The organism is Pseudothauera lacus, assembly GCF_003034845.1.
Lineage (GTDB): Bacteria > Pseudomonadota > Gammaproteobacteria > Burkholderiales > Rhodocyclaceae > Pseudothauera > Pseudothauera lacus.
In genome coordinates this window covers 111,416-166,824 of the sequence record NZ_PZKC01000008.1, presented here as the reverse complement: position 1 = coordinate 166,824, position 55,409 = coordinate 111,416, and the positions used below count along the sequence as shown (strand labels likewise).

Below are 55,409 nucleotides of genomic sequence, written 5' to 3'. Positions count from 1 at the left end.
CTGCGGCGCCGCTGGTGGTGCTTTTTCACGGCCTCGAAGGCAGCAGCCGCTCGCACTACGCCCGTGCCCTCCTGCACGCTGCCGCGGCGCGCGGCTGGCGTGCCGTGGTGCCGCATTTCCGCGGCTGCTCGGGCGCGCCCAACCGCCTGCTGCGTGCCTACCATTCCGGCGACAGCACGGAGATCGACTGGATTTTGCGCCGCCTGCACGCCCGCGCCGGCGGCAGTGCGCTGTTTGCCGCCGGGGTCTCGCTGGGCGGCAATGCCCTGCTGAAGTGGCTGGGCGAACGCGAACACGATGCCCGCGATGTGCTCGCCGCCGCCGCCGCGGTATGCCCGCCGCTCGACCTGAGCATCTCCGGGCATGCCCTCGGCCGCGGTTTCAACCGCGTCTACAGCGCCCACTTTCTCGCCACCCTGCGCCGCAAGGCGCTCGCCAAGGCCGCCGCCCACCCCGGCACGCTCGACCCCCGGCGCATCCGCAGCGCCACCAGCCTGTACGCCTTCGACGATGCCTACACCGCGCCGGTGCATGGCTTTGCCGGTGCCGACGATTACTGGCGGCGTGCCTCCAGCAAGCCCTGGCTGCGCGCCATCGCCGTGCCGACGCTGCTCCTCAACGCCGCCAACGACCCCTTCGTGCCGCCCGCCGCGCTGCCTACGGCGGCGCAACTGTCGGCCAGCGTGCGTTTCGAGTGCCCGCCCACGGGCGGCCACGTCGGTTTCATCACCGCCCCCTTCCCGGGCGCCCTGGATGCCCTGCCGCAGCGCCTGATCGCGCATTTCGCCACACATTCGTCATGAAACGGTCTTTGGCCGGCGGCGCTGCTCTGTGATAATCCCCCCTTTGCTTCCCTGACCCCCGACACCGCCATGACTGCCAGCTACCCGCTCCCCGCTTCCGAGATCTTCAAGGCCTACGACATCCGCGGCATCGTCGACCGCACGCTGACCGTGGACGCCGTACGCGCCATCGGCCACGCCCTCGGCAGCGAGGCGGTCGCGCGCGGGCAGCGCGAAATCGCCATCGGCCGCGACGGCCGCCTCTCCGGCCCGGCGCTGGCCGGTGCCCTCGCCGACGGCATCCGTGCCGCCGGCGTCGACGTGGTGGATATCGGCTGCGTGCCGACGCCGCTGACCTACTTCGCCGCCTTCGAGCTGGGCACGGCCTCCTGCGTCAGCGTCACCGGCAGCCACAACCCGCCGGACTACAACGGCCTCAAGATGGTGCTCGGCGGCCACACCCTGTACGGCGAGCAGATCCAGGCCCTGCGCCAGCGCATCGCCAGCGGCGACCTCTGCCACGGCGCCGGCAGCCTGCGCCAGGCCGACGTCGGCGCCGCCTACCTCGATCGCGTGTGCGGCGACGTCAAGCTCGCACGGCCGATGAAGATCGTCATCGACTGCGGCAACGGCGTTGCCGGCGGCATCGCCCCGCAACTGTTCCGCGCCCTCGGCTGCGAGCTCGTCGAACTGTTCTGCGAGGTCGATGGCAACTTTCCCAACCACCACCCCGACCCCTCGCGCCCGGAGAACCTCCAGGACGTCATCCGCGCGCTGCGCGAGACCGATGCCGAGCTGGGCCTGGCCTTCGACGGCGACGGCGACCGCCTCGGCGTGGTCACCAAGGACGGCGAGATCATCTACCCTGACCGCCAGCTGATGCTGTTCGCCGCCGATGTGCTGAGCCGCGTGCCCGGCGGCGAGATCATCTACGACGTCAAGTGCACCCGCAATCTTGCCGGCTGGATCCGCCAGCACGGTGGCAAGCCGCTGATGTGGAACACCGGCCATGCGCTGGTAAAGGCCAAGCTCAAGGAAACCGGCGCTCCGCTGGCCGGCGAGATGAGCGGCCACATGTTCTTCAAGGAACGCTGGTTCGGCTTTGACGACGGTCTGTACACCGGCGCCCGCCTGCTGGAGATCCTCTCCCGCCATACCGACCCCAGCGCGGTACTGAAGGCCCTCCCGGACGCCGTCAGCACCCCCGAGCTCAACATCCGCATGAACGAGGGCGAACCCTTCGAGCTGGTCCGCCGCCTGCGCGAACAGGCCCGCTTCGACGGCGCGCAGGAGCTCATCACCATCGACGGCGTGCGCGTCGAATACGCCGACGGCTTCGGCCTCGCCCGCCCCTCCAACACCACTCCGGTGGTGGTGCTGCGCTTCGAGGCCGACGACGCCAGCGCGCTGGCACGCATCCAGGCCGACTTCCGCCGCGCCATCGAAGGCGTCTGGCCGGGCGTGGAGCTGCCCTTCGCGTAAATGCGGCAGCCGCCCCCGCCGGCCATGGCGGGGGCGTCCGGATCGTGCGATCCGGTGCGGAAATTGACGAATATCAATGACATTGAGCATTCGTTCGCTACGCCGCTAGATTCGGGGGCATGCGCCCCGCACCATTCCGGCCCCTCCCCTCCCGCCCACGCCCGGCGTCCACCTACGTACTGGGCGTCTTCGCCGCCCTCATCGCCGCCTTCGCGGCGACCTTCGTCGACGCCGCGCGCCTGCGCGCGGAGCGCGCCCCGCACACCCAGGCCAGCATCGCCCTGACCGCCCGCCTGGGCCTCACCGACCCGGTCCTGATGACCGAGGCGCGCTACCTGCGCCACCCCTCGCAGGCCGACCTGCACGCGCACTTCCAGGATCACCCCCTGGCCTTCGACCTCTTCCCTGGCGGCTCGCTGCTGCCGCCTCCGCGACATGCGCACCTGGCTCAACCGTCAGCGACTGCTGATTGAATACACGGTGGCCGCGCTCGGCCGCCGTCGCGCGCGCAGCCTGGGGCTGCTGCTGACCTACACGGCCGTGGTGTTCGTGCTCGCCTCGGTGATGCTGTTCACCCATGCGCTGCGTCAGGAGGCCGCACGGGTGCTCGCCCACAGCCCCGAGGTCGTCCTCCAGCATCTGGTGGCCGGGCGCCACGCGCTGATCCCCGCCGACTACCTCGAACGCATCCCGCGCCAGCGCGGGGTGCGCGAGATGACGCCGCGGCTGTGGGGCTACTTCTACGACCCGGTGGTACAGGCCAACTACACCTTCATGGCCACCGCCGACGCACCGCCGCCCGGCCACATTCTCATCGGCCCGGCGATGGCGCGCGCGCGCGGGGTCGCCCCGGGCAACCTGATTGCCTGGCGGGCCTACGACGGCGCGGTACACACCTTTACCGTGGCCGGTATTCTCGACGCGCACAGCGAGCTGATGAGCGCCGACCTGGTCCTGCTCGGCGAGGACGACTTCCGCGGCTTTTTCAATTACCCCGAAGGCCAGTACACCGACATCGCCATCGCCGTGCGCAATCCGCGCGAGGTCCGCAACGTTGCCACGCGTCTGTCCGAGGCCCTGCCGGATGCGCGCCTGATCCTGCGCGACGAAGTGCTGCGCACCTATGCCGCGCTGTTCGACTGGCGCCAGGGCATCGTGCTGGCCATCCTCAGCGGCGCGCTGCTCGCCTTCGCCCTGCTGGCCTGGGACAAGGCCTCCGGCCTGGCGGCCGAAGAACGGCGCGAAATCGGCATCCTGAAGGCCATCGGCTGGGAGACCGGCGACGTGCTGCGGATGAAGTTCTGGGAGGGCGCGCTGCTCTCCGGGACCGCCTTTCTGAGTGGCTACGTGCTCGCCCATGTGCACGTGTTTCACCTCCACGGCGCCCTCTTCCGCCCCGTGCTGCAGGGCTGGGCCGTGCTTTACCCGCGCTTTGCGCTGCCGCCCGAGATCGACCCCCTGCAGGTACTCACCCTCGCCCTGCTCACCGTGCTGCCCTACACCGTCGCGGTGCTGGTGCCGTGCTGGCGGGCCGCCACCACCGACCCGGACGCGGTGATGCGATCATGAGCCAACCCCTGATCGAGCTGCGCGAGGTCTGCAAGACCTACAACGACGGCCAGCCCAACGCCTTCACCGCCATCGACGGCATCAGCCTGGCACTGGAGCATGGGCGCATCAGCGCCCTGCGCGGCCCCAGTGGCTCGGGCAAGACCACCCTGCTCACCCTGCTCGGCTGCCTGGCACGCCCCACCAGCGGGCGGGTGCGCATCGGCGACGAAGACGTCTCCGCCCTGCCCGAGCGCTTCCTCACCGAACTGCGCCGCCAGCGCTTCGGTTTCGTCTTCCAGCAGTTCAACCTCATCCGCGGCCTCAGCGCACGCGACAACGTGATGCTGCCGGCCTTTCCGCTCGGCCAGCCCCACGCGGTGCTGAGCGCGCGCGCACAGGCCCTGCTCGAGCGCTTCCGCCTTGCCCACCGCGCCGACGCGCCGGTGGAGTGGCTGTCCGGAGGCGAGCAGCAGCGCGTGGCGATCGCCCGCGCGCTGATCAACGACCCCGACATCCTCATTGCCGACGAGCCCACGGCCAACCTCGACACCCGCCTGGCCGAGGAATTCCTGCAACTGATGGCCGAGCTCCACGCCGACGGCAAGACCATCGTGCTCACCAGCCATGACCCGCTCGTGCTCGACTCCGGCCTGATGCACCGCATCGTCACCCTGCGCGACGGGCGCGTGGTCGACGCGCAATGACGGAACACGGCCGATGATCCTCCAGCCCGCCATCATCGCCCTGCTGCTTTGCGCCGCCCTGGGCTTCGCCGCCCTGGCGCTGAGCTCGCCGGCGAGCTGGCAGCTGGTGCGCCACTGGCAGCCGCAAAGTGGCAGCCGCCTCCAGCTGGCGCTCGAACGTCGCACCTACCTGATGTCGGTGCTGGTGCGCTTCGTGCTGGTCAGCCAGATCGCGGCGCTGCTGCTCTTCGTCTACAACGCCGACCGCATGGCGGTGCAGTTCGTCGGCGCGATGTGCGCGGTCGGCACACTGCAGGCCAACGCCTGGGGGTTTCCGGCGCTGCTGGCGCAGATCGCATTGTTCTTCGCCGCCTCGTCGTGGCTGCTGCTCGATCACGCCGACCGCCAGGCACGCGACTATCCGCTGGTCCGCCTCAAGTTCGCCGCGCTGCTGGTGGTCCTGCTGCCGCTCACCGGCACGGTGCTCGCCCTGCAGGGGCTGTATTTCGGCAATCTGCGCGCCGACGTGATCACCTCGTGCTGCGGCAGCCTGTTTTCGGCCGACTCGCCCAGCGTCAGCGGCACGCTCGCCGCCCTGCCCCCACGGCCGGCCATGCTCGCCTTCTACTTCAGCGTGCTGCTCGCCTGCGCAGCCAACCTGCACTACCGCCTGCGCCGGCGCGGCGCGTGGCTGGCCGGGGCGAGCAGCGCACTGGCCTTCGTGGCCGCCATCGTCGGCATCATCGCCTTCGTCTCCCTGTACATCTACGAACACCCTCACCATCACTGCCCGTTCTGCATCCTGCAGGCCGAGCACGGCTATTACGGCTACGCCCTGTATCTGCCGCTGTTTGCCGCCAGCGCATGCGGCCTGGGCGTCGGCGTGCTCGCGCCCTTTTCCGCCCGACCGGGGCTGCGCACCGTGATGCCCGCCCTGTGCGCCCGTCTTGCGGGCTGGGCGGCGGCCGGCTTCGCGCTTTTCCTCGCGCTGGCGACCCTGATGATCCAGTCGTCCAACCTCATCCTGCTGGAGTCCTGATGTCGCTGCTGCGTGCCTGCCGCGTGCTCGCCCTCGCGTTGATCGTCACCGCCTGCGGCGGCGAACCCGACAACATCAACATCGGTGCGCAGGCGCCGGCCTTTGAGACGCCTGTGCTCGACGGCGAGGCGCTGCGCTTCCCCGCCGACACCGCCGGACGCATCGTGGTGTTGCGTTTCTGGGCCGACTGGTGCCGCTTCTGCGAACCCGAGATGCGCGACATGGAACCGGTCTACCAGGCCCTGCGCGAACACGGAGTGGAATTCCTCGCAATCAACGCCGGACAGTCGCCAGCCACCGTCGAGGCCTTCGTGCGCAAGCTCGAGATCAGCTACCCGGTGCTGCTCGACGAGGGTTCGGCCATCGCCCGCAGCTATGGCGTCATCGGACTGCCGACGACCTTCTTCATCGACGGCGAGGGCGTGGTGCGCAGCAAGCTGCTTGGCGAAACCACCCCGGAGGTATTCCGCGCGCAGCTCGACAAGTTGCTGGAGGCCCGCCGATGAGCGCGCTCGCGGGCCACGCCCCGGCAATCTACGTCGGCGCCGTCGCCGCCGGCCTGCTCGGCAGCGCCCACTGCCTGGGCATGTGTGGCGGCCTGGTGTCGGCCTTTTTCATGCGCCTGCAGGCTCGCGGCGCCGCGCCCTACCTGATCTACCACTTCGCGCGCATCGCGGTGTACGCGGTGATCGGCTTTCTCGCCGCCCTGCTCGGCGCGGTACTGATCTCCAGCGGCCGCTTCGGCCTTGCCCAGGGCGCCCTGCAGATCGTCGCCGGCATCATCATCATCGGGCTCGGGCTCGACCTCATCGGCCGCCTCCCGTTCCGCAACCGCCTCAGCTTCGCGCCGGTGGCGTGGTTGCGCCGCCAGTTCGGCGAGGCCGGGCGGCACGGTCCGCTCGCCGGAGCCGGTATCGGCGGCGCCATCAATGCCTTGATGCCGTGCTCGCTGACCATGGCGATGGCCTTCCAGGCCAGCGCCAGCCCTACCCCGGTGCATGGCATGGCCCTGATGCTGGCGTTCGGCTTCGGCACCCTGCCGTCGATGCTCGCCGCCTCGTGGCTGTTCGGCCGCCTCGGCATCGGCGCGCGCAGCTGGCTGCTGAAGGCCGCCGCACTGACCATCGTGCTGATGGGCGCGGCCACGCTCTGGCAAGGCATCCGCTACTACCTGGTCATGGCCCGGCTGGTGCTGTGACCCGGGCGCAGAATTTTTCAACGCGTCACAAGAAGGAGAAACCCCATGGATCGTCGTGAACTGCTCAAACTCTCGCTGCTCGGCAGCGCCGCCGCCGTCGTTGCCAGCCCCGCCGCAGCGGCAGGCTGCGAGGGCGACGGCACTCCCAACCAGTTCATCCCCAAGACCGCGCCGGACCCGCAGCCGCTGGTCGGCGAACTGGACAAGTACCCCAAGTGCCCCTACTGCGGCATGGACCGCCGCGAGCACCATCGTACCCGCATGCTGGTGCACTACTCCGACGACCTGGCCGACGGCGTGTGCTCCATCCACTGTCTGGCGATCAGCCTGTCGCTCAACATCGACCGCTCGCCGAAGGCGATCTGGGGGCCGGATTACGCTGCCGCAGCCGAGCCGCGCCCGCTGCTCGAGGTCGACACGCTGCACTATCTCATCGGCGCCGACCTGCCGCACGCGATGACCGCGCGCAGCAAGCACTCCTTTGCCACCCAGGACGGCCTGGCGAGAATCCAGGCTGCCCACGGCGGCACGCCAAGCAACTTCCAGGGTGCGCTGGAAGCGACCTACCTCGACATGGCCAAGGACGTCGAACGCATCCGTGCCCGCCGCGCCGAACGGCGCCGTCGTGCGATGGAAGGGCGCGGCTGAGATGCGCGCATTCGTTGCCAGCCTGGCGCTGTGCACCACCCTCGGCCTGTGGCCGGGGGTGGTGGCGGCACAGCCCGTCGACACGCCCAAGCCGGGACCGCGCGACCTCTGCCCGGTGTGCGGCATGGTCGTCTCCAAGTATCCGGAGTGGATCGCCACGGTGGTCTTCGATGACGGCCACGTGCACCACTTCGACGGTGCCAAGGACATGTTCAAGTTCATCCACCAGCTCGACCGCTACGCCCCCGGGCATCGGCGCGAGAACGTGCGCACCATCGGCGTCACCGAGTACTACGACCTGCAGCGCATCGACGCGACGACCGCCTGGTACGTGATCGGCTCGGACGTGCTGGGTCCGATGGCCCACGATTTCATTCCCTTCCTCAGCAAGGAGGACGCCGAGGAGTTCATGGCCGACCACGGCGGGCGCCGCATCCTGCGCTTCGACGAGATCAATGTGGACTGGGCCGTGAAACTCGACCGCGGCGCGTTCGACTGAGGGCATGTTAAGCTCTCGGGGTATTAGCGATTCCGCATCCAGCCCTGATCCGCCCAGCCCATGCGCATCCCCGACCAAGCCAGCCTCGAAGCCTCCCTGCAAGGAGTGCAGATTCCCTCCTGTCCGGTGATCCTCACCGAGGTCATGAAGGAGCTCAACAATCCGCTCAACAGCGGCAGGCGCGTGGCGGAGCTGATCGGCCAGGACGTCGGCCTTGCCGCGGTGGTGGTGCGCGCGGCGAATTCGCCCCTGGTCGGCGCGGGACGGCGCATCGCTTCGGTGGACGACGCCATCCGCATGCTCGGCTTCGGCACCCTCACCAACCTGGTCATGGAGGCCCTGCTGCGCAGCGCGGTGGGCACCCGCGACGCCTCGCTGGAGCGCTTCTGGGACAACTCGCGCTACGCCGCGGCCGCCGGCGCCTGGCTGGCGCGCACGCTGGGCGGCACCCGTGCGGATACCGCCTACACCTTCGGCCTTTTCCACGACTGCGGCATTCCGCTCCTGGTGCAGCGCTTTCCCGAGTACAAGCAGGTGCTGCGCATGGCCAACCAGAGCGGCGAGCGCTGGTTCACCGACATCGAGGACGAAGCCCTCAACACCAACCATGCGGTGATCGGCTTCATCCTGGCGCGCTCATGGGGGCTCAATGACGTGGTCTGCCACGGCATCCTCAGCCATCACGATTACTCCGTGCTCACCACCCCCAGCGACATCGCCGAGGAGTCGCGCACCCTGGTGGCCCTCAATGCCATCGCCGACCACGTCGTCGGCGCCCACCTGCGCACCGTGCAGGACGCCGAATGGGACAAGGCGCGCGAACCGGCAGCGGCCTTCCTGGGCCTCGGCCTCAGCGAACTCGACGACATCACCGACGACCTGCTCTACTGGCTCGACGAGCAGCGCAACCGCGAAGCGGCCTGAACGGGCTCGCCGCGCAGCGCTCAGGCGCCGCTGCGCTCATCCTCGCCGGCCCACTCGACGCGGTTGCGGCCGCCGTCCTTGGCGCGGTAGAGGGCTCGGTCGGCACGCGCGACGAGGGCGGAGAAGCCCTCGCTGCCATCGAACTGGGCAACGCCAAAACTGGCGCTCAGCGCGCCGGCGCGGCCAAAGGGCTGCTGGGCGATGAGTTGGCGCATCTTCTCGGCCAGCGCGAGGGCTTCGGCAAGGGCGGTGGACGGGGCAAGGAGGAGGAACTCCTCACCGCCCCAGCGCGCCAGCAGATCGGACTTGCGCACCTCTCCCTGCAGGCGGCTGGCCACCTCGCGCAGGACGTCGTCGCCGGCTTCGTGGCCGTGGCGGTCATTGACCGCCTTGAACCAGTCCACGTCGAAGAGCACCACGCTGAGCGGATAGTGATGGCGGCGCGCACGCGAGAGTTCGACCTCGGCGGTCTGCTCCATGCGCCGGCGATTGGCCAGCCCGGTAAGGCGGTCGGTTGACGCGGCCTCGGCGAGTTCGGCGTTGGCACGCTGCATCAGGCGGTTCGCTTCGAGCAGTTCCTGGCGGGCGAGCTCGAGCTCCTGCTGGGCCTGGCGGCGGGCGGTGATGTCGCTGATCGCCACGATCACCGCCTCGCGACCGCCGAACTCCCCGCGCATGGCCGATACCAGGGCCCAGATGGGTTCGCCGCTGGCACGCCAGAGCTGCAGTTCGTAGTCGTTCACGGCGCCGTCGCGGGCAAGCGCCTCCTGCAGTTGCAGGCGGTCTTCGGGGCGACGGTAGAAATCTTCCACGCAGCGCCCAAGCAAGGCCCCCGCCTCCACCCCGGAGAGCGCCACCGCCTTCTGGTTGGCAAACAGCACGCGGCCGTCTTCCAGCGCGGAGGCGAGGATGGCCACCGGCGCGAGCTCGAGGACCTGCCGCAGGCGGGCTTCGCTGTCGCGCAGGACCTCGGCGGCGCGGTGCTGTTCGGTGACGTCGGAGATGGTACGGACGAAGCCGCCGCCGGCCAGCGGCACGTGCTTGCCTTCGTAGTCGCGCCCGCGATGGGAGAAGGTGTGGCGGAAGGGTTCACGCGAGCGCGCACGCAGCATGGCGCGGTCGAGCATGTGGCGGGACAGGTGGTTCTCGCCCACCCAGTGGCGCAGCACGTCCTCGAACGGCGGACGGGCACCGAGAAAGCGCGGATCGAAACCGGTGATGTCGACGAAGCGCTGGTTGAAGCTGGTCAGACGCTGTTCGGCATCGACCATGATCACCGCCTCGGCCATGTTTTCCATGGTCGAGCGCATCAGCGCCTCGTCCTGACGACGGCTGTCGAGTTCGGCGCGCAGGTCGCGGTTGCGCCGGCACTGGGTCGCGGTACTGCCGCCCAGCACGAGAGCGACAAGCACCGCGAACAGCAGCGCCAGCGTCAGGCTCACAAGCGCTCGGCCACCCAGGCGGGAACGCCGCCAAGTGCCGCCGGCAGGGCGGCCGCATCGGTGCCGCCGGCCTGCGCCATGTCGGGACGGCCTCCGCCCTTGCCACCGACCTGCTGGGCGACGAAGTTGACCAGCTCGCCGGCCTTGACCCTGGCGGTGCAATCGGCGGTGACGCCGGCGATCAGGCTGACCTTGCCGTCGGCCACCGCAGCCAGCACGATGGCCGCCGACCTGAGCTTGTCCTTGAGCTTGTCCATGGTCTCGCGCAGGGTCGGCACGTCGGCGCCTTCGAGCACCGCGGCGAGCACCTTGACGCCCTTCACCTCCACCGCCTGACCGGCCAGATCGTCGCCCTGGCTGGCCGCCAGCTTGCTCTTCAGGCGGGCCAGTTCCTTCTCCAGCGCACGCACGTTGTCGAGGATGCCGGCGACGCGCTCGGCGACCTCGTCGGGCTGCACCTTGAGCAGCGCCGACATGCCCTGCACGCGGCGCTCCTGCTCCTGCGCGTAGCGCAGCGCGTTGGCGCCGGTGACCGCCTCGACGCGGCGCACCCCGGCGGCGACGCCGCTTTCCATGACGATCTTGAACAGGCCGATGTCACCGGTACGCACCACATGGGTGCCGCCGCACAGTTCCTTGGAGCTGCCGATGGTGAGCACGCGCACCTCGTCGCCGTATTTCTCGCCGAACAGCATCAGCGCGCCGGACTGCTGGGCGTCCTCGAGCGCCATCACGCGCGCATCGGTGGCGGCGTTGGCGAGGATCTCGGCATTGACGATCTCCTCGACCTCGCGGATCTCCTCGGCGCTCAGCGCTGCGCTATGGGCGAAGTCGAAGCGGGTCTTGTCGGGATCGACCTGCGAGCCCTTCTGCTGCACGTGGGCGCCGAGCACCTCGCGCAGCGCCTTGTGCATGAGGTGGGTCACCGAGTGGTTGCGCGCGGTGGCGGCACGCGCCGCGGCATCGACGCGCGCGTTGACGCCCTGGCCCACCGACAGGCGGCCGGTCTTCACCACGCCGTGGTGGCCGAACACCGCGGCCTGGATCTTCTGCGTGTCTTCCACCGCGAAGATGCCGGCGCTGCCGCGCAACTCGCCGCGGTCGCCGACCTGGCCGCCGGATTCGGCATAGAAGGGGGTGTTGTCCAGCACCACCACGCCCATCTCGCCTTCGAGCAGTTCATTGACCGCGGCGCCGTCCTTGTACAGCGCCAGGATGCTGCCCTTTTCCTCCAGGCGCTCGTAGCCGTGGAAGGTGGTCTGCGGACCTTCGTATTCGAGGTTGGCGGCCATGCGGAACTTGCCGGCGGCACGCGCCTGCTCCTTCTGGCGCGCCATCGCCGCGTCGAAGGCCACCGCATCGACGGTGACGCCGCGCTCGCGGCAGATGTCGGCGGTGAGGTCGAGCGGGAAACCGTAGGTGTCGTGCAGCTTGAAGGCGGTGTCGCCGTCGAAGACCTTGTTGCCGGCGGTCTCCATCGCCGCGAGTTCGGCCTCGACGATGGCCATGCCGTTCTCGATGGTGGCGAAGAAGCGTTCCTCTTCCTGGCGCAGCACGTCGGCGATGCGGCGCTCGCCGGCCTTCAGCTCGGGATAGGCTGCGCCCATCTCGGCGACCAGATCGGCAACCATCTTGTGGAAGAAGGCCGCGCGCGCGCCCAGCTTGTAGCCGTGGCGGATGGCGCGCCGGATGATGCGGCGGAGCACGTAGCCACGGCCCTCGTTGCCCGGGATGACGCCGTCGGCGATGAGGAAGGAACAGGCACGGATGTGGTCGGCGAGCACGCGCAGCGAGGGCGAGTCCATGTCTGCGCCGGAGGTCTCGCGCGCCGCCGCGGCGATCAGGCGCTGGAAGAGGTCGATTTCGTAGTTGGCATGGACGTGCTGCAGCACTGCGGAGATGCGCTCCAGGCCCATGCCGGTATCGACCGAGGGCTTCGGCAGCGGATGCATCACGCCGGCCTCGTCGCGGTTGAACTGCATGAAGACGTTGTTCCAGATCTCGATGTAGCGGTCGCCGTCTTCCTCCGGGCTCCCCGGCGGGCCGCCCCAGATATCCGGACCGTGGTCGTAGAAGATCTCGGTGCACGGACCGCAGGGGCCGGTGTCGCCCATCATCCAGAAGTTGTCCGAAGCGTAGCGCGCGCCCTTGTTGTCGCCGATGCGGATCACCCGCTCGGCCGGCACGCCGACTTCCCTGGTCCAGATGTCGTAGGCTTCGTCGTCCTCCGCATACACGGTGACCCACAGCTTGTCCTTGGGCAGCTTGAAGACGTCGGTGAGCAGCTCCCAGGCGTAGGTGATGGCGTCGCGCTTGAAGTAGTCGCCAAAGCTGAAGTTGCCCAGCATCTCGAAGAAGGTGTGGTGGCGCGCGGTATAGCCGACGTTTTCCAGGTCGTTGTGCTTGCCGCCGGCGCGCACGCATTTCTGCGAGGTGGTGGCGCGCGTGTAGGGACGCTTGTCGAAGCCGAGGAAGACGTCCTTGAACTGGTTCATGCCGGCGTTGGTGAACAGCAGCGTGGGGTCGTCGTGCGGCACCAGCGAACTGGAGGCCACGATCTGGTGGCCCTTGGACTCGAAGAACTTGAGGAAGGTGTCGCGGATTTCGGCGGATTTCATGTCAACTGGAGGCCAGGATGTTGTTGAAGCGGGAACGATCGGGCAGACGATAGACGTCGAAATCCCGGTCGAAGGTAAGGATGTCGCGCACGCCGGATTCCAGCGCAAGCACGATCAGCGAGCCGTCGGCAACGTCCATCGGCAGGTCGCGGTACTTCTCGGAGAACTGGCGGATCAGCGAGACCGCACCGGCACCCGGCGCAGTGACCTCGACACCGCCGCGTTCCACCCATTGCAGGAAGGCGAGCTGACGATCGACCGAATGGCCCAGCATGTGCCCCACCTCGGTCAGCACCGGCCAGGTGGTCAGCAGGATGCCATCGTAGCCCTCGATGAAGCTGCGCACCCGTACATGATTGCGTTCAGCCGGCTCGAACAGGGCGATCAACGGCCCGGAGTCAGCGATCGTTTTCAGCACGCAGCCGCTCCACGATGGTACTTCGGACACGTTCCTTGCTGGTCAGATCGAGTGCTGCCCCTGCCGCCGTCGGGTCGCCGAAAAGGTCCTTGCCCAGCTCGTACGGCGTCTTGCGCGGCGCCACGCGGGCGAGATACTCCCGCAGGCTGGCCTTCACCAGCTCGCTCTTGCTGCGCCCGGTCTGCTCGGCGGCGCGCGCCAGTTCGGACTCGAGTTCGGGGTCGAGACGGATCGACAGGGTCATGCCGGCGATTCCATGTAATACATGACGTATCGCATCGTATGCCGCACGCTGGCGGAAGTCAATTTGCCCGCGCGGCGCCTATAATTGACGTTCGCGTCAACTACAACAACACACGGGGACAACCATGGGCAACCGCCTCTCCAAGATCTACACCCGCACCGGCGACGCCGGCACCACCGGCCTGGGCAACGGCAACCGGGTGTCCAAGAACAGCCTGCGCATTCACAGCCTGGGCGAGGTGGATGAACTCAATGCGGTGATCGGCCTGCTGCTCACCGAGGATCTGCCGGATGAGATCCGCGCCCTGCTCACCGACGTGCAGAACGACCTCTTCGACCTCGGCGGCGAAGTGTGCATTCCCGGCATGAGCATGATCAGCGAACGCCAGGTGACCCGCCTGGAGAACGAGCTGGATCGCATGAACGAGCACCTGGAGCCGCTCAAGGACTTCATCCTGCCCGGCGGCACGCGCGCCGCGGCGCTCGCCCACATGGCGCGCACGGTGTGCCGGCGCGCCGAGCGCATGCTGGTGGGGCTGGCCCAGGAAGAGGCGGTGAACGACGGCCCGCGCCAGTACCTGAACCGCCTCTCGGACCTGCTCTTCGTCCTCGGGCGCGCGCTCAACCGCGCCGGCGGGCGCGGCGACGTGCTGTGGCAGAAGGGCAAGAACGCCTGAGCCACCCTTGTGCGGGGGCTGCGCCCCGCATGCGGGGCGCGGCTCAGGCGATCACGTTCTCGCCGTCGGCCATGCTGAGGATGGCGCCGACGATGTCGTCCATGGTGATGATGCCGGCCAGTTCGTTGGTGGCAGTAACCAGCAGGCGGCGGATGCCGAGATTCACCATCATGCGCGCGGCATGCTTGATCTCCACCTCGCGCGAGATGGCGATCGCCGGCTTGGCGCAGATGTCGTAGACGTTGATCAGATCGATGTCGCCCTCTTCGGCAACGATGGTCTTGAGGATGTTGGTGTAGGTGATGATGCCGAAGGCGTCGTGCTCGTGGCGCTTGTCCACCACCAGCGACTTCACCCCGCGCTGCTTCATGACCTGCATCGCCTCACGGATGGTTGCAAACGGCGAGACGGTGACCACCTCGCGCACCATGATGTCCTTGACCAGCAGCATGCCCGTTCCTCCTAGATGTCGTCCTTGATGCGCTGTTCGAAGCGCTGGATCTGCGAAGTGTCGATGCCGGCGATGTGCTCCAGCGGCAGGGTGAACACCACGCCCTTGCTTTCGGTGCGCAGATTGAGCTGCTCGGTGAGTTTCTTGAGCACCGTCAGCGAGAGCTTCTTCTCCAGCACGAAGACCAGCACCGACTGGCTGCCCTCGTAGGTCAGCCCGAAGAAAGTCTTCTTCTCCTGCGCGCCGATGCCGCGCGCGTCGAGGATGGTGACCCCGGCCGCACCCGCCTCGCGGGCGATCTCCAGCGCCTTTTCCTCCAGATCATCGGCCAGGATGGCCACCAGCACAGCAAATTTCATGGCGTTGCTCCCTGGGCCCGCGTGGCCCGTTCGACGAAGATGGCATACAGCATGACCGTGACGATGGGGAAGATCGACGCGAAGGCGATCAGCCCGAAGCCGTCGATGAGCACGCTGCGCCCGGGGATGTGGGTGGCCAGGCCGATGCCCAGCGCGGTGACCAGCGGCACGGTGACCTCCGAGGTGGTCACCCCGCCCAGATCGAAGGCCAGCGGCACGATGTACTTGGGCGCCAGCCAGGTGAGCAGGATCACCAGCGCGTAGCCGCCCATGATGTAGTAGTGGATGGAGCCACCGGCGATGATGCGGTGCACGCCGATGGTGATCCCCACGGCGACGCCGATCGCCACCAGGATGCGGATGCGGTTGCCGTCCAGCCGGCCCTTGCCGGCCTCCTCGGCCTTCTGGCCTATGGCGATCAGTGCAGGTTCGGCCATGGTGGTGGCAAAACCGATGGAGAAGGCGAACAGATACACCCACAGCACCGACTCCAGACCGATGAGCTGCTCGGCCATGCTGCGCCCGATGGGGAACAGGCCGAGCTTGAGCCCGACCACGAAGGCGTAGAGGCCGACGATGACCAGCACGAAGCCGCCCATCACCTTGTGAATGTGGGCGATGTGCTTGCGGATCACCATGTACTGGAAGAACAGGATCACCGCGATGATGGGGGCGACGTCGCGGAACATGCGCAGCAGGTCGCCGATCATCCCCAGCAGAAGATCCAGTGCCCCTGCTGCCGGCGCACTCTCCTGCGCGGGCACGGCCACTGCGGCTGCCGCGGCCAGCGGCAGCACCTCCTCCACACTGCCAAAGCTGTACACCACGACGCCGTAGAGCTGCACCGAGATCATCGGTACCATCACCGCCAGCGCCACCAGGCCGAAGCCGTGGGCGAGCGCGTTGCGCCCGCGGATCGAGCTTGCCAGGCCGATGCCGAGCGCGGCGATCAGCGGCACGGTGACGATGTTGGTGGTCACCCCGCCGGAGTCATAGGCCAGGCCGACGATCTCTGCGGGGGCGAAGAAGGTCACCGTCACCACCAGCAGGTAGCCGCCTATCATGTACCAGTGCAGGGAATGACCGAGGATGGTGCGCACCACGCCGAGCGCGACCACCACGCCGACCGACAGCGCCACCAGGATGCGCAGCGTGAAGCCGTCGATGCGCCCGCCGCTGATCATCTCCGCCTGGCTGGCGACCGCGATCAAGGCCGGTTCGGCCACCACCGCGGAAAACCCCAGACAGAAGCCGAAGCTCATCAGCAGCACCAGCGAGCCGCGTTTGGCGAACTCGTTGGAGAGGTTCTTGCCGATCGGGAAGATGCCCAGCTCCAGCCCCTGCAGGAACAGCGCCACGCCAAGGACCACCACCAGCAGGCCGAAGCTCATCGACAGCAGCCCGTCGGGCAGCTGCTGCATCACCGCAAGCTGAAAGAAGGCCACCACCACGATGATGGGCAGCAGGTTGCGGAAGGAGTGCAGCAGGATACGGTAGAACTCGCCGAGCTGGCTCAAGATGGGTTCCGGAGGTGGAGGGCGATGGACCGGAGTATCCCGAGTTGCGCCGTTGCGGTCAAACCCCGCCCGGGCATCCGGATCAGAAGCCACTCACGCGGAGGTACGCAGTGGCTGCGACCGGCTTTGCTCAAAGCTGCGATGGCGGCATGCCGATGCGTTCGCGGAAGTATCCGGAGAACTGCGACTGGCTGGAGAAGCCCGGCTCGAAGGCCCGGCGGGCAAGCTGAAGTGGTTCTGTGGCGCAGCGCTGTCAACCCGGCAATGAAATAGTCACTCCCGTTCGCCCTGAGCTCGTCGAAGGGCGTTGGCGCCGACCGGGCTTCGACAGGTCCGAACGGTATTTGATTGCCAGGTTAGTAATCTGAGCACATCTGCTGGGAGCGCCTCCATCCCTACCCATCCCCCGCAAACAGTGCGAGCTGGCCTTCTTCAAGCTGCCCCTCGGCAAAGCGCACGCCGATACCCAGCAGGCGCACCGCCCGCGCGCCACGGGCGTGGGCCTCGGCGAGCAGCACTGGCCACAGCGCGGGGTCGGGCGCGGTCACCGAGCGCTCCAGGGTGGTCTGGGTGAAATCGGCGAACTTGACCTTGACGAAAGCCTTGGCCACCGGCGCGGGAGCGTCGAGGCGGGCGAAGCGGCGCTGGAAGTCGGCCACCAGCGCCGGCAGCGCGGCGAGGCAATCGTCGAGGCCGGCCAGATCGGTGCTGAAGGTGGTCTCCACCGACAGCGACTTGCGCACCCGCGCAGGATTGACCGGGCGCTCGTCGATGCCGCGGCAGAGGCGGTAGAGGGCGGCGCCGAAACGCCCGAACTCGGCGACCAGATCGGCCTGCGCCCAGGCCCGCAGGTCGCCGCAGGTGCGCGCGCCGAGCCGGTGCAGGCGCTGCGCGGTGACCTTGCCGACGCCGAAGATACGGTCCACCGGCAGCGCGGCAACAAAGGCATCGACCTCCTGCGGGCGCACCACGAACTGCCCGTCCGGCTTGTTCCAGTCGCTGGCCACCTTGGCGATGAACTTGTTCGGCGCGATGCCCGCCGAGGCGGTGATGCCCACTTCCGCGCTGATGCGTGCGCGGATCTCCTGCGCCATCAACGTGGCGCTGCCGCGGCAACGCCCGACGCCGCTGACATCGAGATAGGCCTCGTCGAGCGACAGCGGTTCGACCAGTGGCGTATAGTCACGATAGATATCGAGGATCTGCCGCGAGGCGGCGCGATAGCGCTCGAAATCGGGCGGCAGCAGCACCAGGTCGGGACACAGGCGCAAGGCCCGTGCGGTGGACATCGCCGAGCGCACGCCGAAGGCGCGCGCCTCGTAGTTGCAGGTGGCGATCACCCCGCGGCCGGCGGGGCGCCCGCCGACGGCCAGCGGGCGGCCGGCAAGGGCTGGCGCATCGCGCATCTCGACGGCCGCATAGAAGCAGTCACAGTCACAATGGATGATCTTGCGTGGCGGCGCACGCAGGCCGTCCGCGTCGTAGGGAGTATCCACAATTGCCGCCCGCAGGCGCACTGCCTAAGCTCGAATAATTAAGGTTCCGCCCGTACGCTGCGGGCAGAAGCCCCTCCCGGCGCACAACGCGCCGGAATGATCAGACAATTCACCAGGAGGAGCAATGGCCGATTCCGATCAGTCACTCGACGACTTGAGCGCGGAGGACCGCAAGAAGGTCCAGGAGCTGATGGAGAAGGATCAGAAGAGCGAGCGCCGCGTTGCCGGCCCCTGGCTCTGGCTGACCTCCGGGCTCGCCGCGCTGATGGTGCTGCTGTACTTCTACGGCGCCGGCTTCCAGGCCCTTGGCACCCAGTACCACCTGGGCATCTACGTGCTGATCACCTTCGTGCTGGTGTTCCTGCTCTACCCCGCCGGCGGCCGCGTGGCCGTGGGTGGCATGTCCATTCTCAGCGCCGCGCTGCTCTCGGTAGGGGTGAGCAGTTTCCTGCTCTTCGACTCGCCCGCCGAGTTCTACGGCCAGATCAACATTTTCCGCGAGACCTGGGAGTACGACGGCCTCAGTGAGGCACTGGCGAATGACTTCGGCAACCTGCGCTGGACACTGATGCTGATCGTGCCCTTCGCCGCCGTAATGCTGCCGCTCGACCAGTGGCTGGCGCGCCGCTTCCACAACGCCCCCACCGCCAGCGACGTGCTGATGGCCGCGGGCATCGCGCTGATGGTGCTGTACTGGATCAGCCAGTTCGAACTGCTCAACTACCGTGCCGGCGCCGAGAACGACCTCGACAAGCTGGTCTCCATCATCGGCCTGGTGCTGTCGCTGGAGATCTGCCGCCGCGTGCTGGGCTGGTCGCTGACCATCATCGGCATCCTGATGCTCGCCTTCGGCCTCTTCGGCCCGCACCTGCCGGAGATCATCGCGCACCGCGGCTTCTCCTTCGAACGCCTGGCCACCGCTCTGTTCATCACCACCAATGGCGTGTTCGGCATCATGGCCAGCGTGCTGGCCACCTATGTGATCCTGTTCATCTTCTTCGGCGCCTTCCTGATGAAGTCCGGCGCCGGCCGCTTCTTCATCGACCTGCCGCTGGCCGTGGCCGGCAGGTCCGCCGGCGGCCCGGCCAAGGTGGCGGTGATCTCCTCCGCCCTGTTCGGCTCGGTGTCGGGCAGTGCGATCGCCAACACTGTGTCCTCGGGCGCCTTCACCATCCCGATGATGAAGCGCGCGGGCTTCAAGCCGCACGTCGCCGGCGCCATCGAGCCGGCGGCGTCCATCGGCGGCGCCTTCCTGCCCCCGATCATGGGCGCGGGCGGCTTCCTGATGGCCGAGCTGACCGGCCTTTCCTACGCCACCATCATGCTGCTGGCGGTCGGCCCGGCGCTGCTCTACTTCCTCTCGGTGTTCTTCATGGTGCACTTCGAGGCCAAGAAGCGCGGCCTCATCGGCATGCCGGGCGAAGCCCTGCCGGACTGGCGCCATGTGCTGAAGACCGGCTGGTACTTCTCGCTGCCGCTGGTGATCATCACCGTGCTGATGATGATGGGCCGCTCGCCGGGCAACGCCGCGTTCTGGGCCACCGTGTCGTGCATCGCGCTGAGCTGGGTGAACAAGGAAACCCGCATGGGCCCGAAGGAGATCTGGGAAGCCATCCAGATCGGCGCCAAGAACACCCTGGTGATCGGCGCCACGATGGGCGTGATCGGCGTCATCGTCGGCACCATCTCGCTCACCGGCATGGGCCTGAAGTTTGCCGATCTGGTGATCTCGCTGGCCGGCGACAGCATGCTGATCGCCATCGGTCTGATCGCCATCGCCTCGCTGATCCTCGGCCTGGGCGTGCCGGTGACCGCCGCCTACCTGATCCTGGCGGTGCTCGCAGTACCGGCACTGGGTGCGCTCGGCCTGCCGATCATCGCCGGTCACATGGTGGTGTACTGGCTGGCACAAAGCTCCAACATCACTCCGCCGGTGTGTCTGGCGGCCTTTGCCGGCGCGGCGATCGCGGGTTCCGACCCGTGGAAGACCGGGTGGACCTCGATGCGCTTCTCGAAGATGCTCTTCGTCACCCCGCTGCTGTTCGCCTATATCCCGGCGATCCTGCTCGACGGCAGCGCCTTCGAGATCGGCACCGCCTACTTCTCCGCCATCCTCGGTACCATCGCCTTCGGTGCGCTGGCGATGGGCTACCTGCGCCGTAACACCAAGGTGCATGAATGGCTCCTGCTGGGCGTGGCCACCTTCCTGCTGTACTGGCCGACCTTCCTGACCGACGGCATCGGTCTGGCGATCGTCGCCCTGGTATGGTGGATGCAGCGCGACGCCAAGCAAACGCCGGCCGCTGCCGCCGCCTGACCCCTGACAAGGATTACCCACATGGCCGAAATCAAGACCATCCTGTTCGCCACCGATTTTTCCGAAGGCTCGGTGCGCGCCTGCGATCTGGCGCGCACCCTGACTGCCCTGGCCGGCGCCCGCCTGCATGTGCTGCACATCATCACCGAGCTCGTCGACAAGCAGCGCCGCCGCCTGCCGGTAGATGTCGTCGACACCCTGGTGCGCGAGGTCGAGCGCCATGCGGTGGAGGATATGCACCGTTTCTGCGACGCCAACTTCACCGGGCTGCAGACCACCACCGACATCGTCATCGGTGTCGCCCACGAGGAAGTGATCAACCAGGCCCGCAAGGTCAACGCCGACCTCATCATCATGGGCACCCACGGCCGTACCGGCCTGGAAAAGATGCTGGTGGGCTCCACCGCCGAGAAGGTGGTGCGCAGCTCGCCGATTCCCGTGCTGACTGTGCGCGAGTGAGCGCACGGCACATGCGGGGCCGGCAGGCCCCGCGCATCGCCAGTTCTTTCCACCAAGAGGAGACTCTAAGATGACCCTGACCCGACTCTTCAAGCTGCCCGCCACCGTGAGCAGCTTTGCCGCTGCCGCGCTGATGGCGGTGACCCTCGGCGCCTCCCCGGCGGCCGAAGCCCAGACCCAGCGTCTGGCCTTCTCCGGCGGTCCCGACGGCGGCACCTTCCAGTTCTTCTCCAACGGCATCGCCACTCTGCTGTCGCGCTCCATCCAGGGCGTCGAAGTCTCCAACATGGCCTCCGCCGGCTCGGTGGAGAACCTGCGTCGGGTGAACTCCCGCGACGCCGACTTCGGCATCGTCTATTCCGGCGACCTCTTTCTGGGCATGAACGGCCGCCTGACCAACGACAGCAACCGCTACCGCAACGTACACGCCGTGGCCTACATGTTCGGCGCCCCGGCCCACCTGATCGTGCTGGAAGGTTCGGGCATCACCGACGTCGCCCAACTCGCCGGCAAGAAGGTTGCCGTCGGCCCGGCCGGCTCGGGTGCTGCCGCCTCCGCCCAGCGCTTCTTCGAAAGCCTGGGCATGTGGGACAAGATCAGCCCGCAGTTCATCGGCTACTCGCAGGGCGCCTCGGCGCTGGGCGACCGCCAGATCGAAGCGCTGTGGGTGTTCGCCGGCTTCCCCAACGCCTCGGTGATCCAGGCCGCTTCCAGCAACCGCGTCCGCCTGCTGCAGGTCTATGAGGCCTCCCAGAAGGGCACCCTGGCCACGGACCACCCCTACTACGCCAAGGTCACCATCCCGGCCGGCACCTATCCGGGTGTCGACTACGACGTGGTCACCATCGAAGACGGCGCCCTGTGGGTTGCCGGTCGCCACGTCAAGGAGGACGACATGCACAAGTTCATGACCAACGTCTATTCCGACGAGGGCATGAGCTTCATGCGCTCCGTGGCCAAGGCCGCCGAGGCGATGACCATCGAAAACGCCCTCAACGGCATCGTCACCCCGGTGCACAAGGGTGCGCAGAAGTTCTGGGCCGAGAAGGGCAAGACCCTCACCGACGCCCAGAAGTAAGCCCCCACTGGCTTCCCATGGCGGCTACCCCCGTGGCCGCCTGCCCGCTGACCCGGTCGCTCGCGACCGGGTCTTTTTTGTTTACCCGGCAATCAAATACCGTTCGGGCTGAGCCTGTCGAAGCCCGCTCGAAGGCACTGCCATCAAGTGCCCTTCGACAGGCGAACAGTGGTGACTAATTCATTGCCGGGTCAATAAGTTAAATGGTGTGGCCGACGGCGCACCGGCACCTTCCCTGCGGCATAGTGACAAGCATGCGCCGGTCACTTGCCGGCCGGCGCCCGCCATCATGCCCGCTCACCTGCGCCCGTCCGTCCTCCTCGCCGCCCTCGCTGCGGCCGCTGCAAATGCGGCCGATGCGCCGGCGCCGGTCGATGAGCGTGCGCTGCAGCTGCCGCGCATCGTCCTCGGCATCGTTGCCTACGCGCGCTGGCCGCAGCCGCTGCCGGGCTACCGCCTGTGCATCGCCGGCGAGGCGGCAGAGCTCGACGCCCTCCTGAACGTACCCGCAGCGGTTGGCGAGCGCCCGCTGGAGGCGCGCCGCATCGATCTCGATGACGACGGCGCCATCCCCCCGGCGTGCGACATCATCTACCTCGGGCGCGGCACCGCGCCACAGGCGCGTCGCTCCCTCTACGCTGCCGCCGCCGGCCAGCCCGTGCTGACCATCAGCACGGTGGATGGCGAGTGCGCCGAGGGCAGCCAGTTCTGCCTGCGCGTGCCCCCGGTTCCGGGCACCCCGACGCTGCTGCTCAACCTGGACGCCATCTCGCGCGGCGCGGTACGCGTCAATCCGCGCGTCCTGCAGATCACCCGCAGCCTGGAGGACGGGCGATGAGCGCCACCGCGCCGCGCGCCGACCTCGCCACGCTGCTGCGCCGCGCCCACCTGCGCGTGGCGCTGCTCGCCGTGCTGCTGGCCGGTCTGTCGATCCTGCTGGTGGGCTTTGCCAGCCTGCGCAACTACATCGACGACAACCTCCGCCTCAGCGCCCACACCATCGCCCATGCGGTCGAAGCCGCGCTGGTCTTTGGCGACCCCGACGCCGCCGCCGAACCGCTCGCCCTGATCGGCTCCAGCGAGCCCATCGCCCGCCTGGAAGTGCGCCACGGCGATGGCAGCCCCTTTGCCGCGTGGACGGCACCCGCCGGCCGCCTCGGTGCAGTCGAGAACCGCCTCGCCGCACTTGCGCTGCCCCAACCGATGCTGGCCGAGGTGGTGTTCGAGGGCAGGCGCATCGGCAGCGTGCGCGTTTATGGCTCCGGGCGCGACCTGCTGGTGTTCATCGGCATCAGCGTGGCCTGCGCCCTGCTCTGCCTCGCACTCACCGCGCTGGTGGCGCTGCGCCTGTCGCAACGCGCCAGCACCGAGATCGTCGATCCGCTGCGCCGGCTGGCCGCGGCGATCTCCGCCACCCGCCAGGAGCGCGCCTTCCATCGTCGCGTGGAGGTGGCGGAGATCGCCGAAGTGCAGCAACTCGGCAGCGATTTCAACGCCCTGCTCGAAGAGCTGGCACGCTGGCAGGCCCAGCTCGACAGCGAGAACGCCTCGCTGGCGCACCAGGCCAGGCACGACCCGCTCACCGGACTGGCCAACCGCAAGTGCTTCGAGGACACCCTCGACGAGGCCCTGCACCGCCCGCTGCCGCTGGGCGCCTGCCTGGCGGTGCTGTTCATCGACGGCGACGGCTTCAAGGCCATCAACGACCAGCTCGGCCATGAAGCCGGCGACGAGGTGCTGTGCGTCATCGCCCGCCGCCTGCGCGGACAGGTGCGCAGCAGCGATCTGGTGGCGCGACTGGGCGGTGACGAATTCGCCGTGCTGATGACCCCGCTCGACGACCCCGAGCAGGCCAGCCGCGCTGCCGCGGCCATGGTCGCGGCGATGGAGCGGCCGATAGCCCTGCCCAACGGCCATCGCATCCGCTGCTCGCTGAGCATCGGCATCGCCTTCGCCCCCCAGCACGCCAGCGACACCGGGGCGCTGCTGCGCGCCGCCGACATGGCCATGTACGGCGCCAAGCGCCGCGGCCGCAATACCTTCTGCTGCGCCCCCGACCCCCTCCCCGTCCCTCTTCCATCACCGGCCGGAGCCCACGCACCATGACTGCCACCACCCGCCCGTTGCCCCTGCTGCAAGGCCTCCTTCTCACCCTGCTGTGCCTGCTCGCCGCCGCCTGCCAGAGCGTCGCGCCGGCGCCCCAGGGCCTGACCTCGGCACAGATCGAAGGCCTGCGCCTGGAGGGCTTTCAGGATTCAGCCGAAGGCCTGGAGTTCACCGCCTCCGACCGCCTGCTGTTCGGCAGCGACGAGGCCGCCCTTGCCGCCGGCGCACGCGATGCGGTGGCACGCATCGGCCACCTGCTCGCCACCCTCGACATCCCGCGCATCCGCATCGACGGCCACACCGACAACACCGGCAGCGCCGCACACAACCTCAGCCTCTCGCAGCGCCGCGCCGATGCCGTCGCCGCGGCGTTGATCGAAGCCGGCGTGCCCGCCACACGCGTGCACACCCGCGGCCTCGGCAGCACCCTGCCGGTGGCTGCCAACGACACCCCCGGCGGACGTCAGCAGAACCGCCGCGTGGTCATCGTCGTGCTCAGCGACTGAGCCCCTGCCCCGCCGCCGGCGGGGCGCCGACCACCTCCACGCGCTGCGCCTCGGCGTCGGCATGCAGGGCCAGGGTGCCGGCCGGCAGTTCGATCACCTGCACCACCTCCGCCCAGCGCGCCTCCTCGGGCAGCAACTGCGACAGCGCATTGGGCCGGGCCGCCAGCCAGGCCTCATCCACCGCATTGCCGGGGCGTTGCGGAAAGAGCGCGAAGTAGAGCAGATCGGCCTCGATCAGCTCGTTGATGAAATGGGTGCCGAGCGAGACGTCGGGGACGAGGTTCTCGTGCATGGCGACGATCTCGCACAGCGCGGCAACGTGGTTGATCTCCGCGAACACCACCGGTACGCCAAGAAAGGGATCGCGCGAACCCCAGCGTCCGGGGCCGGCGAGGAGCAGTTCACAACCGGCGCTGAGCTGATTCAGGCGCCCCACCAGACGGGCCACGGCAACGCGCTCGGCCTGCCGCAGGGCGGCAAAGGCGGCGCCGTGCACCCACACCAGACGCCGCGGGCGGATCACCCGCGAGGGCCCAATCACCGCCCCCTGGGCGCTCAGCACGCGCGGGGCATCGGCAGGCGGCGCCTCGCCGCCGCTGCCGTCGAGACTGCGCACCTGCAATGGCCGGCACTGCAGCAGGTTGAGGCGATAGCACGCCGCGGCCTCACCCTGCCCCGTTTGCGCGCCCGCGGGTGGGCGGACGTTGAGCGCGAACTCGATCTCCACCGCATGGGCATAGGCCGCGTGCAGGCAGCCCAGCACCGTGCGCAGGTCTTCGACAAAAGCGGTGTCGCCGATCAGCCCGTCGAAGGTCAGAAAGGGCGGACGCTCCGGTGCTTCGCGGGTGGTGAACAGCGCAAAGGGGAAATCCTCCTGTTCGGCGGCGATGGTGGCGAAGGGGCCGCTGACCAGGCCGCCCTGTTGCAGGTCGAGCGCATCCATGCGGCGCTGGGCATGGCGGGCAATGGCGCCAAAGCTGGTTTCCGGGCGCAGTTCGGGGGCATTGAGGGCAATCAGGCGGGTGTAGTCGTCATCGGCGCGGTCCACCGCACGGGTGCCCAGCCCGGCCACCAGACGCACCACGCCGGCGCGCATGTCGATGCGCGGATTCCACGGATAGGGATTCACCGACAGGCCCACGCCGGCGGCGTGGGGGTGGAAGTAGCGCGCTCCCGCGGTACCCGAGACACGCATGATGAGCAGCGCCATGTGCTCCTCCTCGTCGAGCAGGCCGCGGCGCTGGCGGTAGCGCAGGGCCGGCTCGGCGAGGGTGCTGGCATACACCAGGCGGACGGCGTCGAGGAGTTCGCCCAGGCGCTGCGCACGCGGGCCGCGGTTGATGCAGAAGACGCTCTCGTACTGGCCGGCAAAGGCATTGCCGTAGCGGTCTTCCAGGCGCGAGCTGGAACGCACGATGAACGGCCACTCGCCGAAGTAGTCGAGCATGCCCTCGAACTGGCGCAGCGTATGGTCGGGGAAATCGCCGCCGAGGATGCGCGCGCGGGCCTCGTCGAGCCCCTCCAGAAAGGTCGCCGCCATGCGCTGGCGGCGGCGCAGCCACCACACGCGGTTGCGCACCAGAAAGCTGTCGAAGACCTCGGTGCCGACGTAGAAGGAATCGTGCGCCTCCAGGCGCGCGCTGAGCGCAGGCGCGTCGCGGCGCAGGATGGCGCGTGCGAGCAGCATGCCGAGCGCCTTGCCGCCGATGGCGCCGATGCCGATCATGCGTTCGCGCACCGCCAGCAGGTCGTCGAGATCGAGATAGTGATCGATCAGCCGCGCCATCGCCGGATCGTCGGGGAACACCATCCGGCTCAGACGCGCGAAGCACGCCGCCTCTTCCGCGGCATCCCCGCCACCGCGCCGGCGGCGCGCCTGCAGCGCGCGCGCATGGGCGAAATGACGCTCCCAGTAGCCCCCCGCGGGGCGGTCTTCCAGTCCCGGCCAGGCCGAGGCGGCAAGGATCTCCGCTACCGTGCCGCTGTCATTGACCGCGCGGAAGCAGTCGCCGGCCTCCCAGGCATGGATCAGGTTCATCGCCGCCGCCGAGCGGTGCTGCACTTTCAGCGGACGGATGTAGAGCCGCCCGCGGCAGCGGAAGACGTCGAGGAGAAACTGCGTGGTAGCGGTGATCAGGTCGAGCGCGGGGCGCGAATGGATGTTGCGCAGCACCGCGAAGTAGGTGACCGTGTCGAGATCAAAGAGGCGCGGGCAGGTGAGGCGGAAGAAGTTGCCCATCATGCGGTCGGACTGCCATGCCTCGGCGAGCTCGGAGAGGCAGTCGAAGACGTACATGGCCTCCACACCGACGGCCTCGATCACCGTGTGGACCTGGTCGACGAAGGCATCGAAGCCGTCCTGCGGGCGCGGGCGATGGACCTCGGCGCCGGCCGCATCGCCAAGCAAGGCGGCATGTGCGGCGAAGCGGAAGTAGATCAGCCGGCGCCCCTGGGCATGCGCGGCGGCGGCGTAGGGTTCCACCAGGGCGTGGTAGTCGTCGATGGTCTCGACCTGCCAGACGATGTTGTCACCGCGGGCGACGCCGCTGAACACGGCGTCGAGCCCGGGCAGGCCGGTAGTGGGAGCAAAGGGCGCGGGCTTGGCGTCGTTCATGGCGTAAACTTACTGCCCCGGCGCACCGCCGTATACCGCCAGGGGAACTTTTTCGCCCGCGCGGCGCACCATATGGGCGCCTGCCAACCACCAAGGAAACCCCGCATGCCTCGTCTGCGCACCCTCGCCCCGCTCCTGCTCATCGCCGGCCTCACCGCCTGCAGTGGCACCATCGAGGACACCGGCCCCGGCCAGCCCGTGAAGACCCGCCAGGACGCTTTCAAGGCCATGCTGCGGGTCTTCGAGCCCATGGGCGTGATGCTGCGCGACGAGGTCTACCAGGCCGAGCCCTTCGCCGCGATGGCAGAGCGCTTCGACGACCTGCGCGACACCCCGTGGGCGCACTTCGGCCCCGGCACCGACTACCGCCCGAGCAAGGCGAAATCCGCGGTGTGGAGCCGTGAGGACGACTTCGCCCGCGAACGCGAGCGCTTCATCGCCGCCTCCGCAGCACTGCGCGAGGCCGCCCTCAGCCACGACGAAGGACGCATCCGCCCGGCCTATCAGGCGGTGTACGATAGCTGCCGCGACTGCCACCGGGATTTCCGCAAGTAGGCCAACCCCGGCGGCAGCCATCCATCAGGCGCGACAGGAGCACGGCAGATGCCCATCACCAGGGAACATTTCTACATCGGCGGCCAGTGGGTCGCCGCCCGCGGCGAAGACCGCATCGAGGTCACCGACTCCAGCACCGGCCAGCCGTGGGCGAGCATCCCGGCGGGCTGCGCCGCCGATGCCGAGGCCGCCATCGCTGCCGCCCGTGCGGCCTTCGCGGAGTGGTCGCGCACCCCGGTGAGCGCGCGCGCCGCGGCCATCGGGCGCATTGCCGCGGGTTTCGAGGCGCGCAGCGCGGAACTCGCCGACGCCATCGCCCACGAGGTCGGCATGCCGCTGCGCATGGCCACGCGCGTGCAGGTCGGCGGCCCGCTGTGGCACTGGCGCCACTATGCCGGCATGGCGGAGAGCTTCCCGTGGGAGAGTCGCGTCGGCAATTCGCTGGTGGTACGCGAGGCGGCCGGTGTGGTGGGGGCGATCACCCCGTGGAACTTCCCCCTCAACCAGATCACCCTGAAGGTCGCTCCGGCGCTGCTCGCCGGCTGCACGGTGGTGCTCAAGCCTTCCGAAGTGGCGCCCATCAACGCCTTCCTGCTCGCCGAGATCATCGACGCCGCAGGGCTGCCGCCGGGCGTGTTCAACCTCGTCTGCGGCTACGGCCCCGAGGTCGGCGAGGTGCTGGCGCGCGACGCGCGCGTGGACATGGTGTCGTTCACCGGCTCCACCGCCGCCGGACGCCGGGTGGCGGAGGTGGCCGCGGGCACGGTCAAGCGCGTGGCACTGGAACTGGGTGGCAAATCCGCCGCCGTCGTGCTCGCCGACGCCGATCTGGCTGCCGCGGTACGTGCCACGGTGTCGAGCTGCCTGCTCAACTCCGGGCAGACATGTTCGGCGCACACCCGTCTGGTGGTGCCACGCGCACGTGTCGACGAAGCCGCGACGCTGGCGGCCGCAGCGATGGCAGGCATGAACGTCGGCCCCGCGCTGGCCGCAGGCAGCAAGCTCGGCCCGCTGGTCAGCGCCGCGCAGCGCGGCCGTGTGCGTAACCACATCCGCCGCGCGCTGGCCGAAGGCGCGCGCCTGGTCTGTGGCGGCGTGGAGGCTCCGGCAGGCCTGCCGGAAGAATGCGCAGAGGGCTACTTCGTCGCCCCTACGGTGCTGGTGTGCGAGCACTCAGACGCCGCCATCGCCCAGGAAGAGGTCTTCGGCCCGGTGCTGGTGATCCTCCCTCACAACGGCGAGGACGACGCCGTGCGCATCGCCAACGACTCCCTGTATGGCCTCGGCGGCGCCGTCTGGGCGGGCAGCGACGAGCATGCCATTGCCGTGGCGCGGCGCATTCGCAGCGGCCAGATCGACATCAACGGCGGCCCCTACAACCCCCTCGCGCCCTTCGGCGGCATGCGCCAGTCCGGACTCGGGCGCGAAGGCGGCCACTACGGCCTGGAGGAATTCCTCGAATACAAGGCCCTGCAGCTGCGCCAGGGGTAAACACCCCCGGGCGGATGCAGGATGGGAGCCATAAAGAAAAACGCCGGGTCTGCACCCGGCGTTTTTCTTCCCGCGCTTACTGCTCCCTCGCGCCGCGGGACTGCTGCGGCCTAGCCCGTATTTCTCACACTTGCACGTCACGAGGGGGTCGAGGCGCCGCAGTGGTGCGCCGCACGGAGCGAGCGGCGCCGAAGGCGTAGCTGACACGACGTCGAGGCGGCGCGAGCGAGTACGGCGTGCCACGGCGAGCGTATCGGCACCCGCAGCAGGGACGGGGTGAGAAATGCGGGCTAGACGCGCAGCGCGCGCTTCCTGCCCAGACCCATGCCGACCATCGCCGCGGCGAACAGCGCCAGCGTGCCGGGCTCGGGGACCTGGTTGTTGACGGTCAGCTTCACCAGCTGGGCCTGCCCCTGCCAGTAGTAGGCAGTCGGCGAGAAGTTCTCGTTGTACCAGGCGTTGTCGTCGTCGACGTAGGCAGGAAGCCACTGTCTGGACCAGTCGCCGGTGATGCCTGCAGTGGTCAGCAAGGACTCCGAGCAGGTCACCCGGGCGAGCAGGAAATGGTCGCCAAGCATCGCCGAGCTCAGGGTGATCGGGCCGCTGATGAAATCGAACGACTGGTTGACCACCGAACCCCAGCCGTCATTGGCGACCGCGCCACTGTGTACGATGTTATGACCGAAGAGCAGCGTCTCCGAGTCGGCGAACTCGCCGTTGCCGTCCAGATCGATCCATGCCTTGATGAAGTCGGCGTAGTGCCGGCCGTCATACGTCTTGTGCATGGTGAACTTGAACTCGACCGATTGCCCGACCAGCAGGGTCGAGTTGCCCCAGCTGCTGCCGCCGTCGGTACTCCAGGTGATGCTGGCGATGTCCTGCCAGGCCGGTTCGGTGTGTTCGGGCAGGTCTATCGTTGCCCAACTGGCCCCGGTCACCGCAAGCAAGCCCGCAGCAGCGAACTTGCGCAACGCCTTCAGATTCATTCCGTCACTCCAAGGATGCGGTGCTGCTGCCCCGGGTCAGTTGCCTGGCAGGCCGGCCGGGATTGCAGACCGAAAAAGATCTTTGCCATTAACAAGCAAAAACTGCACCAAAATGTAAGCCGCTGATAAATAGGCCCGAAGCCGCCAGTATCCATGCCATGTGTAAGCTTATCCGACAGCAGGACAGCGCGAAAACAAGCACATCCGCATGGGCCGCGGCGGTCCGGCAGCCGTTCAGCGCCCCGCCGCCTGCTTCTCCAGTTCGGCCTGCAGCGCGCGTGCGGCTTCGATATCAGGAAAGGTCGCGTTCATCCTGAATGCCTGTGCGAGCTCTTCACGCGCCTCCGCAGTGCGCCCGCTCCTGGCCAGCGCTGCCGCGAGGTGATAGCGGATCTCCGGATCGGCGGCATTGCGCAGGCGGGCCTCGCGCAGCAGGGCCAGCCCGCGCTCGACCTGACCCTGGCGGAACAACAGCCAGCCGTAGGTATCGATCACCGCCGCATCCGCGGGACGCAAGGCGTGCGCGCGTTCGGCGAAAGCAGTCGCCGCATCGTCGTTCTGCGCTGCAGCCACATGCGCGAGGTTGTTCCACACCATGGCCTCGTCCGGGCGCAGCGCAAGGATTCTCTCGTAGGCCGCGCGGGCGGCGGCGAGGTTGCCCAGCTGCAGTTCGGCATCGCCCATGCTGCGCAGCACCACGGTGTTGTCGGGATGATTCTTCAGCCAGGCCCGGAGAAACTCCGCCCCCCTGGCCAGGCCGCCGGCCGCCGCGTGGGCCCGGAACAGACGCACGGCGACATCGGCGCTGTCGTCCCTGGCGAGCGCATTGCCGTACGCCGTCACCGCCGCCGCATGCTGTCCGCGCGCCATCGCCAGGTCGCCCTGAAGGCGCAATGCGACGCCGCGGGGCGCCTCGGCGAGCCGCCTGATGCGCTGCTCGGCCGCGCCGAATTCGCGCCGCCGGATTTCGACCTCGGCACTGAGGATCAGCGCCGGGACGAAATCCGGCTGGACGGCAAGCACCTTGTCGAGGCTGACAAGCGCGTCCGCGGCATTGCCCGCCGCCAGTTGCAGGCGGGCGAGCTCGAAGTTGGCGGCCGGGTCATCTGCGGCACGACGTGCCATGTCGGCAAGGGTCTGCCGGGCGCCATCGCGATCGCCCATGCTCAGCTGCGCACGCACGACGAGCCCCAGCGCGGCAAGATTCTGCGGCGCGCGCAGCAGCACCTCGCGGGCAACGGTGAGCGCCTTGTCGCCCGCCCCGGTACGCAGGTGCAGCTCGGCGAGCCGCAGTCCCGCGCTCACTGCCGCATCCGGGTTCCCGCGAGCCTTGTCGAGCCAGCGGACGGCCTCGGCGGGTCGATTCACCCTTTCCTCAAGCGTGGCCATTTCCATCATCGCCTGCACATGCCCTTCGTCCCGCCTGAGCAGCTCGAGCAAGCGCTGCCGCGCCGCATCGGGCTTGCCTTCGGACATGTCGAGCGCGCTCAGGTTGAGGATCGCCACCTGATTGGCGGGGCTTTGTGCCAGCACCTGTTCGTAGGCCCTGCGCCCCCCGGCGGGATCGCCGGCTGCCACCCGCGCGACTCCCAGCATGTTGAGCACGGAGAGGTTCGACGGTTCGTTTCTGGCCACCACATCGAGGAGTTCGAGCGCCTGCGCCGACTGGCCGGCGCGCAGATAGAGCGTCGCCAGGACCATCCCGGTGCGCGTCTGCTTGCGGTCCTGCTCCCAGGCCTGGCGCAACTGCGCGACCGCCTCGTCGATCCGGCCGCTGGCTGCCAGGCCGATGCCGAGCTCGGCCAGGATGTCGGCGGCACCGTCGGAGGTACGCACCGCCTGGTCGAGCAGTTCTACGGCAGCGCTGTAGTTGCCTTGCTGCATGTAGGTCGCGGCCAGCAGCGAGAGCACGCGTGGATCATCCGGCGAGCGGCGGCGCAGTGGCTCCAGCAGGGCGGCAGCGCTGGCGTGGCGCCCCATGTCGAGGTGGAGCCTGGCGAGCAGCTTGGCCCCCGCGGCATCGCCCGGATAGCGCCGCAGATAGGTATTCAGCCTGTCCGAGGCGGTTTCCCTGTTGCCCAGGTTGTAGTGGGCCAATGCGCTGAGCAGCAGCATCTGCTTGTTGTTCGCCAGGACCGCCGCGGGCAGGGCGTCGAGCAGCTGGATCGCCTCCTCGAGCGCGGCCTTGGTGGCGATCCTGTCGCCACGCCGGGTCGCGATCAGCGCCCGCATGTACGACACACGCGGCTCCAGTTGCGTGAGCCGGGCGATCTCGGCCAGCTCGCGTTCGGCTTCGTCGACCCGGCCGAGATCGATCAGCAGCCCTGCGCGGGTGACGCGGGGTTCGAGATAGTCGGGTGCGAGGGCCAGGGCCTTGGCATAGGACGCCATTGCCCCTTGCAGGTCGCCGGTCGATTGCTGCACCGAGCCGCGCATGTTCCACACCGTCGCGTCTTCCGGCGCCAGCAGCAGGGCTTCGTCCACAAGCCTGGCGGCCAGCGCGGACTCACCGCGCGCCTGACGCAGCGTTGCCTGGGCAAGGCGGACGGCGACGGAGTCCGGGTCGAGCGCGCGGGCCTCGTCCAGGGAGGCCAGCGCCGCGGGGATGTTCTGCCTCTCGGCCTGGGCATTGGCACGCAGGACGAGCACTCCGACTTGCTGCGCACGCGGCAATCCGCTGGTCGTCACGCGCTGGAGCAGGGTTTCATGCTTGCCCTGCATGATGTAGGCCTGCCCCAGCAGGGTGATCACTTCGGCCGGGTTGACGCCGAGCCTGAGCGCCTCGTCGAAACGCTGTTCGGCACCGGCCGGGTCCCCGGAACCGAGCAGGGCCTTGCCCATCAGGACGTGGGCGGCGAGCATGCTGCGGTCAGCCTGGAGCGCATTCCTGAGCTGGATGATCGCGCCCGGGAGGTCTTTCTGCTCGTAGCGCTGCAGCGCGTCCTCGTAGTAGCTCGACGCCTGCGCCACACTGGCAAGCGCGGGCATTGCGGCAACGGCAAGGACGCCAGCAGCCAGTAGAGATTTCACCAGAAGGCGCATGAAGGTTCCCGCGATCGCATCGGAATGACAGTCGGCTATGGTAGCAGCCGTGGCGCGCGATGCCAGAGGAACTGGCGCACGGTGGCCTGAAACCCGGCAGCAATTCATGAGCGCATTCACCACAGCGCGGGAAGCGTGTCGAGCCGCTCAGGGCCGGCTGCCGACGCGCTCCGGGCGCAGGCGATGGCGCTCGTCGAAGAGGCGGCGTGCGGCAAGGCTGACTGCCACCAGAGTGCCCAGACCGGTGCCGCCGGCGATCAGGAACATCACCAGGATCTGGTACTTGGCGGCCTCCAGCGGCGGCGCACCGGCGAGGATCTGGCCGGTCATCATGCCCGGCAGACTGACGATGCCGGCTGCGGCCATGGCGTTGATGATGGGAATCAGCCCGACGCGCATGGCCTCGTGGCGGCTTTCCGCGATGGCCTGCTGCCAGCGCTCGCCCAGTGCCAGGCGGGCTTCGATCACCGCGCGGCGCTGCACCGCATCGAGGGTCAGGCGGTCGAGCCCGAGGGCGATGCCGTTCATGGTGTTGCCGAGCACCATGCCAAGCAGCGGAATGGCGTACTGCGGCGCATACCAGGGGTCATTGCCGATCACCGCCAGCAGCGCCAGCACGGTGACGGTGAAGGACGACAGGAACATCGATGCGGTGCCGATGCCGTAGCCCCACCAGCCCGCCAGGCGGTGCTTCTGGCGCGCGCTCACCTCGCGCCCGGCGGCGAGGATCATCACCGCGGCCATCAGTGCCACCCAATGCAGGTGTGCATGCTCGAACAGCACCTTGAGGACCAGCGCGATCAGCAGCAACTGCACCGTGGTGCGCGCCGCCGACACCAGCAACTGGCGCTCGACGCCCAGACGCAAGCGCAAGGACAGCGCCGCCAGCAGCACGATCAGCGCTGCGGCAATCGCCAGATCGACGGGCGACAGCACCACCGCATTCATGCCGGCGCCTCGGCTGCCGGCACACCGGCCATGAACCGTCCGTCGTGCAGCGTCAGGCAGCGCTGCGCCACCCGCGCCGCCTGGCGCGCGTCATGACTCACCCACAGCACCGCAGCGGCGTGTGCGTGCCGGTAAGCGGCGATCAAGGCCTCCACGGCGGCACAGCTGCCGGCATCGAGGTTACCGGTGGGTTCGTCGAGCAGCAGTGCTGCCGGCTGCAGCGCCAGTGCCCGCAGCAGGGCGAGGCGCTGGCGTTCGCCGGTGGAACAGCGCACCACCTCCCAGTCGAGCGCGGCAGGCGGCAGATCGACTGCGGACAGTTGCGCAGGGTCGAAGCCCGGGGGAAAGTGGGCGCCGACGCGGGCGTGCCACCACTGACTCTCGGCCGCCACCAGCACCACCCGGCGGCGCCACTGCGGCGCCGGCATCGCCGAGCACGCCACGCCATCGAGGCGGACCTCGCCAGCGTGCGGATCGAGATCCGCCAGCGCGCGCAGCAGCAAGGACTTGCCGCTGCCCGAAGGACCCTGCAGGCACACGCACTCGCCGGCGTCGATGCGCAGGTCAAGGGGGCCGACATGGCGGGTGGCGAGGGCGTCGAGTTCCAGTACCGGCATCTGTGCTGAAGGATGCGAGAGCTTGAAGAGCGTCAGTATGCGCTGCCGGCAGGCAGCTCGCCTGCCCGTAGCGCAAAGGGGCCGTTTCCGGCCCCTTTGCTTGATCCGCCGTGGCTTTCCGCCAGTGCTTACTCCAGCTCGGCGGCGCGCCGCACACGGCGCGCGCGCACGGCTTCGGCGAGGATGTCGAGCACCTCGACGCTGTCTTCCCAGCCGATGCAGGCATCGGTGATGCTCTTGCCGTACTCCAGGTCCTTGCCCGGAACGAGGTCCTGGCGGCCTTCCTTGAGGTGGGATTCGACCATCACGCCGATGATGCGCTCGTCGCCGGCGGCCATCTGGCCGGCCACGTCACGCCCCACGTCGATCTGGCGGCGATGCTGCTTGCTGGAGTTGGCGTGGGAGAAATCGATCATCACCTTGCCGGCCACCCCTGCGGCAGCCAGTTCCTTGCAGGCCGCATCGACGCTGGCGGCGTCATAGTTGGGGCCCTTGCCGCCGCGCAGGATGACGTGGCAGTCCTCGTTGCCGCGCGTCGACACGATGGCCGAATGGCCGGCCTTGGTCACCGAGAGGAAGTGATGCGGTGCCTGCGCGGCCTTGATGGCGTCGATGGCGATCCTGACATTGCCGTCGGTGCCGTTCTTGAAGCCCACCGGGCAGGACAGGCCGGAGGCCAGTTCGCGGTGCACCTGGCTCTCGGTGGTACGCGCGCCGATGGCGCCCCAGGCGATGAGGTCGGCGATGTACTGCGGGGTGATCATGTCGAGGAACTCGGTACCCGCCGGCAGGCCGCGTTCGTTGATCTCCCACAGCAGTTTGCGCGCCAGGCGCACACCTTCGTTGATGCGGAAGCTGTTGTCGAGGTAGGGGTCGTTGATCAGCCCCTTCCAGCCCACCGTGGTACGCGGCTTCTCGAAATACACCCGCATCACCACCAGCAGGTCTTCCTTGAGGCGGTCGGCTTCCTTCTTCAGACGGTCGGCGTATTCCAGCGCGGCTGCAGGATCGTGGATCGAGCACGGCCCGATCACCACCAGCAGACGGTCGTCGGCCCCGAAAAGGATGCGGTGGATGCCCTGACGGGCCTCGAAGGCGACCTCGGCGGCGGTCTGCGTGGCGGGAAACTCGCGCAGCACGTGGGAGGGCGGCACCAGTTCCTTGATTTCCTGGATGCGGACGTCGTCGATGTGGATCTTGACCGAGGCGGACATGGCGGTACTCTGCTTGGCTTCATTGGAGAACGGGCGATTCTAGCAGGCCAGCGTCACAATTCAGCGCGCACCGCCATTTGCCTTGCACTATGCGCGCCATAGCGCGGCTCGATTGCAACTGAACGGCAAGGCGCGCATGGTGTCCCATCCGCATCGATTACCAAGTTTGCCCACGCCATGCTGATCCGCCTGCCAGACGATATCGCGCCCTCCGAAATTACCCCGCAAGCGCTGTTTGAAGGCCGCCGCGCCTTCATCCGCCAGGCGGGCCTGGGGCTGGCCGCCGGCGCAGCGCTGTGGCACGGACTGCCGACCAGCGCGCGCGCCGGCACCCTGCCCGCCGCGGTGCGATCCAGCCCCTACAACAGCACTGAAGCCCACACCGACTGGGCTTCGGCGATCAGCTACAACAACTTCTACGAGTTCGGCACCAGCAAGGATGCGCCGCTGCGCAACGCCCCACAGATGGCGCTGCGCCCGTGGCGGGTGCGTGTGGAAGGGCTGGTCAACAAGCCGCGCGAATTCGACATCGACGACCTCCTCAAGCTCGCCGCGCTGGAAGAACGCGTCTACCGCTTGCGCTGCGTGGAAGCCTGGTCGATGGTGATCCCGTGGCTCGGCTATCCGCTGGCCAGCCTGCTGAAGGCGGTGGAACCGCAGGGCAGCGCCAGGTACGTCGAGTTCGTCACCCACTACGACCCCGCGATCATGACCCGCCGCCCGGTGCTGGACTGGCCCTACACCGAAGGGTTGCGCCTCGACGAGGCCCTGCATCCGCTCACCCTGCTCACCTTCGGCATGTACGGCGAGGTACTGCCGCACCAGAACGGCGCGCCGGTACGTGTCGTGGTGCCGTGGAAATACGGCTTCAAGAGCGCCAAGTCGATCGTCACCATCCGCCTCAGCGAGCGCCAGCCGGCCACCGCGTGGAACAAGTCGGCACCGCAGGAGTACGGTTTCTACTCCAACGTCAATCCGCAAGTCCGCCATCCGCGCTGGAGCCAGGCCAGCGAGCGGCGCATCGGCGAAACCCGCCGCCGCCCGACGCTGATGTTCAACGGCTACGCCGACGAGGTCGCCGGGCTTTACCTGGGCATGGATCTGCAGAAGAATTACTGAATGTCGCTGCGCGCCCCCACTCCTCTGCAACTGCTCGCCATCAAGGCGCTGCTCCTTCTGCTCTGCCTCGTCCCCGCGGGGCATCTGGCCGCGGGCTGGATGCACGGCACCCTCGGCGCCAACCCCATCGAGGCGGTGCAGCATGCGACCGGCGAATGGACGCTGCGCATGCTGCTGCTGACCCTCGCAGTGACCCCGCTGCGCCGCCTCAGCGGCCTCCACTGGCTGCTGCGCCTGCGCCGCATGCTGGGTCTGATCACCTTTGCGTGGGCCTGCGGGCATCTGCTGACCTGGGCATGGCTGGACCTGTGGCTGGACTGGACGGCAATTGCCGCCGACATCCTCGACCGCCCCTACATCACCGTCGGCTTCGCCGCCTTCGCGCTGATGCTGCCGCTTGCCCTCACCTCCAGCACCGCTGCGGTGCGCTGGCTGGGCGGGCGACGCTGGCAGGCCTTGCACCGCTCGGTGTACGGCGTCGCCATCCTCGGCGTGGTGCATTACTGGTGGCTGGTGAAGGCAGACCTGCTGAAGCCGCTGCTCTATGCCCTGGTGCTGGCTGCGCTGCTCGGTGTGCGCGCATGGTGGCGCGAGCAGGAGCGCCGCCGGCAACTGGCCGCCGCGGCCCCGCCAGCGCCCGGACGCTTCAAAGGCAAGGTCATCCGCATCGTGCCGAAATGAGCCCCTTCTGCGGCGTGCGCAACGCGCCGACGACGGGCTTCAGGCGCCCTGCGGACGCACGGCGCTTTTCGGCCGGAAGGCCTTGATCACCGCCTCGTCGGTGTCCATCCACGGCCCGCCGATGAGATCGACGCAGTAGGGTATGGCGGCGAAGATGCCGACATGGGCCACGCTGCCGTCGGCGGCACGCACGCCTTCGAGCGTTTCGCGGATCGACTTGGGCTGGCCGGGCAGGTTGACGATCAGCGTCTGCCCGCGGATCACCGCGACCTGGCGCGAGAGGATGGCGGTGGGGACGAAGTTGAGGCTGATGCGGCGCATTTCCTCGCCGAAGCCGGGCATTTCCTTGTCGCCCACCGCCAGGGTGGCTTCCGGGGTGACGTCGCGCGGCGACGGGCCGGTGCCGCCGGTGGTGAGGATGAGCTTGCAGCCTTCGTTGTCGGCGAGCTCGATCAGCGTACGCTCGATGGTCGCGCGCTCGTCGGGGATCAGCCGCGGCACGGCCTCCCAGGGGGAGACCAGGGCGCGGCCCAGCCATTCGCGCAGGGCGGGGATGCCCTGGTCTTCATAGCGGCCATCGGAGGCGCGGTCGCTGATCGACAGCAGGCCGATGCGGATCGACTGGCTCATGCCTCGCCCTCGCCTGCGCCCTCATCCTGCGGGGCCGCGCCGCCCTCTTCCAGTTCACGCAGGATGCGGAACAGTTCGCGGTAGGCACGCGGCGGCTTTTCCTGCTCGCGTTCCTTGAGGGCGTTGCGGCGCAGGTTGCGCAGGTGCTGGAGGTCGGCCTGCGGCCAGCGCCCGGCGATGTCGCCGAGCACCTTTTCGTCTTCGAGCAGGTCGTTGCGCAGCTTTTCGAGCCGGTGCTGGCGGGCGATCTCGACGCGCGAGACGCCGTTGAAGACGTCGAGCTGGGCCTGGATGGGCTCGGGATCGATGTTGCGCATCAGCTTGCCGATGTACTGCATCTGGCGGCGCCGCGCACCGTGCGCGGTGATGCGCTGGGCGGCCCGCACGGCCTCGAAGAGGTCTTCGGGCATGGGCACCTTGCGCAGGCGCTCGACCGACAGATCGACCAGTTGGGCACCCAGATCCTGCAGGGCGTGCATGTCGCGCTTGCGCTGGCTCTTGCTCGGCGGAGCGTCCGGGTCGAAGTCGTCGTCGTGGTGCGGGTACGTCATGGAAATCGGGCCAGGGTGGGATCGGGGTAAGATTATAGCCTTTGTGTTTCCGGTCCCATGCCCATGTCCGCCCAAGGTTTCGCCTTCACCCCCGCGCAGTTGCAGGAAATTGCCGCCGACGTGCTCAAGTTCGCCCGCAAGCGCGGCGCCTCGGCCTGCGAGACCGACGTCTCCGAAGGCGTCGGCCAGACCGTCACGGTACGCAAGGGCGAGGTCGACACCATCGAATACAACCGCGACAAGGGCATCGGCGTCACCGTCTATCTCGGCCAGCAGCGCGGTCACGCCTCGACCTCCGACTTTTCCCGCAAGGCCCTCAAGGCCACCGTCGAGGCCGCCGTGTCGATCGCCCGCTTCACCGCCCCCGACCCCTGCGCCGGCCTCGCCGACGCCGCCCTGATGGCGAAGGACTGCCCCGATCTCGGCCTCGACCACCCCTGGGTGCTGGGCGTCGATGAGGCCATCGCCACCGCCCACCGCTGCGAGGAGGCGGCCTTTGCCCACAGCAGCCGCATCACCAATTCGGAAGGCGCCTCGGTGTCGGCGCAGCGCTCGCATTTCGTCTCTGCCAACAGCCTCGGTTTCATGGGTGGCTTCGCCTCCACCCGCCACGGCCTGTCGTGCTCGGTGATCGCCGGCGAGGGCGACGCCATGCAGCGCGAATACTGGTACGACAGCCGGCGCAACGCCGCCGAGCTGATGGGCGCCGAGGAGGTCGGCCGCCGCGCTGCCGAGCGCGCGCTGGCCCGCCTGGGGGCGAAGAAGATCCGCACCTGCGAGGTGCCGGTGCTGTTCGAGGCGCCGCTGGCGGTGGGCCTGCTCGGCAACTTCGTGCATGCGGTGAGCGGCGGCGCGCTCTACCGCAAGTCCTCCTTCCTGCTCGACAGCCTCGGCGAGCAGGTATTTTCGCCACTCATCAACATCGCCGAACGCCCCCACCAGCGCGGCGCCTTCGGCAGCACGCCGTTCGACAGCGACGGCGTCGCCACGCGTGACCGCGAGGTGGTCGTCGACGGCGTGTTGCAGGGCTATTTCCTTTCCGCCTACAGCGCGCGCAAGCTCGGCATGCAGACCACCGCCAACGCCGGCGGCTCGCACAACCTGCGGGTGGCCGGCGGCGAACTGGACTTCGAGGGCCTGGTGAAGAAGATGGAGCGCGGGCTGATCGTCACCGAGCTGCTCGGCCACGGCGTCAACTACGTCACCGGCGACTATTCGCGCGGCGCGGCCGGTTTCTGGGTGGAGAAGGGCCGCATCAAGCATCCGGTGGAAGAGATCACCATCGCCGGCAACCTGCGCGAGATGTTCCGCAGCATCGTCGCCGTCGGCAACGATGCCCTGCCGCGCGGCGCCAAGCACTGCGGCTCGCTGCTCATCGAGCGCATGAAGATCGCCGGGCGCTGAGCCCGCCACGGCTCCGCCGGTTAGGGTTTTCCGCGGTTTTCGGACGGAGACGAGGCCCTATAATCGGTTCCGCTTCGCAATAACCACCAGAAGGAAAGGAGAGATCGTGGAACGTCGTTCATTTCTGAAGAAAGCCGGTGCTGGCCTGGCCGCCGGCGCTGCCGTCGGCCTCGCCGCCTGCGGCAAGAAGGAAGAAGCCGCAGCCCCCGCAGCACCCGCTGCCAGCGCTCCGGCCGCCCCCGCGGTACAGACCGGCGGCCGTGAGATCCGCTGGCGCCTGACCTCCAGCTTCCCGAAGTCCCTCGACACCATCCATGGCGGCGCCGAAGTGTTCGCCAAGATGGTTTCGGACATGACCGACGGCAAGTTCCAGATCTCCGTGCACGCTCCCGGCGAACTGGTCCCGGCCTTCGGCGTGGTCGATGCGGTGCAGCAGGGCACGGTGGAATGCGGCCACACCTGCGGCTACTACTATTTCGGCAAGGACGAGACCTTCGCCATCGACACCGCCATTCCCTTCGGCATGAACTCGCGCTCGCTGACCGCGTGGATGTATGACGGCAAGGGCATGAGCCTGCTGCGCGAATTCTTCGCCGGCTACAACATCGTCAACTTCCCGATGGGCAACACCGGCGCGCAGATGGGCGGCTGGTACCGCAAGGAAATCCGCACCCCGGCCGACCTCAACGGCCTCAAGATGCGCCTCGGCGGCTTCGCCGGACGCGTCATCGCCAAGCTCGGCGGCGTTCCGCAGAACATCCCCGGCGGCGAGATCTATCAGGCCCTCGAACGCGGCACCATCGACGCCACCGAGTGGGTCGGCCCCTACGACGACCTCAAGCTCGGCTTCCACAAGGTCGCGCCCTTCTACTACTACCCGGGCTGGTGGGAAGGCGGCGCCCAGGTGTCGCTGTACGTCAACGACAAGGCCTGGAACGACCTGCCGGCGGAATACAAGGCCATCGTCACCGCCGCGGCCTCCTTCGCCCACACCAACATGCAGGCCATGTACGACGCCCGCAACCCGATCGCACTCAAGCAACTCATTGCCGAGGGCGCCAAGCTCAACCGCTTCCCGCGCGAGGTGATGGACGCCGCGATGCAGGCACGCAACGAGGTGTATGCAGAGCTCAACGAGACCAACGCCAACTGGCGCAAGGTCTTCTCTGACTACGAGGCCTTCATGCGCGAGCAGTACCAGTGGATTCCGCTCGCCGACGGCAGCTACGACCAGTACATGGCCGCACAGCGTCTGTAATCTGCCCCACCAAGCCTGCCGCAACCGCGGCAGGCTTTTTTGTGCCCGTCCGAACCGTCGATACAGGCACGGCATCCGCACCCTACCCAGGTGCCCTCACTGCAAGATCCTGTCCGCCATGGGAATGCTGCTCAACATTTCATCGATGATCGATGCCCTGACCCGCTACGTCGGGCGTGCAATCATCTGGCTGATCCTGGCCGCCACCTTGATCAGCGCCGCCAATGCGGTCGCCCGCAAGGCCTTCAGCGTGGGTTCCAACGCCTTCCTGGAAATTCAGTGGTACCTGTTCGCCGCCGTGTTCATGCTCGGCGCCGGCCACGCTTTCCTGCAGAACGCCCATGTGCGCATCGACGTGCTGGCCAACAAGCTCAGCAAGCGCACCCGCATGTACATTGACATCGGCGGCATCCTCTTCTTCCTGCTGCCGATGTGCTACCTGATCTCCAGCTTCGCGTGGCCGGTGCTGATGGCCGCCTACACCAGCGGCGAGGTGTCGTCCAATGCCGGCGGCCTCATCCGCTGGCCGCTGTATGCCCTGGTGCCGGCCGGTTTCGCTTTGCTGGCGCTGCAGGGCGTCTCCGAGGTCATCAAGCGCGCCGCCTTCCTCAGCGGTGCCGGCCCCGACCCCACCCTGCATGAGACCGACGCCCACGACCCCCTCGACACCGGGCACGCCCACTCCGCACAGCCCGCCAGCGGCGAGGTGAACAAATGATCGAGTTCGTCGCCGCCAATCTTGCGCCGATCATGTTCGGCGCCGTGGTCTTCTTCCTGCTTTCCGGCTTCCCGGTGGCTTTCTCGCTGGCCGCCTGCGGCCTGCTCTTCGGCTTCATCGGCATGGAACTGGGCCTGTTGCCGGGCACCCTGTTCCAGGCCCTGCCGCTGCGGGTGTTCGGCATCATGCAGAACGACATCCTGCTCGCCATTCCCTTTTTCACCTTGATGGGGCTGATCCTCGAACGCAGCGGCATGGCCGAAGATCTCCTCGACACCGCCGGCCAGGTATTCGGCCCGGTGCGCGGCGGCCTCGCGCTGGCGGTGATCTTCGTCGGTGCCCTGCTCGCCGCCACCACCGGCGTGGTCGCGGCCTCGGTGATCTCGATGGGCCTGATCTCGCTGCCCATCATGCTGCGCTACGGCTACAGCCGCCCCATCGCCTGCGGCGCGATCACCGCCTCCGGTACGCTGGCACAGGCCATCCCGCCCTCGCTGGTGCTGATCGTGATGGCCGACCAGCTCGGTCGCAGCGTCGGCGACATGTACAAGGGCGCCTTCATCCCGGCCTTCATCCTGGTCGGCATGTATGCGCTGTTCATCATCGGCCTGGCGATCTTCAAACCCAAGCTGGTGCCTGCGCTGCCGCCCGAAGCGCTCAAGTACCGCCAGCCCGACGGCTCCTCCGGGCTACGTTCGCTGATCGTGCTGCTTGCCGTGGTCGGCGGCCTCAGCGCGGCCTTCGGCCTGCACTACGACGAACTGCTCAGCATGTACAGCGGCCACCCGAGCAACGCCCGCCTGGACGAAACCATCGTCGTGGCGATGAGCTTCGGTACCGCCCTGGCGCTGATCCTCGCCGGCGCCAACAAGCTGCTGCGCCTCGGCCTGCTGTCGCAGATCGCCGAGCGCGTCACCTTCGTGCTGATTCCGCCGCTGGCGCTGATCTTCCTGGTGCTGGGGACCATCTTCCTCGGCATCGCCACACCCACCGAAGGCGGCGCCATGGGTGCGGTGGGCGCCATCATCATGGCCCTCTCCCGCGGCCGGCTGAACTTCGACAAGTTGCGCGAGGCGCTCGAATCGACCACCCGGCTGTCGGTGTTCGTGCTCTTCATCCTCATCGGCGCAACGGTGTTCAGCTTCACCTTCACCGCCATCGACGGCAAGGAATGGGTCGAGCACCTGTTCGACAAGCTGCCCGGCGGCCAGGTCGGCTTCCTGATCTTCGTGAACGCGATGATCTTCTTCCTCGGCTTCTTCCTCGACTTCTTCGAGATCGCCTTCATCCTCATTCCGCTGCTCGCCCCGGTGGCCGACAAGATGGGCATCGACCTGATCTGGTTCGGGGTGCTGATCGCGCTCAACCTGCAGACCTCGTTCCTGACGCCGCCCTTCGGCTTCGCGCTCTTCTACCTGCGCAGCGTGGCCCCGGTCGGCGCCTACCTCGACCGCGTCACCGGCAAGCGCATCGAAGGCATCCGCACCACGCAGATCTACCGCGGCTCGGTGGCTTTCGTATGCATCCAGGTGATCATGATCGCCCTGCTGATCGCCTTCCCGCAGCTGGTCACCGGTGGTCTAGACGCAAAGGTCGAGTTCGATCTGGACACCATCCAGATCCAGGCCCCGCCCACCGGCGGCGGCTGGGGTGATGACAGCAACGGCGGTGGGACCGGCGGATGGTGACGGCCACCAGGCTCTGCCTGGTGCGCCATGGTGAGACCGACTGGAACGCCGAGCGCCGCCTGCAGGGCCACCTCGACATCCCCCTCAACGCCGTCGGCGAACGCCAGGCCCGCGCCACGGCCGCCAGTCTGGCGGCCGAGCGCTTTGCCGCGGTATATACCAGCGACCTGCTGCGCGCGCGCCAGACCGCCGCCGCCATCTGCGCCGCCGGACATCCACCGCCGTTCGCCGATGCACGCCTGCGCGAGCGCCATTACGGCCTCTTCCAGGGGCTCACCTACGCCGAGGCCGAAGCCCGCCACCCCCAGGCCTATGCGCGCTTCCATGCGCGCGAGCCGGATTTCGCCTTTCCCGGGAGCGGCGAGAGCCTGAGCGCCTTCGCCGCGCGCATTGACGCCGTACTCGCCGATCTCGCCCACCGCCATGCCGGCGGCCAGCTGCTCATCGTCTGTCACGGCGGCGTACTCGACATCGTGCACCGCCTGGCGACCGGCAAGGCGCTGCAGCCACCGCGCGACTTCGTCATCCCCAATGCCGCGCTCAACTGGATCGTGCACGACGGCCAGGGCTGGCGACTGCAGGCGTGGGCCGAGCAGCGCCACCTCGACGGCGCCCGCGACGAACTCGCCAACGCCTGAGAGCGCCCGCCCGCCGGCTTTTGCCGCAGCGCACGATGCCGCCTTGCGCCCTTTCGGTGCATGGTAATATCCGCCTTTACTCCAACCCAATCGAGCCTGTCTCATGTTCTCTGCGCAAGACACCCTCGCCAAGGTCGACCCCGAACTGTGGGCCGCCGTGCAGGCGGAAAATCGCCGCCAGGAAGATCACATCGAACTGATCGCCTCGGAAAACTATGTTTCCCACGCGGTCATGGAAGCCCAGGGCTCCCAGCTCACCAACAAGTACGCCGAAGGCTATCCGGGCAAGCGCTACTACGGCGGCTGCGAGCATGTTGACGTCGTCGAGCAGCTCGCCATCGACCGCCTCAAGGCCCTGTTCGGCGCGGAAGCAGCCAACGTACAGCCGAATTCCGGTTCGCAGGCCAACCAGGCCGTGCTGATGGCCTTTGCCAAGCCCGGCGACACCATCATGGGCATGAGCCTCGCCGAAGGCGGCCACCTTACCCACGGCATGCCGCTCAACATGTCCGGCAAGTGGTTCAACGTGGTGGCCTACGGCCTCGACGCCAAGGAAGAGATCGACTACGAGGCCATGGAGCGTCTCGCCCGCGAGCACAAGCCGAAGATCATCATCGCCGGCGCCTCGGCCTACTCGCTGCGCATCGACTTCGAGCGCTTCGCCAGGGTCGCCCGTGAAGTCGGCGCCATCTTCTGGGTGGACATGGCCCACTACGCCGGCCTCATCGCCGCGGGCTACTACCCCAACCCGGTGCCCCACGCCGACGTCGTCACCTCGACGACTCACAAGACCCTGCGCGGCCCGCGCGGCGGCATCATCCTGATGAAGGCCGAGCACGAGAAGGCGATCAACTCCGCCATCTTCCCCGGCCTGCAGGGTGGCCCGCTGGAGCACGTCATCGCCGCCAAGGCAGTGGCCTTCAAGGAAGCCGCCACGCCGGCCTTCCGCAACTACCAGGAACAGGTAATCGCCAACGCCCGCGTGATGTCGCGCGTGCTGGGCGAGGAGCGCGGCCTGCGCATCATCTCCGGGCGCACCGAGTCCCACGTTTTCCTGGTCGACCTGCGCTCCAAGAACATCACCGGCAAGGCCGCCGAGGCAGTGCTGGGCAGCGCCCACATCACGGTAAACAAGAACTCCATCCCCAACGACCCCGAGAAGCCCTTCACCACCTCGGGCATCCGCATCGGGTCGCCGGCGATGACCACCCGCGGGTTCACCGAGATCGAGGCCGAGAAGATCGCCCACCTCATCGCCGATGTCCTCGACGCGCCGCAGGATGAAGCGGTGATCGCACGCGTGCGCGGCCAGGTCGCCGAGCTGTGCGCGAAATTCCCGGTGTACGGCAAGTAAGACGGCCTGCGGGGCGCCGCCTGGCGCCCCGCGGCACATCGCCCCCCGGCCATGAAATGCCCCTTCTGCGGTGACCCCAATACCCAGGTCACCGACACCCGCGAGAACGAGGACGGCGACGTCGTCCGCCGCCGCCGCCGCTGCGTGAACTGCGACAAGCGCTTCACCACCTATGAGCGCATCGACCTCAAGATGCCGCACATCGTCAAGCGCAACGGCAACCGCACCGAGTACGATCACGCCAAGCTCGCCGGCAGTCTGAAGCTCGCCCTGCGCAAGCGGCCGGTCACCGTCGAAGCGCTCGAAGCCGCCGTCGACCGCATCGAGGCGCGCCTGCTGTCGATGGGCGAGCAGGAAGTCCCCAGCGAGAAGCTCGGCGAACTGGTGATGAAGGAGCTCAAGAAGCTCGACAAGGTCGCCTACATCCGCTTCGCCTCGGTGTATCGCAACTTCGCCGACGTGGACGAGTTCTCCGAGGTCATCCGCGAAGTACAGACGCGGCCGCGACGCGCGCGCAAGGGCGGCGCCGGGCAACCCGACCCCGAGCATGACCTTTTCGGCAACTGACCATGCCGCCATGGCCCGCGCACTGGCGCTGGCCGAACTGGGGCTGGAGACCACCACACCCAATCCACGCGTCGGCTGCGTGATCCTCGCCGCCGATGGCAGCACCGTCGGCGAGGGCTGGCATGCCCGTGCCGGCGAGCCGCACGCCGAGGTGCACGCGCTGCGCATGGCCGGCGAACGCGCACGTGGCGCCACCGCCTACGTCACCCTCGAGCCGTGCTCACACCACGGGCGCACGCCACCCTGTGCGGATGCGCTGATCGCCGCCGGTGTGCGGCGGGTGGTCGCCGCCATGGCTGACCCCAATCCGCTGGTCGCCGGCGCCGGCCTGGCGCGCCTGCGCGCCGCCGGCATCGACACCGCCGTCGGCCTGCTCGAGACGCAGGCGCAAGAGCTCAATATCGGCTTCGTCGCGCGCATGCGCCGTGGCCGCCCGTGGCTGCGCCTGAAGACGGCCGCCACGCTGGATGGCAAGAGCGCACTGAACAACGGCGTCAGCCAGTGGATCACCGGCCCCGAAGCGCGCCGCGACGGTCACCGCTGGCGCGCCCGGGCCTGCGCCATCCTCACCGGCATCGGCACCGTACACGCCGACGACCCCCAACTCAGCGTGCGCGACGTGCCCTGCCAGCGCCAGCCGCGCAAGGTGCTGGTGGACGCCCGCCTGGAGGTTTCGCCACAGGCCCGCATCCTCGCCGCCGGCGACTGCCTGATCGCCACCGCCTCCAGCGACGGCGGGCGCATCGCCCGCCTGCAGGATCTCGGCGCGGAAATCGTGCACCTCCCCGACGCCCGCGGCAAGGTCGATCTGCCTGCCTTGCTGGCGGAACTTGGGCGGCGCGGCGTCAACGAAGTTCACGCCGAAGCCGGCTGCGGCCTCAACGGTTCGCTGCTGCGCGAAGGCTGTGTGGATGAACTGCTGATGTACTTCGCCCCGATGCTGGTCGGCGACGTCGCCCAGGGCCTGTTCCGCCTGCCCGCGGCCGAGACGCTGGACAGCGCGGTGCGCCTGCAGATCATCGACCTGCGTGCGCTTGGCGCGGACTACCGCGTGCGCGCGCGCCCCTTGCCACCCTGAATCAGGACGCCGCGCACACCGCGCACTCGGGATCGCGGCCGAGCCCGACGCTGCGCCACTCCATCGCCAGGCCGTCGAGCAGCAGCAGGCGCCCTGCCAGCGAGGTACCGCAGCCGGCCAGCAGCTTCAGGGCCTCGGCGGCCTGGGTGGCGCCGATGATGCCGACGATGGGGGCGAACACACCCATCACCGCGCAGCGCACCTCCTCGGTTTCCAGCCCTTCCGGGAACAGGCAGTTGTAGCACGGCGCAGCCGCCGCGCGCGGATCGAACACCGCCACCTGGCCATCGAAGCGGATCGCCGCACCGGACACCAGCGGCGTGCGCGCCCGCACGCTGGCGCGGTTGATGGCGTGGCGGGTGGCGAAGTTGTCCGAGCAGTCGAGCACCACATCGGCGGCGGCAACCTGCTCGGCAAGGGCGTCGCCCTCCAGCCGGCAGGGCAGCGCCTCGACCCGCACGTGGGGGTTGAGGCGGGCCAGGGTGTCGCGCCCGGAATCGACCTTCAGGCGCCCCACACCCTGTTCACTGTGCAGGATCTGGCGCTGCAGATTGGTCAGATCGACGCTGTCGCCGTCGGCCAGCACCAGCGTACCGACTCCCGCGGCGGCCAGATACATCGCCGCCGGCGAACCCAGCCCGCCGGCGCCGACCACCAGCACGCGCGCGTCGAGGATGGCCTGCTGGCCGTCGACATCGATCTCGGGCAGCAGGATGTGGCGGCTGTAGCGCAGCAACTGGTCGTCGTTCATGTTCCTCGATACGCCGCGGCGGCGCCTGCCGCTCACTTGTATTCGCGCAGTTCCGGCGGGGTGTCGTCGTGATCGCCGTGCTCGTGCTGATCCCAGGCCTGCACATAGACCTCGTTGGACTTCTTGATCAGGCGCTCGGGCGATTCGAGGTTGTGGCGCTGGGTTTCCTCACAGAAATACACCAGCGCGCGCACCAGCTTCATGTAGAGGGTGTTGTCGAGGGCAAAGCCGGCCTCACGGAGGGCGTTCTCGATCGACTCCATGCTGTAGTCGAGTACCGAGTAGCGCACCGTGAGGGCGAGCGGATTGTCGCGGCGTTCGACCTGCAGCCCCTTCAGCAGGCGCAGCGACCGCCAGGCCTGCTCGACCTGCCCGGGGGGCAGCTTCTTGAAGCGCAGCTCGCGCTCCTTGTCGATGCCCGAACCGCTGACCGGATGCTCGTGCTGACGTCCGGCCAGCTTGTACGCAGTCTCTCGTCGCATCACACCCCCCCAGGGCCCCCGACGCCCTCAGCGCTGGCCCTGAATGATCTGCAAGCCCTTCAGCAGGTTGATCGCCTGACCGAGCTGGTAGTCGTCCTCGCCGCCCATCTCGAAACGGATCGCCGGCGCCTCGTCCTCAGCGCCGGAATCGCCGGAGGGACGCTCCTCGCCGCCCTCGGCACCCAGATGGCCCTGGAGGTCGGCTTCGCGCACACGGCGCGAGGAACCGTTGGCGGTCTCCTCGACGACGATGTCGGGCTCGATGCCCTTGGCCTGGATCGAGCGCCCGCTGGGCGTGTAGTAACGCGCGGTGGTGAGCTTGATGGCGGTGTTGTTGTTGAGCGGCAGGATGGTCTGCACGGAGCCCTTGCCGAAGGTCTGGGTGCCCATCACCACGGCGCGCTTGTGGTCCTGCAGGGCGCCGGCGACGATCTCCGAGGCCGAGGCCGAACCGCCATTGACCAGCACCACCATCGGCACTTCGCGGGCACTCGGCGGCAGGTTGCGGAGGAAGTCGTCGCGGCGGCCGCGCAGGTAGTCCTCGCGTACCGCGCGGTACTCACGGCGGGCATCTTCGGCGCGACCGTCAGTGGACACCACCAGCGACTCGGGGGGCAGGAAGGCCGCCGCGACGCCGACGGCGCCGTGCAGCAGGCCGCCCGGGTCATTGCGCAGATCGAGCACGAGACCCTTCAGCGGCCCTTCGGCAGTGAGCTTTCCGAGGTGCTCGACCAGGGCGGCCGCGGTGTTCTCCTGGAACTGGGCGACGCGCACGTAGCCATAGCCGGGTTCGACCATGCTGGAGCGCACGCTGCGCACCCTGATGACCTCGCGGGTGAGGGTGACCACCACCGGCGCACTCTCGCTCTTGCGCATGATGGTCAGCGTGATGTTGGTGCCCGGACGCCCGCGCATGCGCTTGACGGCGTCGTTGAGGCTCATGCCCTTCACCGGGGTGTCGTCGAGCTTGACGATGAGGTCGCCGGCGAGCACGCCGGCGCGGAAGGCGGGGGTGTCCTCGATCGGCGAGACCACCTTGACGAAGCCGTCTTCCATGCCGACCTCGATGCCGAGACCGCCGAACTCACCCTGGGTGCCGACCTGCAGCTCGTTGAAGGCCTCGGCGTCGAGGTAGGCCGAGTGCGGATCGAGGCCGGTAAGCATGCCGCTGATCGCGTGGGTGATCAGCTTCTTGTCTTCCACCGGCTCCACATAGCCCTGCTTGATGGCATTGAAGACATCGGCAAAGGCGCGCAACTCCTCCACCGGCAGCGGTGCGGGGCTGCGGTCGGCGTTGGCCGAGAAGTTGAGGCTGATCAGGATCCCGGCCAGCACGCCGGTGAATACGAGCCCGAGATTTTGCAACTTGCTTCGCATGAGTACTCCATCGGCGGCAGCGCCGCAGTTGTCCGCCGTTCAGTTCGGCCGGACCCATTTCATCGGATCGAGCGCCTGGCCCTGATGACGGATCTCGAAGTATAAACCGGTTTCCGTCCCGCCTCCGCTCGCCCCCACGCTGGCGATCGCATCGCCGCCGGCAATGCGGTCGCCGACTTCGCGCAGCAGCGCGTCATTATTGCCATACACGGTGAGATAGTCGCTGCCGTGATCGACGATGATCAGGTTGCCGAAGCCGCGTAACCAGTCCGAGTACACCACCTCGCCATCGGCCACCGCACGGACGTCCTCACCGCTGCGGGCACGGATGAAGACGCCGCGCCAGGTCGTCCCCCCCTCGGCTCTTGGAGCACCGAAGCGCCCCAGCAGTTCGCCGCGCACCGGAAAAAGCAGCTTGCCGCGCAAGCTCGCGAACGGCACCCCGCTGCTGCCGGCACGTGCAACCTCGCGCGCCTGACCGACAACCCGCTCCGCCGGACGCCCCGGGGTTGCCACCGCGCCGCTCGCCGAGCGTTGCTGTTGCTGCTGCGCCCGCGCGGCAGCCTGCTCGCGGGCGCGCTGCTGCTCGCGCGCGGCGCGGGTAAGGCCCTCGATGAGCTGACCGAGGCGATTCTCGTCCTGGCGCAGGGAGGCAAACTCACGGCGCTGCTCCTGCAGTTGCGCGTTCAGCTCCGCGACCGCGACCCGGCGGGCCTCGTGCATTGCGGCGAGCTCGGCCTCGCGGCCACGCTGTTCGGCCTCCAGTTCCACCAGCCGGTTCGCGCGCGCCTGCGCCACCGCCTGCAGTTCGGCCTTCTGGCGCAGGTCGCCGCGCAGGCTGTCGATCAGCGCCAGACGGGCGCGGCCCAGGTGTTCCAGATAATGGGCATCGCGGGCGATCTGATTGGGGTCGCGCGAGGACAGGAAGGGGGCGACGCCGTCGGCACTGCCATAGACGTAATGGCGGCGCAGCCATTCGGCGAGTTCGTCGCTGCGCGCCGTGATGCGCGCCTCGACCTCGGCCTGCTCGCGCCCCAGGCGGGCGATGGTGCGCTCGACCTCGAGACGCTCGCCGGCCATCTGCCGCAGCCTGCGCTGCAGGCGCGAGACCTCGCGCTCGGCGGCAACCAGCGCAGTGGCAGCGCTGCCGTGGGATTTCTCCGTTCCTTCGATGTCGCGCTGAAGCGCGCGGATGCGCTCCTTCAGCGCATCGAGATCGGCGCGCCGCTCGGCGGCCTCACGGACCGGGTCGGCCCCCGCTGTCGCCGCCACGGCAAACAGCAGCGCGGCGCACAGCAACCGCCCGAACATGCGCAGGCCCGCGCTCATCCGCCTTGCCGCCCCGCGGCAGCGCACACATCGACCCGCGCACCACGGCGGCATTCCATGCTCGCGGTGGACTCTGCGTGGTGCGACAGGGCTGTCATCTGCATGTGGGATCAGATCCGCTAATCTAGAAAGCCGGCGAAACGGGGGGCAGGAGACCCCACCCTGCCCGGGAAGGGTGGCGAAGCAGTACGCATCAATCCGGCGCGATATTTTATACTAGCCACTTTGCCTTCCCGCGGACCATCGTGAACAAAGACGACATCTTCTCGCTCATCGACAAGCACGAGCATATCGAGACCGCGGCCCGCGCGCTGAAGGCGATCGCCCATCCGCTGCGTCTGAAGATCCTCTGCGTGCTCGGTGATACCGAGGTCTGCGTGCAGGACATCGTCGACGCGGTGGGCACCTCGCAGAGCAACATCTCGCAGCACCTCGCCATCCTGCGCGACAAGGGCGTGCTGTTCACCCGCAAGGACGCCAACCGCGTGTTCTATCGCGTCGGCGACCAGCGCACCCTGCAGCTCATCGCGCTGATGCGCGAAGTGTTCTGCAGCGACCAACCGGACTGAAGTCCTCAACGGAGTCTATAGCAAGTGGAATTCCTGCAGCAGAACTGGCACTGGGCCACGCTGGCCGCCGTCACCGGCGGCTGGCTCCTGATCGACACCGTGCGCGCCAAGGCCGACAAGACCCTGCTCTCGGCGGTCGAGGCGACCATGCTGATCAACCGCGAGGATGCGGTGGTCATCGACGTGCGCGAGCAGGCAGAATTCGCCCAGGGCCACATCCCCAACGCCCGTCACATCCCCTTCAGCGAACTGGAGTCGCGCAAGAACGAACTCGAGAAGCTGCGCGGCCTGCCGCTGATCCTGTGCTGCGCCAGTGGCGCACGCTCGGGCAACGCCATCGCCACGCTGAAGAAGGCCGGCTTCGAGAAGCTCTTCAACCTGCGCGGCGGCATCTTCGAATGGGAAAAGGCCGGCCAGCCGCTGAGCCGTGGTAGCAAGAACAAGGACAAGGAAAAAGGTAAGAAAAAGTGAGCCAGCCGACGATCCGCATGTACGCCTCCGCCGTCTGCCCCTACTGCGTGCGCGCCGAAGGCCTGCTGAAGCGCAAGGGGGTGACGACGATCGACAAGATCCGCATCGACCTCGACCCCGAGCGCCGCGACGAGATGATGCAGCTCACCGGCCGCCGCACGGTTCCGCAGATCTTCATAGGCGACTATCATGTCGGCGGCTGCGACGACCTCTTCGAGCTCGACCGCAGCGGACGCCTCGACGCCCTGCTGCAGGGCGAGCCCGACTGAACCCCGCCAGCGCGCCAACCCAGACCATACCGACCACGGAACAGCTTTCATGACCGACAACGCCCAACCCGTCTTCTCCATCGAGAAACTCTACGTCAAGGACATTTCGCTGGAAGTCCCCAACGCCCCGCAGATCTTCCTCGAACGCGAGAACCCGCAGATCAGCGTGCAGCTGCGCACCGACGGCAACCCCATCGACGAGGGCATCTACAACGTCGTACTCACCGTTACCGTCAGCGCCAAGATCGGCGAGGACAAGACCGTTTTCCTGATCGAGGTGCAGCAGGCCGGCATCTTCCAGATCCGCAACGTCCCCGAAGGCGAGCTCGAACCGGTGCTGATGATCGGCTGCCCCAACATCCTCTTCCCCTACGCCCGCGAAGCGGTCTCCGACGCCGTCACCCGCGCCGGCTTCCAGCCCGTGGTGCTCGCCCCGGTGAACTTCGAGGCCCTCTACATGCAGCAGCAACAGCAGCGCGCCGGCGCCCCCGCCGGCGGCGAGGTGCCGGTGCAGTAATGCCGGCCCTGCGCATCCGCGCCCTGCAGGCCACCTGCGCCGCCCTGCTCGCCTGCGGCGGCGGGGTGGCTGCCGCCCAGGGCATCGAATACCGCTCCACCGCGGCAGCGGCGCTGCTCTACGACAGCCCTTCGGTGCAGGGCCAGCGCCAGTTCATCCTCGCCGCCGACACGCCGGTGGAGGTGGTGGTGGTGCTCGAGCGCTGGGTCAAGGTACGCGAACCCGCCGGCGCCATCGCCTGGATCGAGGCCAGCAAGCTGGCCGCGCGCCGCACCGTGATCGTCACCGCCGAACGCGCCACCGCCTTCCAGAGTGCCGACGCCGGCAGCGCAGCGGCCTTCCACGCCACCCGTGACGTGGTGCTGGAACTCACCCAGCCCACCGCGGGCGGCTGGGTCGGCGTACGCCACCGCGACGGCGCCAGCGGCTTCCTGCGCGTCACCGAAGTCTGGGGGCTGTAGCCCGGTGCGCATCGCCGTACTCGGTGCCGGGGCATGGGGCACCGCCCTCGCGCTGGCCTTCGACGGCCCCCACCAGGTCAGCCTGTGGGCGCGCAATCCCGCGCATGTGGACGACTTGCGCGCGCAGCGCGAAAACACCCGCTACCTTCCGGGCGTCCGCCTGCCCGACTCACTCACCCTCACCAGCGTGCTGGCCGAGGCTGCATGCGGCGCCGACCTGCACCTGGTGGTCACCCCGCTGTCCGGCCTGCGCGCCGCGGTGCGCGAACTGCGCCGCCTGCAGCCCGGCACCCCGCTGGTGTGGGCGTGCAAGGGGCTGGAAGCAGGCAGCGGCCGCCTGCCCCATGAAATCGTCGCCGAGGAACTCGGCAGCGACGCCCCCTGCGGCGTGCTCACCGGCCCCAGTTTCGCCGCCGAAGTGGCGCGCGGCCAGCCCACCGCGATCACCCTCGCGTCGACCCACGACGCCTTTATCGATCGCTGGCTGCCCGAACTGCACCAGCCGCTGCTGCGCGTGTATGCCAACACCGACCTCGTCGGCGCCGAGATCGGCGGGGCGATCAAGAACGTCATGGCAATTGCCGCCGGCGTTTCCGACGGCCTCGGCTTCGGCCTCAACGCCCGCGCCGCGCTGATCACCCGCGGCCTGGCGGAAATCGCGCGCCTCGCCGTGGCCCTCGGCGGACGCCCGGAAACGCTGATGGGCCTGGCCGGAATGGGCGATCTCATCCTCACCTGCACCGGCGACCTCTCGCGCAACCGCCGCGTCGGCCTGGCGCTGGCCCAGGGCAAGACCCTCGACGACATCCTGCGCGAACTCGGCCACGTAGCCGAAGGCGTGTCGACGGCACGCGAAGTCGCCGCGCTGGCCGCCCGCCATGGTGTCGAGATGCCGCTCTGCGAAGCGGTCGATGCACTGCTGCATCAGGGGCTGTCCGCCGGGCAGGCGGTAGACCGGCTCCTCGCCCGCGACCCCAAGCACGAGTGAGGCAGTCCGCAACGCCGGGCGTCAGTCCGGCAGTTGCGCGCCGCCGAAGTCGTGCTGCCGCCAGGCCTCGAACACTGCCACCGCCACCGCATTGGAGAGGTTGATGCTGCGATTGGCCGGGCGCATCGGGATACGCAGGCGCTGCGCCGCCGGCAGGGCGTCGAGCAGCTCGTCGGGCAGGCCGCTGGTCTCGCGCCCGAACAGCAGCACGTCGCCTTCGCGGTAGCGCACCGCATCGTAGCGCTGGCGCCCGCGCGTACTGAAGGCGAAGATGCGCCGCCCGGCGAGCGCCGCCAGGCAGGCGCTCCAGTCCTCGTGGACCACCACATGGGCGAGGTCATGGTAATCCAGCCCGGCGCGCGCCAGCGTGCGGTCGCTGATCTCGAAGCCGAGCGGCCTGACCAGATGCAGACGCGCGCCGCAATTCGCCGACAGGCGGATGACGTTGCCGGTGTTGGGCGGAATCTCGGGCTGGTAGAGGACGATGTCGAACATGGTGGCTCGTTCAAGGGGTTCGGGCGATGATACGGTTTTCCACCCGCTGCGCCC

General features: G+C 68.4%; 58 protein-coding genes (2 of these 58 running past the window's edge). 36 read left to right on the top strand and 22 right to left on the bottom strand.

Going from position 1 to position 55,409, the window contains the following annotated elements; genetic code table 11:
* The 11 genes from C8261_RS11390 to C8261_RS11340 form a co-directional block, all read left to right on the top strand.
* Positions 1-803, top strand: the 3' portion of a protein-coding gene (locus C8261_RS11390) for a YheT family hydrolase (RefSeq protein WP_107493828.1). It extends 187 nt beyond the left edge of the window; the window shows 803 of its 990 coding nt (coding positions 188-990); the start codon falls outside the window, past its left edge; its stop codon occupies positions 801-803.
* A 69-nt stretch (positions 804-872) separates the two neighbouring features.
* Positions 873-2,264, top strand: coding sequence for a phosphomannomutase/phosphoglucomutase (locus C8261_RS11385; protein ID WP_107493827.1), 1,392 nt, complete (start codon positions 873-875; stop codon positions 2,262-2,264).
* A gap of 119 nt (positions 2,265-2,383) precedes the next feature.
* Positions 2,384-2,737 carry a hypothetical protein gene (locus C8261_RS11380; protein WP_235864904.1) on the top strand — a complete coding sequence of 118 codons (354 nt, stop codon included), beginning with the start codon at positions 2,384-2,386 and terminating at the stop codon, positions 2,735-2,737.
* Positions 2,700-3,833, top strand: a complete 1,134-nt coding sequence (locus tag C8261_RS11375; RefSeq protein WP_107493826.1) for an ABC transporter permease — start codon at positions 2,700-2,702, stop codon at positions 3,831-3,833. The genes C8261_RS11380 and C8261_RS11375 overlap by 38 nt, the downstream gene beginning before the upstream one ends.
* Positions 3,830-4,519, top strand: a complete 690-nt coding sequence (locus tag C8261_RS11370) for an ABC transporter ATP-binding protein (RefSeq protein ID WP_235864903.1) — start codon at positions 3,830-3,832, stop codon at positions 4,517-4,519. The genes C8261_RS11375 and C8261_RS11370 overlap by 4 nt, the downstream gene beginning before the upstream one ends.
* Before the next feature lie 13 nt (positions 4,520-4,532).
* Positions 4,533-5,537 (top strand): hypothetical protein, encoded by a 1,005-nt coding sequence (locus tag C8261_RS11365; protein ID WP_107493825.1) that lies wholly within the window; start codon positions 4,533-4,535, stop codon positions 5,535-5,537.
* The gene (locus C8261_RS11360) at positions 5,537-6,043 is read left to right on the top strand and encodes a TlpA family protein disulfide reductase (protein WP_107493824.1); all 507 of its coding nucleotides are present in this window, start codon (positions 5,537-5,539) and stop codon (positions 6,041-6,043) included. Before C8261_RS11365 ends, C8261_RS11360 begins: the two co-directional genes overlap by 1 nt.
* Entirely contained in the window at positions 6,040-6,735 is a 696-nt protein-coding gene (locus C8261_RS11355) for a sulfite exporter TauE/SafE family protein (RefSeq protein ID WP_107493823.1), read from the top strand. Before C8261_RS11360 ends, C8261_RS11355 begins: the two co-directional genes overlap by 4 nt.
* Before the next feature lie 45 nt (positions 6,736-6,780).
* On the top strand, positions 6,781-7,383 hold the full coding sequence (locus C8261_RS11350; protein ID WP_107493822.1) for a nitrous oxide reductase accessory protein NosL: 603 nt from the start codon (positions 6,781-6,783) through the stop codon (positions 7,381-7,383).
* A 1-nt stretch (position 7,384) separates the two neighbouring features.
* A complete protein-coding gene (locus C8261_RS11345; protein ID WP_107493821.1) occupies positions 7,385-7,882 on the top strand; it encodes a nitrous oxide reductase accessory protein NosL in 498 nt (165 codons plus the stop codon).
* 60 nt (positions 7,883-7,942) lie between these two features.
* Positions 7,943-8,806: an HDOD domain-containing protein gene (locus tag C8261_RS11340; protein WP_107493820.1), complete on the top strand. Its 864-nt coding sequence runs from the start codon at positions 7,943-7,945 to the stop codon at positions 8,804-8,806.
* A 20-nt stretch (positions 8,807-8,826) separates the two neighbouring features.
* Here C8261_RS11340 and C8261_RS11335 read toward each other — a convergent pair whose 3' ends face one another.
* The 4 genes from C8261_RS11335 to C8261_RS11320 are packed head-to-tail and all read right to left on the bottom strand — an operon-like array spanning position 8,827 to position 13,528.
* Positions 8,827-10,248: a sensor domain-containing diguanylate cyclase gene (locus C8261_RS11335; RefSeq protein ID WP_107493819.1), complete on the bottom strand. Its 1,422-nt coding sequence runs from the start codon at positions 10,246-10,248 to the stop codon at positions 8,827-8,829.
* Complete coding sequence (gene alaS, locus C8261_RS11330; protein WP_107493818.1) at positions 10,245-12,866, bottom strand: alanine--tRNA ligase; 2,622 nt, start codon at positions 12,864-12,866, stop codon at positions 10,245-10,247. Before alaS ends, C8261_RS11335 begins: the two co-directional genes overlap by 4 nt.
* A gap of 1 nt (position 12,867) precedes the next feature.
* A complete protein-coding gene (locus C8261_RS11325) occupies positions 12,868-13,284 on the bottom strand; it encodes a type II toxin-antitoxin system VapC family toxin (RefSeq protein WP_107493817.1) in 417 nt (138 codons plus the stop codon).
* Positions 13,265-13,528: a ribbon-helix-helix protein, CopG family gene (locus C8261_RS11320; RefSeq protein WP_107493816.1), complete on the bottom strand. Its 264-nt coding sequence runs from the start codon at positions 13,526-13,528 to the stop codon at positions 13,265-13,267. The genes C8261_RS11325 and C8261_RS11320 overlap by 20 nt, the downstream gene beginning before the upstream one ends.
* Before the next feature lie 124 nt (positions 13,529-13,652).
* Here C8261_RS11320 and C8261_RS11315 point away from each other — a divergent pair, with 124 nt between their 5' ends.
* Entirely contained in the window at positions 13,653-14,204 is a 552-nt protein-coding gene (locus C8261_RS11315) for a cob(I)yrinic acid a,c-diamide adenosyltransferase (RefSeq protein WP_107493815.1), read from the top strand.
* 43 nt (positions 14,205-14,247) lie between these two features.
* On the opposite strand, the gene C8261_RS11310 is transcribed toward C8261_RS11315, so the two are convergent.
* From C8261_RS11310 to dinB, 4 genes are all read right to left on the bottom strand, one after another.
* A complete protein-coding gene (locus C8261_RS11310; protein WP_235864902.1) occupies positions 14,248-14,655 on the bottom strand; it encodes a CBS domain-containing protein in 408 nt (135 codons plus the stop codon).
* A gap of 11 nt (positions 14,656-14,666) precedes the next feature.
* Positions 14,667-15,014, bottom strand: a complete 348-nt coding sequence (locus C8261_RS11305; RefSeq protein WP_107493814.1) for a P-II family nitrogen regulator — start codon at positions 15,012-15,014, stop codon at positions 14,667-14,669.
* Positions 15,011-16,531 (bottom strand): DUF1538 domain-containing protein, encoded by a 1,521-nt coding sequence (locus tag C8261_RS11300; protein WP_107493813.1) that lies wholly within the window; start codon positions 16,529-16,531, stop codon positions 15,011-15,013. Before C8261_RS11300 ends, C8261_RS11305 begins: the two co-directional genes overlap by 4 nt.
* A gap of 395 nt (positions 16,532-16,926) precedes the next feature.
* Entirely contained in the window at positions 16,927-18,027 is a 1,101-nt protein-coding gene (dinB, locus tag C8261_RS11295) for a DNA polymerase IV (RefSeq protein WP_268987184.1), read from the bottom strand.
* A gap of 124 nt (positions 18,028-18,151) precedes the next feature.
* On the opposite strand from dinB, the gene C8261_RS11290 reads away from it, so the two are divergent.
* From C8261_RS11290 to C8261_RS11265, 6 genes are all read left to right on the top strand, one after another.
* A complete protein-coding gene (locus C8261_RS11290; RefSeq protein WP_107493812.1) occupies positions 18,152-20,344 on the top strand; it encodes a TRAP transporter permease in 2,193 nt (730 codons plus the stop codon).
* A 21-nt stretch (positions 20,345-20,365) separates the two neighbouring features.
* The gene (locus C8261_RS11285; protein WP_107493811.1) at positions 20,366-20,803 is read left to right on the top strand and encodes a universal stress protein; all 438 of its coding nucleotides are present in this window, start codon (positions 20,366-20,368) and stop codon (positions 20,801-20,803) included.
* Between the two features lie 70 nt (positions 20,804-20,873).
* On the top strand, positions 20,874-21,881 hold the full coding sequence (locus C8261_RS11280) for a TAXI family TRAP transporter solute-binding subunit (protein WP_107493810.1): 1,008 nt from the start codon (positions 20,874-20,876) through the stop codon (positions 21,879-21,881).
* 289 nt (positions 21,882-22,170) lie between these two features.
* Positions 22,171-22,719, top strand: coding sequence for a YfiR family protein (locus tag C8261_RS11275; protein WP_107493809.1), 549 nt, complete (start codon positions 22,171-22,173; stop codon positions 22,717-22,719).
* Positions 22,716-23,987, top strand: a complete 1,272-nt coding sequence (locus tag C8261_RS11270; RefSeq protein ID WP_107493808.1) for a diguanylate cyclase domain-containing protein — start codon at positions 22,716-22,718, stop codon at positions 23,985-23,987. Before C8261_RS11275 ends, C8261_RS11270 begins: the two co-directional genes overlap by 4 nt.
* Positions 23,984-24,493, top strand: a complete 510-nt coding sequence (locus tag C8261_RS11265) for an OmpA family protein (RefSeq protein ID WP_107493807.1) — start codon at positions 23,984-23,986, stop codon at positions 24,491-24,493. Before C8261_RS11270 ends, C8261_RS11265 begins: the two co-directional genes overlap by 4 nt.
* Here C8261_RS11265 and C8261_RS11260 read toward each other — a convergent pair.
* On the bottom strand, positions 24,483-27,107 hold the full coding sequence (locus C8261_RS11260; protein ID WP_107493806.1) for a PEP/pyruvate-binding domain-containing protein: 2,625 nt from the start codon (positions 27,105-27,107) through the stop codon (positions 24,483-24,485). The genes C8261_RS11265 and C8261_RS11260 overlap by 11 nt on opposite strands.
* 105 nt (positions 27,108-27,212) lie before the next feature.
* Between C8261_RS11260 and C8261_RS11255 the strand changes: the two genes are divergently transcribed.
* The gene (locus tag C8261_RS11255; protein WP_107493805.1) at positions 27,213-27,662 is read left to right on the top strand and encodes a c-type cytochrome; all 450 of its coding nucleotides are present in this window, start codon (positions 27,213-27,215) and stop codon (positions 27,660-27,662) included.
* 48 nt (positions 27,663-27,710) lie between these two features.
* Positions 27,711-29,153 carry an aldehyde dehydrogenase family protein gene (locus C8261_RS11250; protein ID WP_107493804.1) on the top strand — a complete coding sequence of 481 codons (1,443 nt, stop codon included), beginning with the start codon at positions 27,711-27,713 and terminating at the stop codon, positions 29,151-29,153.
* A 290-nt stretch (positions 29,154-29,443) separates the two neighbouring features.
* Here the strand turns inward: C8261_RS11250 and C8261_RS11245 are convergent, their stop codons facing one another.
* The 5 genes from C8261_RS11245 to aroG form a co-directional block, all read right to left on the bottom strand.
* Complete coding sequence (locus C8261_RS11245; protein ID WP_107493803.1) at positions 29,444-30,139, bottom strand: PEP-CTERM sorting domain-containing protein; 696 nt, start codon at positions 30,137-30,139, stop codon at positions 29,444-29,446.
* Between the two features lie 234 nt (positions 30,140-30,373).
* Positions 30,374-33,127 (bottom strand): XrtA/PEP-CTERM system TPR-repeat protein PrsT, encoded by a 2,754-nt coding sequence (prsT, locus tag C8261_RS11240; RefSeq protein ID WP_181358932.1) that lies wholly within the window; start codon positions 33,125-33,127, stop codon positions 30,374-30,376.
* Positions 33,128-33,328: 201 nt separating this feature from the next.
* Positions 33,329-34,129, bottom strand: a complete 801-nt coding sequence (locus tag C8261_RS11235; protein ID WP_107493801.1) for an ABC transporter permease — start codon at positions 34,127-34,129, stop codon at positions 33,329-33,331.
* Complete coding sequence (locus tag C8261_RS11230; protein ID WP_107493800.1) at positions 34,126-34,746, bottom strand: ABC transporter ATP-binding protein; 621 nt, start codon at positions 34,744-34,746, stop codon at positions 34,126-34,128. Before C8261_RS11230 ends, C8261_RS11235 begins: the two co-directional genes overlap by 4 nt.
* Before the next feature lie 128 nt (positions 34,747-34,874).
* Positions 34,875-35,960 (bottom strand): 3-deoxy-7-phosphoheptulonate synthase AroG, encoded by a 1,086-nt coding sequence (aroG, locus tag C8261_RS11225; RefSeq protein WP_107493799.1) that lies wholly within the window; start codon positions 35,958-35,960, stop codon positions 34,875-34,877.
* Between the two features lie 177 nt (positions 35,961-36,137).
* Here aroG and msrP point away from each other — a divergent pair, with 177 nt between their 5' ends.
* The gene (gene msrP / locus C8261_RS11220; RefSeq protein WP_107493798.1) at positions 36,138-37,079 is read left to right on the top strand and encodes a protein-methionine-sulfoxide reductase catalytic subunit MsrP; all 942 of its coding nucleotides are present in this window, start codon (positions 36,138-36,140) and stop codon (positions 37,077-37,079) included.
* Positions 37,080-37,760, top strand: a complete 681-nt coding sequence (locus tag C8261_RS11215) for a protein-methionine-sulfoxide reductase heme-binding subunit MsrQ (RefSeq protein WP_107493797.1) — start codon at positions 37,080-37,082, stop codon at positions 37,758-37,760.
* 39 nt (positions 37,761-37,799) lie between these two features.
* Here the strand turns inward: C8261_RS11215 and mog are convergent, their stop codons facing one another.
* Complete coding sequence (gene mog, locus C8261_RS11210; RefSeq protein WP_107493796.1) at positions 37,800-38,390, bottom strand: molybdopterin adenylyltransferase; 591 nt, start codon at positions 38,388-38,390, stop codon at positions 37,800-37,802.
* Positions 38,387-38,941: a ribosome biogenesis factor YjgA gene (gene yjgA / locus C8261_RS11205; protein WP_107493795.1), complete on the bottom strand. Its 555-nt coding sequence runs from the start codon at positions 38,939-38,941 to the stop codon at positions 38,387-38,389. The genes mog and yjgA overlap by 4 nt, the downstream gene beginning before the upstream one ends.
* Before the next feature lie 63 nt (positions 38,942-39,004).
* On the opposite strand from yjgA, the gene pmbA reads away from it, so the two are divergent.
* The 8 genes from pmbA to ribD all read left to right on the top strand — a co-directional run bounded on the left by pmbA (position 39,005) and on the right by ribD (position 47,646).
* Positions 39,005-40,345, top strand: a complete 1,341-nt coding sequence (gene pmbA, locus C8261_RS11200) for a metalloprotease PmbA (RefSeq protein ID WP_107493851.1) — start codon at positions 39,005-39,007, stop codon at positions 40,343-40,345.
* Positions 40,346-40,451: 106 nt separating this feature from the next.
* Entirely contained in the window at positions 40,452-41,603 is a 1,152-nt protein-coding gene (locus C8261_RS11195) for a TRAP transporter substrate-binding protein (protein WP_107493794.1), read from the top strand.
* A 118-nt stretch (positions 41,604-41,721) separates the two neighbouring features.
* A complete protein-coding gene (locus tag C8261_RS11190; protein ID WP_107493793.1) occupies positions 41,722-42,321 on the top strand; it encodes a TRAP transporter small permease subunit in 600 nt (199 codons plus the stop codon).
* Entirely contained in the window at positions 42,318-44,009 is a 1,692-nt protein-coding gene (locus C8261_RS11185; RefSeq protein WP_107493792.1) for a TRAP transporter large permease, read from the top strand. The genes C8261_RS11190 and C8261_RS11185 overlap by 4 nt, the downstream gene beginning before the upstream one ends.
* Positions 44,003-44,647, top strand: coding sequence for a histidine phosphatase family protein (locus C8261_RS11180; protein ID WP_107493791.1), 645 nt, complete (start codon positions 44,003-44,005; stop codon positions 44,645-44,647). The genes C8261_RS11185 and C8261_RS11180 overlap by 7 nt, the downstream gene beginning before the upstream one ends.
* A gap of 103 nt (positions 44,648-44,750) precedes the next feature.
* Positions 44,751-46,001: a serine hydroxymethyltransferase gene (gene glyA, locus C8261_RS11175; protein ID WP_107493790.1), complete on the top strand. Its 1,251-nt coding sequence runs from the start codon at positions 44,751-44,753 to the stop codon at positions 45,999-46,001.
* 51 nt (positions 46,002-46,052) lie between these two features.
* The gene (gene nrdR / locus C8261_RS11170; protein WP_107493789.1) at positions 46,053-46,568 is read left to right on the top strand and encodes a transcriptional regulator NrdR; all 516 of its coding nucleotides are present in this window, start codon (positions 46,053-46,055) and stop codon (positions 46,566-46,568) included.
* Positions 46,549-47,646, top strand: a complete 1,098-nt coding sequence (gene ribD, locus C8261_RS11165) for a bifunctional diaminohydroxyphosphoribosylaminopyrimidine deaminase/5-amino-6-(5-phosphoribosylamino)uracil reductase RibD (protein WP_107493788.1) — start codon at positions 46,549-46,551, stop codon at positions 47,644-47,646. Before nrdR ends, ribD begins: the two co-directional genes overlap by 20 nt.
* A gap of 1 nt (position 47,647) precedes the next feature.
* Here the strand turns inward: ribD and C8261_RS11160 are convergent, their stop codons facing one another.
* Genes C8261_RS11160 through C8261_RS11145 form a run of 4 tightly spaced genes read right to left on the bottom strand, consistent with a single transcriptional unit; the run spans position 47,648 to position 51,585 of the window.
* Positions 47,648-48,397, bottom strand: coding sequence for a HesA/MoeB/ThiF family protein (locus C8261_RS11160; RefSeq protein ID WP_107493787.1), 750 nt, complete (start codon positions 48,395-48,397; stop codon positions 47,648-47,650).
* A gap of 32 nt (positions 48,398-48,429) precedes the next feature.
* Positions 48,430-48,879 carry a hypothetical protein gene (locus tag C8261_RS11155; RefSeq protein WP_107493786.1) on the bottom strand — a complete coding sequence of 150 codons (450 nt, stop codon included), beginning with the start codon at positions 48,877-48,879 and terminating at the stop codon, positions 48,430-48,432.
* Positions 48,880-48,906: 27 nt separating this feature from the next.
* On the bottom strand, positions 48,907-50,256 hold the full coding sequence (locus C8261_RS11150) for a S41 family peptidase (RefSeq protein WP_107493785.1): 1,350 nt from the start codon (positions 50,254-50,256) through the stop codon (positions 48,907-48,909).
* 39 nt (positions 50,257-50,295) lie between these two features.
* The gene (locus tag C8261_RS11145; protein WP_107493784.1) at positions 50,296-51,585 is read right to left on the bottom strand and encodes a murein hydrolase activator EnvC family protein; all 1,290 of its coding nucleotides are present in this window, start codon (positions 51,583-51,585) and stop codon (positions 50,296-50,298) included.
* A 245-nt stretch (positions 51,586-51,830) separates the two neighbouring features.
* Here C8261_RS11145 and C8261_RS11140 point away from each other — a divergent pair, with 245 nt between their 5' ends.
* The 6 genes from C8261_RS11140 to C8261_RS11115 are packed head-to-tail and all read left to right on the top strand — an operon-like array spanning position 51,831 to position 54,860.
* Entirely contained in the window at positions 51,831-52,154 is a 324-nt protein-coding gene (locus tag C8261_RS11140; RefSeq protein WP_107493783.1) for an ArsR/SmtB family transcription factor, read from the top strand.
* Between the two features lie 24 nt (positions 52,155-52,178).
* Positions 52,179-52,625: a rhodanese-like domain-containing protein gene (locus C8261_RS11135; RefSeq protein WP_107493782.1), complete on the top strand. Its 447-nt coding sequence runs from the start codon at positions 52,179-52,181 to the stop codon at positions 52,623-52,625.
* Positions 52,626-52,642: 17 nt separating this feature from the next.
* Positions 52,643-52,894, top strand: a complete 252-nt coding sequence (gene grxC / locus C8261_RS11130) for a glutaredoxin 3 (RefSeq protein ID WP_107493781.1) — start codon at positions 52,643-52,645, stop codon at positions 52,892-52,894.
* Between the two features lie 49 nt (positions 52,895-52,943).
* Positions 52,944-53,411: a protein-export chaperone SecB gene (secB, locus tag C8261_RS11125; RefSeq protein WP_107493780.1), complete on the top strand. Its 468-nt coding sequence runs from the start codon at positions 52,944-52,946 to the stop codon at positions 53,409-53,411.
* Positions 53,411-53,872, top strand: a complete 462-nt coding sequence (locus C8261_RS11120) for an SH3 domain-containing protein (protein WP_107493779.1) — start codon at positions 53,411-53,413, stop codon at positions 53,870-53,872. The genes secB and C8261_RS11120 overlap by 1 nt, the downstream gene beginning before the upstream one ends.
* A gap of 4 nt (positions 53,873-53,876) precedes the next feature.
* Positions 53,877-54,860 (top strand): NAD(P)H-dependent glycerol-3-phosphate dehydrogenase, encoded by a 984-nt coding sequence (locus C8261_RS11115; protein ID WP_107493778.1) that lies wholly within the window; start codon positions 53,877-53,879, stop codon positions 54,858-54,860.
* Positions 54,861-54,881: 21 nt separating this feature from the next.
* Here the strand turns inward: C8261_RS11115 and C8261_RS11110 are convergent, their stop codons facing one another.
* Together C8261_RS11110 and C8261_RS11105 are read right to left on the bottom strand one after the other, a co-directional pair.
* Entirely contained in the window at positions 54,882-55,355 is a 474-nt protein-coding gene (locus tag C8261_RS11110) for a tRNA (cytidine(34)-2'-O)-methyltransferase (protein ID WP_107493777.1), read from the bottom strand.
* Positions 55,356-55,365: 10 nt separating this feature from the next.
* Positions 55,366-55,409 carry the end of a ComF family protein gene (locus C8261_RS11105; RefSeq protein WP_107493776.1) on the bottom strand. Its footprint extends 658 nt past the window's final position, so only the last 44 of its 702 coding nucleotides appear in the window; its start codon lies off the right edge, out of view; the stop codon is at positions 55,366-55,368.

Coding starts and splice junctions, on each gene's coding strand:
- yjgA (WP_107493795.1), bottom strand. CDS start 38,941: ATGACGTACCCGCACCACGACGACGACTTCGACCCGGACGCTCCGCCG.
- nrdR (WP_107493789.1), top strand. CDS start 46,053: ATGAAATGCCCCTTCTGCGGTGACCCCAATACCCAGGTCACCGACACC.
- C8261_RS11305 (WP_107493814.1), bottom strand. CDS start 15,014: ATGAAATTTGCTGTGCTGGTGGCCATCCTGGCCGATGATCTGGAGGAA.
- C8261_RS11245 (WP_107493803.1), bottom strand. CDS start 30,139: ATGAATCTGAAGGCGTTGCGCAAGTTCGCTGCTGCGGGCTTGCTTGCG.
- grxC (WP_107493781.1), top strand. CDS start 52,643: ATGTACGCCTCCGCCGTCTGCCCCTACTGCGTGCGCGCCGAAGGCCTG.
- C8261_RS11190 (WP_107493793.1), top strand. CDS start 41,722: ATGGGAATGCTGCTCAACATTTCATCGATGATCGATGCCCTGACCCGC.
- C8261_RS11365 (WP_107493825.1), top strand. CDS start 4,533: ATGATCCTCCAGCCCGCCATCATCGCCCTGCTGCTTTGCGCCGCCCTG.
- C8261_RS11145 (WP_107493784.1), bottom strand. CDS start 51,585: ATGAGCGCGGGCCTGCGCATGTTCGGGCGGTTGCTGTGCGCCGCGCTG.
- secB (WP_107493780.1), top strand. CDS start 52,944: ATGACCGACAACGCCCAACCCGTCTTCTCCATCGAGAAACTCTACGTC.
- C8261_RS11290 (WP_107493812.1), top strand. CDS start 18,152: ATGGCCGATTCCGATCAGTCACTCGACGACTTGAGCGCGGAGGACCGC.
- C8261_RS11375 (WP_107493826.1), top strand. CDS start 2,700: ATGCGCACCTGGCTCAACCGTCAGCGACTGCTGATTGAATACACGGTG.
- C8261_RS11350 (WP_107493822.1), top strand. CDS start 6,781: ATGGATCGTCGTGAACTGCTCAAACTCTCGCTGCTCGGCAGCGCCGCC.
- C8261_RS11260 (WP_107493806.1), bottom strand. CDS start 27,107: ATGAACGACGCCAAGCCCGCGCCCTTTGCTCCCACTACCGGCCTGCCC.
- C8261_RS11345 (WP_107493821.1), top strand. CDS start 7,385: ATGCGCGCATTCGTTGCCAGCCTGGCGCTGTGCACCACCCTCGGCCTG.
- C8261_RS11185 (WP_107493792.1), top strand. CDS start 42,318: ATGATCGAGTTCGTCGCCGCCAATCTTGCGCCGATCATGTTCGGCGCC.
- C8261_RS11230 (WP_107493800.1), bottom strand. CDS start 34,746: ATGCCGGTACTGGAACTCGACGCCCTCGCCACCCGCCATGTCGGCCCC.
- C8261_RS11270 (WP_107493808.1), top strand. CDS start 22,716: ATGAGCGCCACCGCGCCGCGCGCCGACCTCGCCACGCTGCTGCGCCGC.
- C8261_RS11250 (WP_107493804.1), top strand. CDS start 27,711: ATGCCCATCACCAGGGAACATTTCTACATCGGCGGCCAGTGGGTCGCC.
- C8261_RS11265 (WP_107493807.1), top strand. CDS start 23,984: ATGACTGCCACCACCCGCCCGTTGCCCCTGCTGCAAGGCCTCCTTCTC.
- C8261_RS11160 (WP_107493787.1), bottom strand. CDS start 48,397: ATGAACGACGACCAGTTGCTGCGCTACAGCCGCCACATCCTGCTGCCC.
- C8261_RS11275 (WP_107493809.1), top strand. CDS start 22,171: ATGCCCGCTCACCTGCGCCCGTCCGTCCTCCTCGCCGCCCTCGCTGCG.
- C8261_RS11315 (WP_107493815.1), top strand. CDS start 13,653: ATGGGCAACCGCCTCTCCAAGATCTACACCCGCACCGGCGACGCCGGC.
- C8261_RS11385 (WP_107493827.1), top strand. CDS start 873: ATGACTGCCAGCTACCCGCTCCCCGCTTCCGAGATCTTCAAGGCCTAC.
- prsT (WP_181358932.1), bottom strand. CDS start 33,127: ATGCCCGCGCTTGCCAGTGTGGCGCAGGCGTCGAGCTACTACGAGGAC.
- C8261_RS11215 (WP_107493797.1), top strand. CDS start 37,080: ATGTCGCTGCGCGCCCCCACTCCTCTGCAACTGCTCGCCATCAAGGCG.
- msrP (WP_107493798.1), top strand. CDS start 36,138: ATGCTGATCCGCCTGCCAGACGATATCGCGCCCTCCGAAATTACCCCG.
- C8261_RS11110 (WP_107493777.1), bottom strand. CDS start 55,355: ATGTTCGACATCGTCCTCTACCAGCCCGAGATTCCGCCCAACACCGGC.
- ribD (WP_107493788.1), top strand. CDS start 46,549: ATGACCTTTTCGGCAACTGACCATGCCGCCATGGCCCGCGCACTGGCG.
- glyA (WP_107493790.1), top strand. CDS start 44,751: ATGTTCTCTGCGCAAGACACCCTCGCCAAGGTCGACCCCGAACTGTGG.
- C8261_RS11360 (WP_107493824.1), top strand. CDS start 5,537: ATGTCGCTGCTGCGTGCCTGCCGCGTGCTCGCCCTCGCGTTGATCGTC.
- C8261_RS11255 (WP_107493805.1), top strand. CDS start 27,213: ATGCCTCGTCTGCGCACCCTCGCCCCGCTCCTGCTCATCGCCGGCCTC.
- alaS (WP_107493818.1), bottom strand. CDS start 12,866: ATGAAATCCGCCGAAATCCGCGACACCTTCCTCAAGTTCTTCGAGTCC.
- C8261_RS11320 (WP_107493816.1), bottom strand. CDS start 13,528: ATGACCCTGTCGATCCGTCTCGACCCCGAACTCGAGTCCGAACTGGCG.
- C8261_RS11380 (WP_235864904.1), top strand. CDS start 2,384: ATGCGCCCCGCACCATTCCGGCCCCTCCCCTCCCGCCCACGCCCGGCG.
- C8261_RS11370 (WP_235864903.1), top strand. CDS start 3,830: ATGAGCCAACCCCTGATCGAGCTGCGCGAGGTCTGCAAGACCTACAAC.
- pmbA (WP_107493851.1), top strand. CDS start 39,005: ATGTCCGCCCAAGGTTTCGCCTTCACCCCCGCGCAGTTGCAGGAAATT.
- C8261_RS11285 (WP_107493811.1), top strand. CDS start 20,366: ATGGCCGAAATCAAGACCATCCTGTTCGCCACCGATTTTTCCGAAGGC.
- C8261_RS11340 (WP_107493820.1), top strand. CDS start 7,943: ATGCGCATCCCCGACCAAGCCAGCCTCGAAGCCTCCCTGCAAGGAGTG.
- mog (WP_107493796.1), bottom strand. CDS start 38,390: ATGAGCCAGTCGATCCGCATCGGCCTGCTGTCGATCAGCGACCGCGCC.
- C8261_RS11310 (WP_235864902.1), bottom strand. CDS start 14,655: ATGCTGCTGGTCAAGGACATCATGGTGCGCGAGGTGGTCACCGTCTCG.
- C8261_RS11155 (WP_107493786.1), bottom strand. CDS start 48,879: ATGCGACGAGAGACTGCGTACAAGCTGGCCGGACGTCAGCACGAGCAT.
- C8261_RS11180 (WP_107493791.1), top strand. CDS start 44,003: ATGGTGACGGCCACCAGGCTCTGCCTGGTGCGCCATGGTGAGACCGAC.
- aroG (WP_107493799.1), bottom strand. CDS start 35,960: ATGTCCGCCTCGGTCAAGATCCACATCGACGACGTCCGCATCCAGGAA.
- C8261_RS11235 (WP_107493801.1), bottom strand. CDS start 34,129: ATGAATGCGGTGGTGCTGTCGCCCGTCGATCTGGCGATTGCCGCAGCG.
- C8261_RS11150 (WP_107493785.1), bottom strand. CDS start 50,256: ATGCGAAGCAAGTTGCAAAATCTCGGGCTCGTATTCACCGGCGTGCTG.
- C8261_RS11355 (WP_107493823.1), top strand. CDS start 6,040: ATGAGCGCGCTCGCGGGCCACGCCCCGGCAATCTACGTCGGCGCCGTC.
- C8261_RS11120 (WP_107493779.1), top strand. CDS start 53,411: ATGCCGGCCCTGCGCATCCGCGCCCTGCAGGCCACCTGCGCCGCCCTG.
- C8261_RS11280 (WP_107493810.1), top strand. CDS start 20,874: ATGACCCTGACCCGACTCTTCAAGCTGCCCGCCACCGTGAGCAGCTTT.